This window comes from Photorhabdus aballayi, from assembly GCF_026153155.1.
GTDB classification, from domain to species: domain Bacteria; phylum Pseudomonadota; class Gammaproteobacteria; order Enterobacterales; family Enterobacteriaceae; genus Photorhabdus; species Photorhabdus luminescens.
In genome coordinates this window covers 1-57671 of sequence record NZ_JAPFCD010000015.1, presented here as the reverse complement: position 1 = coordinate 57671, position 57671 = coordinate 1, and the positions used below count along the sequence as shown (strand labels likewise).

Below are 57671 nucleotides of genomic sequence, written 5' to 3'. Positions count from 1 at the left end.
AAATCTTTGTGTGTCGATGTCGTCAACATATACACGCAACGTGTCGAAAAAAATAGGAAATATAAACATGACATGGCAGCCCGATGCGCCTTTTAATGCTATTCCCTTATTGCCGCCAACCATAAAGATGATGGAATCCATAGCAGTATTAAAAGCCTGTATACCTGCCAGAGCTGCACTGGCTGAGCTTAAGCAAGTTGGTGAATTGTTGCCTAATCAGAGGTTACTCATTAACTTGTTGCCACTGCTGGAAGCAAAAGACAGCTCAGAAATCGAAAATCTTGTTACGACTTCAGACAAACTGTTCCAATATGCACAAGAAGACAGTCTGGCTGATCCTGCAACGCAAGAAGTACTACGCTACCGTACTGCACTGTATGAAGGGTTCATACAATTAACTCGACGGCCACTATGCACGAATACAGCGATTGAAGTTTGTAGCCGACTAAAAGCTGTTGATATGAATATTCGCAAAGTTCCTGGTACAACGCTTAGTAATCAAGCAACGGGTGAGATTATTTATACGCCGCCAGAGGGAGAATCTCAGATACGTGATTTACTCAGCAATTGGGAGCAATTTCTTCATGCAGAAGATGGAATCGACCCATTAATCAAGATGGCTATTGCTCACTACCAGTTTGAGGCTATTCATCCATTTACTGATGGCAATGGACGTACCGGTCGTATCATGAATATTCTCTATCTTATTGAACAACAGCTTTTGACATTGCCAATTCTTTATTTAAGTCGCCACATTGTACAACATAAGCGTGATTATTATCGGCTACTTTCCCAAGTTACCGCTGCTGGCAAATGGGAAGAGTGGATTATCTATATGTTAACCGCAGTAGAGCAAACTGCTAAATGGACTACGGATAAAATTGCTGCGGTAAGAGAACTGATTGAACATACCAGTGAGTATATAAAGCAAAGCCTGCCTAAAATTTATAGCCATGAGCTGGTACAGGTGATATTTGAACAACCTTACTGCCGTATTAGTAATTTGGTTGAGTGTGATATTGCTAAACGTCAAACTGCTTCGGTTTATTTAAAGCAGTTGTGTGATATTGGAGTATTACAAGAAATTCAGGCCGGGAAAGAAAAGTTATTTGTTCACCCTAAATTGGTGCAGTTAATGACCAAGGATAGTAATAAATTGAGTTATTACACAGTTTGAAAAGCATTTGGATCAAATTTATTAAAAAATTTTGTGAATAACTGGTAAATAAACTGCGCATTATTTAATCAGCCAAAAGGATGAAGCATCAATAGTGGAACTGCTATAGCTGTACAAATTTTACAATTAGCACAGGTATAGTTTGTTCTGTCCGGGTTCTTAGCAAAGATTCTTCATTCCTTTATCCATGTTCGAATTGGTATGTCTGTGAATTTTCCTCTATATCCATCTGCGTTTCGAAGGGTGTACTTAAAACCTGATAAGTGCTCTTTTAAGTACACCAGAAACATGCGTTGGATTTTATGAGTCAATATGAAAATTTACTCAATATTCTGAATCTGCTCCCTCATCTGCTCGATTAGCACCTTCAATTCAATAGCGGAGTTAGTGATGTCGGCATTGATAGATTTGGAGGCAAGCGTATTAGATTCGCGGTTAAATTCCTGCATCATAAAATCCAGGCGGCGGCCGACAGCTTCTTTTTTCTTTAGAATATTACGGGTTTCTTTGACGTGGGCATCAAGGCGATCTAACTCTTCTGCCACATCAAGACGTTGAGCCAGTAAAACCAACTCTTGCTCAAGACGGTTATTTTCAAGCTGTACCTGTGCTTCTTCCAGTTTGGTTTGCAGGCGTTCCCGTTGCCATTGCATGATTTCAGGCATCTGTTGGCGAACTTTACTGACTTCTTCGGTCACCGCGTCCAAACGTTGTTCAATCATAATTTTAAGTGCATTGCCTTCGGCTTCACGGCTTTGAATAAAGGCATCCAGCGCTATATCCAGCTCTTTCAACAATTGAGTGTTGATAGCATCTAAGTCTTGCTCTTCTGCTGCCATAACGCCAGGCCAACGCAGAATATCAACAGGGTTGATTTCACCTTCGTTGCTCTGTTGTTTGACCCAACTCGCCGCATTGACTAGCTGTTTTGCTAAAGTTTCATTCAGGATAAGTTCGCCTTGAGCGCGTGAGTCCAGTTCAAAACGTAGGTTGCACTCAACTTTTCCGCGAGTCAGACGGGAACGAATCCGTTCACGAATCACCGGTTCCAAGCTTCTGAATTGTTCTGGTAGGCGGATATAGGTTTCTAAATAACGCTGATTAACGGAGCGTAGTTCCCAAGCTGCATTTCCCCATTCACTTTTAATATCTCGCCGTGCAAAAGCAGTCATACTACGGATCATGATTCGTTCCCAATTTAAACAAAAGATTAAGAGATTATAACGCTCGTTGTAGATGCAGGATAGGAATTAGCCCTGTTAGGCCGTATAATGCGCCCCCAATAATGATTTAACAACGGAGATAACACTATGCGCCCAACAGGAAGAGCGGCAGAACAAGTGCGTCCTATCACTATAACCCGTCATTATACTAAGCACGCGGAAGGTTCGGTTTTAGTAGAGTTTGGGGACACCAAAGTGTTATGTAATGCCTCCGTTGAAGAAGGGGTTCCCCGCTTCTTGAAAGGTCAGGGGCAGGGTTGGGTGACGGCGGAATATGGCATGTTACCGCGTTCTACTCATACCCGAAATGCTCGTGAAGCAGCTAAAGGCAAACAGGGCGGCCGGACGATGGAAATTCAGCGTTTAATTGCCCGTTCGCTACGCGCCGCTGTTGATCTGAAAAAACTGGGTGAATACACCATTACACTGGATTGTGATGTTATTCAGGCTGATGGCGGTACCCGTACAGCTTCTATTTCTGGTGCTTGTGTCGCGCTAGCTGATGCGTTGAATAAAATGGTTGCAGCAGGCAAGCTGAAAGTGAGTCCTCTGAAATCAATGGTTGCTGCGGTCTCTGTTGGCATCGTAGATGGTGAAGGCCGTTGTGATCTGGAATATGTGGAAGATTCCGCCGCTGAAACTGATATGAATGTCGTGATGATGGAAGATGGCCGGATGATTGAAGTGCAAGGCACTGCGGAAGGCGAGCCATTTAGTCATGATGAGTTGTTATCCTTATTGGCCCTTGCCAAGGGGGGATTAGAGGATATTTTTGCAGCGCAGAGAAATGCGTTAGAACAAAATGCATTAAAATAATAAGTTGATCAGGCGACGTAATAGTCGCCTTTTTTATGCCTGTTGTATGGCGGATAACCATGACTAAGAGAAAGGAGAGACACCAATGAAAGCCTATCAGCGCGAATTTATCGAGCTTGCGCTAAAAAAACAGGTACTGAAATTTGGGGAATTCACCCTGAAATCAGGACGTAAAAGCCCATATTTTTTTAATGCCGGGCTGTTTAATACTGGGCGTGATTTGGCGTTAATCGGGCGTTTTTATGCAGCAGCATTGTTGGATAGCGGTATTCAGTGCGATTTGTTATTCGGACCCGCGTACAAGGGTATTCCAATTGCAGCGACAACGGCAGTCGCACTAGCAGAGCATCATGATATTGATATGCCATATTGCTTTAACCGTAAGGAAGCTAAAGATCATGGCGAAGGCGGTACTTTGGTTGGTAGCCCACTTAAAGGCAATGTTGTTCTGGTTGATGATGTTATTACCGCAGGTACAGCTATCCGTGAATCGATGCAGATTATCAAGCAGCATAATGCGACGCTTGCCGGCGTAATGATTTGTCTTGATCGTCAGGAACGTGGGAATGGTGAAATCTCGGCAATTCAGGAAGTGGAAAGAGATTATGGCTGCAAAGTGTTTTCTATCATTACTTTGAATGACTTGATTAATTATTTGAGTGGTCAACCAGAGATGAAAGATCATCTGGATGCAGTAAAAGCCTATCGTGCGCAGTACGGTATCTGATAGATAAGCTTTAAAAAAAGCCCTCGCCCAATAACGGGCGGGGTGAGTAGTAGAATAACTTATTGTAGCTGAGCCAATAATAATGGCCAGCGCGCTTCAAATTCCTGTGTTGGACGATAGTGGAACTCAGAGCGTACAAAACGTGATAGCATCCCTTCACAAAATGCGAGTAATTGAGAAGCTAATAACGACTCATCATAACTGAAACCTTGCCCATCACGTAATTTTTTCTCTTTTAAAACTTGACGGATCTGTACTTCAATTCGTTCAAATAACTGATTTATGCGCCCTTGCAGCCGGTTTTGTTCAAACATTAGAGCATGGCCTGTCATGATGCGGGTCAGACCTGGATTTTTTTCTGAAAAACCCAGAATCAGGATCAATATCAGGCGAATACGAGTCGTGGTATCTTTCTCGTCTTGCAGAATCAGGTTAATCCGTGAAATTAATGAGTCTTCAATGAACTCAATCAAGCTGTCAAACATCCGGGTTTTACTAGGAAAATGCCGGTATAGGGCAGCTTCGGAAACGCCCACGTTAGCGGCCAGTTTAGCGGTAGTGATTCGATGGCTACCATCGCTGGATTGCAACATATGCGCCAGCGCTTGCAAGATCTCCTCGCGTCTGTTTCTTTTCTTCGTATTTTCGTTTTCTGCCATGTCTGACAAGACCTTTGTTAAGAACAGCAAAACAAATAAAATCAGTAATTCTTTGCTCAACGGTGTTTTGAGCAAAGAATATGATAATGGGTTATACCCGTCATCTTTCAAGTTGCCTCTTTGTTGGCTGCACTCGCTCACCCCGGTCACATAGTTATCTATGCTCCCGGGGATTCACTCCCTTGCCGCCGCGATGCATCTTGAAATCCATAGGGTATAAACGGTATGGTCTTACAGAGATTTATTGGCGACCGGAATGACCAAAACCACCGCTGCCTCTTTCGCTGGTTTCAAAATCTTCTACCAGATTGAATTCAGCCTGGACGACGGGTACAAAAACCATCTGAGCGATACGTTCGCCTGGCTGGATAGTGAAAGCTTTATCACCACGATTCCAGACGGAAACCATTAGCTGACCTTGGTAATCAGAATCGATCAAACCCACCAGATTACCCAGAACGACGCCATGTTTATGTCCAAGGCCTGAACGGGGCAGAATAACGGCGGCCAATTGTTCATCGCCAATATGAATAGCAAGCCCGGTTGGAAGTAGTTCTGTTTGGCCTGGGGCCAGTTCTACCGCATTGTCCAGGCAAGCCCGCAAATCTAAACCTGCGGAGCCTGGCGTGGCGTAAGTTGGCAAAGGAAATTCCTTCCCGATACGTGGGTCAAGAATTTTAACGTCGATTTTTTTCATCATAGCGTCTGACTATCTCGTCTAATAAATGGTGGCTAAGTAATAACTTATTACTATGAGGTAAGCGGATTTCTCCCTCATGCCAGAACAAATGTAATGCATTAGTATCACTGTTAAAGCCGTGGCCGGTAAGCGATACATCATTTGCACAAATCAGATCCAAATGTTTTTGGTTCAGTTTTTTTCGTGCGTATTCTTCCACATTCTGGGTTTCAGCCGCAAACCCAACCACAAAAGGGCGGTTTTCTTGCATTGCTGCTACATTGGCAACAATATCCGGGTTTTTGATCAGGGTAAAAGTGATCTCATCACCCTGTTTTTTGATTTTTTCATCGGCAATCTGTTTCGCGCGATAGTCTGCAACCGCCGCACAACCAATGAAGATATTCTGTGAACCCGCAACTGCCTGTACTTGCTCATTCATTTCCAGGGCGCTGGTGACGTCGATTCGTTTGACTCCCGGTGGTGTCGGTAAATTAACGGGACCAGTGATAAGGGTGACTTCTGCACCACGTGTTGCCGCAGCTTGGGCGATAGCAAACCCCATTTTGCCGGAGCTGTGGTTGCTGATAAAGCGGACGGGATCTAGTGCTTCACGGGTTGGTCCAGCGGTGATAGCAAGTTTTAGGTGGGCTAAGTCCCGATTGGTTTGAAAATGTTGCTCAGCGAGTTCGACAATCGCCAAGGGATCTAGCATTCTGCCGGGACCAACGTCACCACAAGCTTGGCTGCCGTTGTCCGGTCCCCACAGGAGAACGCCTCGTTCTTCAAGGCGCTTGAGATTATGTTGTGTTGCCTGAGCTAGAAACATTTGTTGATTCATTGCGGGTGCCGCGGCAATTGGGGCGGAGGAGGCCAAACAGACAGTTGTCACGAGATCATTTGCCATACCGACTACCAAGCGAGCCAGTAAATCAGCGGTAGCAGGGGCGAGAATAATCAGATCAGCCCACTTGCCAAGCTCAATATGCCCCATCGCCGCTTCTGCGGCCGGATCTAACAAGTCATCGGAAACGGGATAACCAGAAACCGCCTGCAACGTCATTGGTGTAATAAACGCTTCTGCTGCTGGTGTCATCACTACACGTACTTGTGCGCCGCGATCACGCAGGCGACGTACCAGCTCGGGAGTTTTGTAAGCGGCTATCCCTCCGCTGATACCAAGCACAATCTGTTTGCCGGAAAGTCCTGCCATCGTGATTGTCCGAATATTAAGTTGCAAGGGGCCAAGATTTTATCACAAGAGATTACAGAGTTGAGCAGAGTCTGAGCTTTGATGGTAAAAAAGAATAAGTTTGCGAGCGGCTACGCAGCTCTTGAATATGATATTCGCCCTTATATTTAAGGCATGGAATACTGTTTGTATCAGGTGAAATCGAACAGGGAGATGAATATATGGTAGTTGATATCGCTGAAAATACAGGAGAAGTATATTCAAATCTAGCTCCCAGAGAAAAATTACTGGCTTATGGTTCGGTTTCTCTGACAGATGCTGAGTTACTGGCTATTTTCTTACGTACCGGGACCAGAGGACTTCCTGTTTTACGAATGGCTGAATTTCTACTGAAAGAATTTGGGTCTTTGTACCATTTACTCTCTGCTGATTATGACACTTTTTGTTCTCATAAAGGGATGGGATTAGCCAAGTATGCACAATTACAGGCTATTGCAGAACTGGCAAAGCGTTTTTTTTCCAGCCAGTTCATACATGAGGATATTATGAGTAGTCCAAGTGTGACTCAAGAGTATTTGCAAAATCTATTATCGGGGCGTGATCGGGAAATATTTGTTGTGTTGTTTCTCAATAATCAAAATAGAGTTATCTGTCATGAGGAGATGTTTAAAGGCACAATCAATAAAGTTGAAGTTCATCCTCGTGAAATTGTCCGATCGGCGATAAAGGTGAATGCTTCATCCGTTATTTTGGCCCATAATCATCCATCAGGTCATGCAGAGCCAAGTTTGGCAGATAAGATTGTTACAGATAAAGTGATTGATGCCTGTAATTTGGTTGGTGTAAAAGTGCTGGATCATCTAGTTATTGGCCGGCAATGTTGTGTCTCATTTGCTGAGCGAGGATGGATTTAAGCTAATTTTTTCAAGATCCTTGTGGATCTTTGGTTGTGCGGGACTTGAGCGTCAGCGATTGAGGGCGTATACTACGCCACCTTTGAGGATCTTTGGTTTGGCGAGAAGAGCCTATCTCAGCACATTTTCTGAGTAAATGTGAGTCTTTTCAGTAGAATTTGCTGAGATGGGCTCCTAAGCCTGACGAGGCGGCCATACCCAATACAAAGCTCGAGCTGATTTGATTTTTGGAGAATAGACATGTCCCGAGTCTGCCAAGTTACTGGCAAACGCCCGATGAGTGGTAATAACCGCTCTCATGCATTGAATGCGACTAAGCGTCGTTTTCTGCCTAACCTGCATTCCCACCGTTTCTGGGTTGAGTCCGAGAAGCGCTTTGTAACTCTGCGTGTATCTGTTAAAGGTATGCGTGTGATTGATAAGAAGGGTATCGATGCAGTTTTGGCTGAGCTTCGTACCCGCGGTGAGAAGTACTAAGGAGCTGAAAAATGGCTAAAGGTATTCGCGATAAAATTAAGCTGGTTTCTTCTGCTGGTACTGGTCACTTCTATACCACTACGAAGAACAAGCGTACTATGCCTGAGAAACTGGAAATGAAAAAATTTGATCCAGTTGTTCGTCAGCATGTTATGTATAAAGAAGCCAAGATTAAATAAAATTTTGGTTGATTTGATAAAAACCCGGCCTAGGCCGGGTTTTTTGTTGTCTGAAAAGTTTTAACCGATATTCACTGATTCTTCTCTGCATTTCATATATATCCTGTTATTCGTAGACGTAAGATGTTGTTTCGCTATACTAACGCCTTCCGGTAGGCTGGATATGAAACCGAAATGGCTAAAGAAAAACTAAATATTTTACATACGGAATCTTCTTGTGGTTGGGGTGGTCAGGAAATCCGTATTCTGACGGAATCCCAAGGAATGATAAAACGTGGACACAACGTGGTTATTGTCTGTTGTCCTAGTTCGAATATCTACCGTGAAGCAAAATCTTATGGTGTGCCGGCAGTAGCTCTGCCTATTGAGAAAAAGCGGCTGTCCTGCTTTCTTGCTATGCGTCATTGGTTGAAAAAAGAAGGCCGTCAATTTGACGTTATTAATACACATAGCTCGACAGATGCATGGTTGGTTGCTGCGGCTTGCACGACGTTAAGACATATGCCGCCAATGGTTAGAACCAGGCATGTTTCTACCCATGTTTCTAATTCAATATCAACCCGTTGGTTGTATCTGAGAGCATGCCGACATATTGCGACTACCGGTGAAAAACTACGCCAATATCTGCACACCAATAATCATTATCCATTACAACATATGACATCAGTGCCCACCGGCATCGATTTAGAGCGTTTCCGACCGGAAGATAAGAAAGTTTGCCGTCAGCGGATTGGAATTCAAGATAAACCGACATTAGGTGTCGTTGCGACCATGAGAACCTGGAAAGGGCATCGCTATCTGTTAGAAAGCTGGAAAGTTTTGCACCAGAAATATCCTGATTGGCAACTTTTGTTTGTTGGTGATGGTCCACAACGTAAATCATTGGAACCATTAGTAAAGCGGGAAGGTTTGTCGGACAGTGTCATTTTTTTAGGTAACCGTCAGGATGTTCCTGATTGTTTGAATGCGATGGATTTATTTGCATTACCTTCTTTTGGTAATGAAGGCGTGCCACAGGGCATTATGCAAGCAATGGCGTGTGGGATACCTGTTGTATCAACCTCCGTTGGCGCAATTGCCGAAGCGGTTGTTGATGGTGAAACAGGTTATATCGTGGAGCCCAGAAATACAGAGTTATTGACGAAAAGTTTAGATTTGTTGATTCATAATAATGAACTGCGCTTGCAATTCGGTCATTCTTCATTAAAGCGGGCAATGGCTTTATTTGGCATAGATAATATGTTGGATAAAATGGAAAATATCTTTTTTCACAGCATTAAAGGTAAAAAACGTTAACATTTTTTAAGATTTATTCTGGTCCTTATTCTTTGGTTTATGGTTTTGAGTAATATCAACGTATTGATATTAAATCACTTTGAGGTTGATTATTAGTTAAATCACCCTATTGTGATCAATTGTATGCAAAAATGTTTTTTTGTATATTTTGTTGAATTTTATAGCAGATTAATTAGATAATTGTCTTATGCAGATCAAGAATATTCTGGTCATTGTTGTAGCACGTTTCGGTGATACCTTATTGGTAACGCCGGTGATTCGTGCTTTAAAGCAGAAATGGCCTGGTGCGAATATTGATGTTATGGCTCATAAAAGGACTAAGCAGATCCTTGAAAATAGAAATGATATCAATAAATTGACTGCTTTTTCGAAAGGTAAGGCAAAATGGTGTGGTTGGTTTACCCGCAAACATTATGATCTGGCTTTAGTATATAGTGACGATAAACCTTTATTGCAGTACGCAAAACGTAAATCGCGCTTAACAGTTTCATTTTCAGATAAGTCCACGTTGCAATCTGATTGGCTGACTGTGGAAAAGCCAAAGGTGTTGATGCCAGCTCAACAGGAACGGGCCATGCTTGCTGGTGCGGTAGATGTTGAGGTAAGTGACTGGCGATTGAATTATTGTGTGAGTGAAAAGGAGTTACATTTTGCCGATGGTTTTATGCGGCAGTATCATTTAGAGAATAAACTCCTGATTGGTTTTCAGTTACAAAGTTTCCCGGCAAAAGCTTATCGTGATTGGCCGGTTGAACATTTTTACCAATTAGCGCAACACATTTATAGCCGTTATCCCCAGTCGCATATTATGTTATTAGGCAGTACTGACGGAAAAATTACTGCACAGTCACTGGCGAAAAGATTAGGGGCTGAAAAGTGTACTTCATTGGTTGGTAGACTGACAATGCGACAGAATGCAGCAATAATGAGTAGACTTGATTTATATGTTGGTGTTGATACAGGGCCGACACACTTAGCCGGTGCTTTGGGTATCCCGATGGTGGCTATGTATCATAGTTTTCACCCTGGCTGCTTTTTAGCGCCTCAACAGCATTCACATTTGGCGGTTATTGAACATCCGGTTCACTATATGCAAGCCACACGTAAAGACTCGATGTCTGCAATATCTGTTGAACAAGTCTGGCAGGCAACGCAAAAGTTACTAGAAACTAAGTCATCAGGAAAATATTAAAGATGAAAATAGGTTTGGTTGATGTCACGGTAACGATGTCTTACGGTGGTATTCAGACGGCAGTCTGGGAACTTGCGAAAGCGTTGACTGATGCCGGTCATGAGATCCATATTTTTGGTGGGAAGGGTGATGTCCAGCCAGAACTCAATGGAAGGGTAATCCAGATTCATACTTTTCCATTCATTCCCAGAGAGAAAGTGATTAATATTGGTCGACGTTTTCAGCGTATTATTGAACGCTACTCATTTGCTCGCCATGCTCATGATACGGTTGTTGCTGAAGATTTTGACTGGGTTATTCTGACTAAGCCATTTGATTTTTTTTGGCCTCGAATGATGCCAAAAGAGAGTCGCACCAAATTTTGCTATATGAGCGGCGGCACCAGTTTTTTCAAGGGTGACAGAAAGCTGAGTAAGCGAATTTCAGTTTGGGTGGCATGCAGCCATTTTAATGCCTGGCAGATTCAGCACCATTTTAAACAATTTCCGCAGGTGATTTACAATGGTGTTGATATTAATAAATTCAGACCGATAGACTCTTCTGTCAGAACTCGTCTTGGGATTAGCGATAAAACATTTTTGCTGACCTTTGCCGGGCGGTTGGTTGGCTGGAAAGGCATGCATGTGGCTATTGATGCAATGGCCCAGTTACAGGATAAAGATGTTAAGTTGCTGATTATCGGGGCGGGTGAAGATCTGAAACGCTTGGAAAAGCGGGTTGCAACACTGCGGCTGGAAAAACAGGTCATCTTCCATTCACCTGTAGGGCATGATCAGTTGCCTGAATATTATGCTGCTGGTGACGCAGGAATTTTTCCAAGTATTGGTGACGAAGCGTTTGGGATTACGATTGCGGAAGCGATGGCGTGTGGCAGACCGGTTATTGCCAGTTATATCGGAGGAATACCCGAAGTTGTCGGTAACGAAAGTAATTCGGGTATTTTGGTCACGCCAGGAGATGCTTCAGCAATTGCTGATGCGGTTAACTTTTTATTGTCTCAACCAGACAGGAGGCAAGCAATGGGAAAAGCGGCTCGTCAACGGATTGAAACAATGTATACCTGGGAGCACTCGGCAAATCGTTTACTGAAAGCGATAAATAATGAAGATTGCCTATATTGATCCCTATCCGGTTCCTGATTATCGGGTAGCATCATTGCAAATTTTGCAGAATGTTGATGCGTTTGCTCGCCAGGGAGCTAGCATATATCTGGTTACGCCGGAAGGTAAAAATACCGCAGAGGAGATACTGGGGCGTTCATTATCACCATCAGTTAGACTGATGTCTTTACGCAATATTCGGCGTAAATGGTATTTTCCATTCAATACCCAAAAGATGTTCTATTTTCAGGTTTCCCATTGGTTGAAGAGAAATGAGGTAGATGCCGTTTTTACCCGTAATCTGAAAATGGCAAAGTATTTATTATGTGAACATCCAGAAATTCCGCTGTTTTTTGAAAGTCATGAGATTTTTGCCCAGTCATTTAAGGAATCGCATGATTTAAGTGAAAATAAAAATCAGCGTAAATATCAGAAGTTGAGAGAAATCGAACACTTTGTTTATCGCCAATCCAGGATTATTTTCGTTCTGACGTCGTTACTCAGTGATGATATTATTAGTGAATATAATGTCAATACACCAATAGTTATTGCGCCAGACGGTGTGGATATGCTGGCAGTCGAATCGATGTCATTAAATAAACATGCGCCAGATGACGCTGAATTACCAACCCAGATCCTTTATTTGGGCAGTTTGCATCATTGGAAAGGTGTTCCTACGGCGATCAAAGCGATGGCTTATCTTGAAAATGCAGTATTGAATATTGCTGGTGGCGAATCAGGGCAAATTCAGCAATTGCAGCAGATTGCTCAACAAATGGGGGTTGGCGATAAAATCAATTTTCTTGGGTTTATTCAACCTAAATTACGTTTTCAGATAATTGCAGATAATGATATTTGTCTGTTGCCATTAACTAAAACCAGCATTGGCAGTCGCTATACTTCGCCACTGAAACTATTTGAATATATGGCGATGGATAAGCCTGTGGTTATCTCCGATTTTCCTTCGATTCGTGATGTAGCTGATGAAAATGCGGTTAGTTTTGCTGACAGTGAAAATGCGGAGAGTTTTGCTCAACAGATTCAGTTAATAAGAGATAATCCAGAAAAAGCTAAGTCACAAGTCAGTTATGCAAAAATGTTGGTGACAGAGCGTTTTAATTGGGAACAGCGAGCGAAGCTTATTATGCAGACAATATCAAAGGATATTTCTGCATAATAATCAGTCTGATAATATACCGAGAGATGTCTGGTTAATCGTTTTTCTGCTTATATAGCGCAATCATCAGGCCGAATAGAATACCTATTTCATTGATATAGGTATTTTCAAAGGCTCCTCGGACAATAAACAATCCGATAAATCCCGTCAGGAGAATAATACTGGCCTGCTTTATTACGCCATTGTTACGGCTAATAATATGGCTACCCGTGTACAGTGCTGAGAAGGTCATCAGTAAAGTAGTCATCAAACCAATGACTCCGCCGGCAAACCAGAGCGCCAGAAAGATATTATGGGGGCCGATGGATGTGCGATATATCCAGTCTGGATAGTCAGCAGCGCGTTCATTGTAGACCTTATGATAGACTTTATTGCCATAACCGTAGCCTTTAATTGGGTTTTCTAGAATCAACTCAAGAGCAGCCCCTTGGGTGCCGTTTTTATAACGATGACTGCTATCAGTTTGAGTCAGTTTCCAAAATAGTAATTTAGTATTTTCATTAGCTATTATCGTAGTGTGAGAAAGTGCAACTGAAAAACTCAGGATTAAACTCGCTATTATGGTCAGCTTCCATTCCCGATTAATAATGATGATAAAAGCAGTGATGACGGCAACGGCGACCCAAGCGCCACGGGCTAAGGTACCTAATAACAAAAATAGACTGATAGCGGAAGCAATAGCCAGTATCAGCCAACTCACTAAGGTATGTTTCTTCCACAATGCCCAAGTACAAAGTAAGACCGGAAAATAGAAAATAAAACCGTAAGAAAATTCTCGGTGATTGAAGTCAGTAAAAGGCATTTCACCTTTATTGTAGTTAATAATGTATTTACCAATATCAGTTGAGCATATTGCCAGCATACCAATGGCAAATGAGTACAGAATCATCTTGGCAATACTTTCTTTATTTTCTTTGTACAGTACAACAGGAAAGGTAAAACTGAACAATAACAGTCCATTCAAGATAGGTTTATTCATCTCTTGAAAACTCAATGTGGGATCGACGGAAATCGCTACTGAATAGAACATTGCTACGAGGAATAACATAATGGATAGAAACAGTGAACTACGCATGGAGCGCATCACTTGGCGGAAATCTGTCACCAGATAGGTTAGTGCTGTAATGCCAATAAGCACGATAACCAGATTTTTATATCTCGTTATATCAGGCAGATAAACAAGGGCTATATAAATCCCAATGATGGATAAATTCCATAATGATCTTTTATCGCGACTTCTAATATTAAACATATTCATCAATCTGCTTTCGTTTCTGTTGAGTTTGGTTGGAAATAATACATGAAAAGATTATCTTAATCTGCTTAGATGCAATAGAGTTGAAACAATATATATATTAGGAGTTATTACCATGCCAGAACTACCAGAAGTAGAAACCAGCCGACGGGGAATAGAGCCACATCTGGTAGGGAATGTAATCCAGTATGCGGTAGTCAGGAATAGCCGGCTACGTTGGTCGGTAGCGGAAGAAATTATGAAGTTGAGTGATCAGCTTGTACTTAGCATTCAACGCCGGGCCAAATATTTGCTGATTGAACTGGCAAATGGTTGGATTATCGTCCATTTGGGGATGTCGGGCAGCTTACGTATTTTGCCGGAAGAACGCCCTGCGGAGAAACACGACCATGTGGATTTAGTGATGGCAGATGGTAAGGTTTTGCGTTATACCGATCCCAGACGATTTGGGGCGTGGTTATGGAGCGATGATCTCGAACGGTGCTCGGTATTAGCTCATTTGGGGCCGGAGCCGCTTTCTGATGATTTTAATGGTTCTTATCTTTACACCCGATCAAGTAAGAAAAAAACCTTGATTAAGCCCTGGCTAATGGATAACAAATTAGTTGTTGGCGTCGGTAATATTTATGCGAATGAAGCGTTATTTACTGCCCATATTCAGCCTGATCGTCCCGCGCATACTTTAACTGAGCGTGAAGCCAATTTACTGGCAGAAACGATTAAGAAGGTTTTACAACGATCTATTGAGCAGGGTGGTACGACACTCAGGGATTTCCTGCAATCTGATGGTAAACCGGGCTATTTTGCTCAGGAATTGTTTGTTTATGGTAGAACAGGAGAACCATGTCGAATTTGTGGTGAAAAAATAGAGAGTATTAAGCTTGGGCAGCGCAGTACTTTCTTTTGCCGCCACTGCCAGTATTAGGTGATATCGGATTTAGTTGAGATCGAATAGTTAAGGGAGGCGTTGCATAGGGAATATTCTACTTTGTGCCGCCTCCAGTGAACGGAGTAAATTATTTGCCCAGTTTTTTTAGCATGGCTTGGGCGATAGGTTCTGGCAGGAATGATGAGATATCGCCATCGTGGAGAGCGACATCTTTAATCAAGGATGAAGAGACAAATGAGAGGTTTTGTGATGGTAGCAGAAAAACGCTCTCTAATTCGGGCATAAAGTGACGGTTCATATTGGCAAGCTGCCATTCATACTCAAAATCAGATACTGAACGAAGGCCACGGATAAGAATATTGGCTTGTTGTTTTTTGGCGAAATTAGCCATCAATTCACAGAAACCTACCACCTCCACATTATCCAGATGTGAGGTCACCTGTTTTGCCAGGGTAATGCGCTCATCCAGAGTAAACATAGGATTTTTTCTGGCGCTGTTGGCGATAGCAAATAGAACGTGGTCAAACATATCCGCGGCTCGGGTGACGATATCAATATGACCGTAGGTAACAGGATCAAATGTTCCGGGATAAATGGCTTTGGTTTTCATCAATTTTTACCCTTCTGTTGTCTCTTTTCCCACAACGCGACGTACTTATTAAACGTATATTGAGCATTGACAATCGCCAGTACTAACCCTTGTTTACCATCAAGAAAGCCAGCTCGCAACAGCCAGGTTTTAAAAAAAGCCCCCAAAGTGTGACTGAAAACTGAGAAATAACCGCACTGTTTACCTTGTTCATCGCGCTGTTCTGCCCAGGCTTTAGCATAATTTAGCTGTTTTCTCTGAAATTCCATTAGATCACGGCAAGTAAGATGAAGTAAATCCCCTTGCAGAATAACAACTGGTGAGCCATTGGTTTCAAGGGATTCATGAACCTGATTGTTATTGTATTGATAACGGTCACGGGCATAGAGGCGGATGACGCGATCCGGGTACCAGCCACTGTGTTTCATGAAACGGCCAAGAAACAGATTCCGGCGGGCGCAACTGTAGACTTTGCTGTTATCAGCATGTGCTAGAACCTGCTGTATGGATGCTCTGAGTTCTGGCGTGACACGTTCATCAGTATCGATCATAAAAATATAATCGCCAGAGGCATATTGCTGAGCTAGCTGACGTTGACGACCAAACCCGAGCCATTCTGTGTTGGAAAATACTTTTGCCCCCATTGCTTGTGCTATCTGGCAAGTATTGTCTGAACTACCAGAATCGAGCACGATAATTTCATCAGCCCAATGGACTGAGGTCAGGCAATCTGCTATCAGATCCGCTGAATTCTTGGCGATCATGACAACGGAAAGGCGTTTTTTGTCACTCATTCAGTGGCTCCGAGGTGGGAGATAGGGTTCCAGTAGTTTCAGCAGACGTTGAAGAGCGCCCTGATTTTCATGCAGCACTTCTGCTGCGTGGCGACCATAGTACAGACGATAATCTTCGTCAGTCAGTAAGCTGTTGATCTCGGTGAACAAAGAGTGGCTGTCCGTCACGGTAATCAGACCATTAGCCTGATTCAGCTTGGCGCAGATATCTTTAAAGTTAAAGGTATGCGGGCCCATTAGCACCGGAATCGCATGGGCCGCCGCTTCTAGTGGGTTGTGGCCGCCACGTTCAACCAGACTGCCGCCGACGAAAGCCAGATCGGCAATACCGTAGAGCAGCATCAGTTCGCCCATCGTATCGCCGATAACAACCTGAATATTGGCGTCAGGGATTTTATCGGAACTACGAAGAATATAGCTGAGTCCAGCTTTCTTGGTTAATTCTTCAGCTTTAATAAAACGTTCAGGATGGCGCGGTACCAAGATCAGCAGCAAACTTGGACACTGTTTCAGTAACTTGCAATGAGCATCTAAAATAATACTCTCTTCCCCATCATGGGTACTGGTGGCTATCCAGACAGGCCGGCGAGCAGCCCATTGGCGCCGTAATGTCACTGCTTTAGCCGCCAATTCAGGTGTTACTGAGATATCGAATTTCAAACTGCCAGTAATAGTCAGTTGAGAGCGTTTTAAACCCAGTTCAATAAAGCGTTCACCATCTTCCGGATTCTGAGCGGCAATCAAGGTAATGCTGCGCAAAATTGTTTTTACGAAATTTCCTACCTTTTGGTATCCCGCAGCAGAACGTGCAGACAAACGAGCATTAGCAATGACCAGAGGAATGTTACGTTGGTGGAGTTGGAAAATCAGATTAGGCCAAAGTTCTGTTTCCATAATAATGACTAACTTTGGATTAACTTGATTGAGGAAGCGCTCCATAGAACCGGGAAGATCGTATGGTAAATAGACGTGATTAACATCGTTTCCCAGAGCGGAAAGCACTCTTTCTGAGCCGGTTGGCGTCATCGTTGTTACGGTAATGGGTAAAAAAGGATAGTGATGGCGCAAGGCCCTGACTAAAGGGATTGCGGCCAACGTCTCGCCAACGGAAACGGAATGGAGCAGGATGCCTCCAGCGGCAACTTTACCGGCACAGAAACCGTAGCGTTCACCCCAGCGCTGGCGGTAAGCAGGGGCCTGGCGGCTGCGGAGCAATAGACGCAACCAAATGAGAGGTTGGATAAGGTAGAGAAGTACCTGATATAAACGCAGTAACATTCTATCAAATTCATTTACATAAATTAGCGTCAATAGTATCACATTGCTGCAAAGAAAGTATGAAAATGCGTATGGCTTCTAGAATCTGAACAGAATTAGAAAGGTAAATTAGGATTTTTGCTTAAGATCGTGCTTCTATTAATGTGAAAGTAGCACGGATTTTTTGCAGCTTCTGCATATGGTCGCGGCAGCTTTTTCTTTTATCTGTATCTTTATACTGGGAATGCAATGAGTAAATTACACGCTCAATTTGACCGTATTCTGATAATAAAGTTACGACATCATGGTGATGTATTATTAATTACACCAGTTATTAATACCCTTAAGGATAATTATCCTGAGGCGGAAATTGATGTTTTACTCTATAAAGAAACTGAACCAATATTGGCTCATTTTTCTTCTGTGGATAATCTATTTTCTATAGATAGACAATGGAAAAAACAAGGAACCAAAGCACATCTTGGTCATGAATGGAGATTGCTTAAACGATTAAGACATCGTCAATACGACATGGTTATTAATCTTGCTGATCAATGGTATAGTGCATTTGTGGTACGATTTACTGGCGCAAAAGTGCGTATTGGGTTTGATTTAGCAAAACGACGCAGCCTGTTTTGGAAAAAATGTTTCACAAATCTTGTTCCGACAGAACATAGCCAGTTTTTGCATATTGTTGAGCAAAATTTGTCAGCCCTTTCGCTATTAAATCTTCCGTTGATCAACACTAAAGTGACGATGAGTTACCGTCAGGAGGATAAAGAAGCTGTTTTGGCGCTTCTTGATAAGCATGGTGTGAATCAAAGATATATTGTTGTGCAACCAACATCCCGCTGGTTTTTTAAATGTTGGGATGAAAAAAAGATGAGTGAAACAATTAGTGCCTTGCAGTCTGATGGTTGGACAATTGTTGTTACCTCCGGACCAGATCGTAAGGAGGAGGAGATGGTGGAGAAGATTTTATCAAACTGTCCAAAAGAAAGAGTAGTTTCTTTTGCAGGCCAGTTAACTTTGCCGCAACTTGCAGTGCTGATTGAGGAGGCTAATTTATTCATAGGGATGGATTCCATTGCTATGCATATGGCCGCTGCGTTGAAAACACCTGTTATCGCTTTATTTGGGCCATCAAAGTTAGTATTCTGGCGTCCGTGGGAAGCGAAAGGTGAAGTTATTTGGGCTGGTGATTATGGTGATTTACCTGATCCTGATGATGTTGATACTAAAACGGATATACGTTATCTGAATGTCATTCCCAGTGATATGGTTATTGCTGCCGCCCGGAGAAATTTATTATGAAATTAGTGCGTCTTGCGATTGTTCGGCAGAAATATCGTCCGGATGGTGGCGCAGAACGTTTTGTCTCCCGCGCCTTAGAAGCTTTAGGGAATGAAAATTTGGAGCTTAACGTTATTACGCGCTCCTGGCAGGGAGACGTTAACCCTGATTGGCATGTTCATTTAGCAAATCCTCATAAATGGGGACGTATCAGTCGTGAGAGAGGATTTGCCAGAGCTGCTAAAATAATATGGCAAAAAGAGCAATTTGATCTTGTTCAAAGTCATGAACGTATTGCCGGTTGCGATATTTATCGTGCGGGTGATGGCGTTCATCAGCGCTGGTTACAACAGCGTGCGCGTGTTTTATCTCCTTGGCGAAGCAAATTGCTTTTTACGAGTCGTTACCATCGTTATGTGATGGATGCTGAGCAAAAAATGTATTCGGCGCCAGAATTAAAAATGGTTATTTGTAACTCGGAAATGGTAAAAAGGGAGGTCATGGCGGATTTTGGGCTTTCTGAGGAAAAGATATCGGTTATTTATAATTCGATAGACAATAAACAATTTTTTCCGGCAACGGAATCTCAGAGAATACAATTAAGGAAAGAACATAACCTTCCCGTACAGGCTAAATGCTTAGTTTATGTTGGCTCGGGATTTGAGCGAAAGGGATTAAAAGCAGCGATTCAGGCAGTGAGCGCGACTGATGCCTATTTAATAGTTGTGGGGCAGGATAAAGAAGAGAAAAAATATAAGCAGTTAGCCAATGCACTGGGATGTAACGAACGAATCAGGTTTATGGGCGTCCAGAAAAAAACACTGCCTTTCTATCAGCTTGCGGATGGCTTGTTGCTGCCGACCTTATATGATCCGTTTCCAAATGTAATACTGGAGGCAATGGCTTGTGGGCTTCCGGTAATAACTAGTACGACATGTGGCGGCGCTGAATTTGTTAACTCTGGGAATAACGGGTTTGTATGTGATGCTCTGGCTATTTCAGATATTACGGAAGCGATTCAGAATACGCCTTCAAATCATTTGAATAATAAAATGTCAGAATTAGCGAGAACGGGAATACTCTGTTGTACACCGGAACATTTATCACAACAGCTCATTGAATTATATGAAAGGGTGCTCTCATCATGAAAGGACATGTATTATTTATCATTGATGGATTACCTGGCGGCGGTGCGGAAAATGTCACTATTCGGCTTTGTGATGGCCTGCAACAGAGAGGATATGATGTTACGCTACTCTCTTTGGCAGAGAAATGTGAGTATTCAGTGCCTGATGGTATTGAATTGATCATTGATGCTGATGGGTACAAAGGGCTTTTTAGAAGACAGACTGAGATTTGCCGTCGGGCTAAATCTATGGATAAGGTTTTAGAAAAAGTTTTTCTTCGCAAGGGAGTCCCTGCGTTGATTGTCTCAAACCTGCATAAAACTGATCGCATTGTCGTGCAGTCAAAAGTGTTAGCGGGATTAAATGTATGGTTTTGTATTCATGGGGTATTTTCAAACTCATATCTTGGTAATAAAACGGGGTTGTCTCGCTGGATCAAGAAACAAAAAATCAAGTGGACATACAATAATAGGAATTTAATTTGTGTATCTGATGCGGTAGGGAAAGATTTAAAAAATAATTTATTACTTACGCCTAATGAAATGGTGACAATTTATAATCCTTTCAATATCCCAGATATTAAAGAAAAATCTTTGCAAAATAACCCTTATTCGGATGAGATCTATTTATTGCATGTTGGCAGATTTCACCGGGTTAAGCGACATGATCGTTTATTAGCCGCGTTTGCGAAAGCGGATATTCCATGTAAATTATTGATTGTTGGTCACGGAGACGAGGCCATTACTCAACAGATAAAACAGAAGATTGTGGATTTAAACTTACAGTCTAAAGTTGTTTTAACGGGATTCCTTGAAAATCCATTACCGGTTATCCGTGGAGCTAAAGCGGTGGTCTTGAGTTCTGATAGTGAGGGATTAGGTAACGTACTGATTGAATCATTGATTTGTGATACCCCTATTGTTAGCACAATGTGTCCCGGTGGCGTTAATGAAATTATGGTTGGTGAGTTAGAAAAATATAAATCAGCGCTAACAATTGATTCACTTGCAGAAAAAATGAAGTCTGCCTACTATGAACCACCTGTAATTACAGAGTATATGTATAAGAAGTTTGATTTAGATATTATTCTGGCAAAATATCTATCCTTAATGAAGCAGTAATAATGGTTATATGCGCTTTTTGAATGTGATTGTTTAGATAAACTAATGAATTAAAAGGATCACGGAAATTAAAAGAACTTAATAGAAGAGAAAGAGCTTTCTGAAAGATCTAAGATTTCATTTTATAACGTTTCTTATTGATAGGATTTAGATACGAAATATAGGGTTTAATGAGGTATAGAGTTGCTATATATATGACAAGATAATTGCACTATTTTATAGATCTGCGTACTATAAGGCTATCATTTTATTCTATTTTGGGCTTATTCTGATGACTCGACCTGCATTTATTATCACTATAGATACTGAGGGTGATGATCTGTGGCAAAATCACGGTCAGATCTCGACAAAAAATACCCATTATTTACCAAGATTTCAGCGTTTATGTGAGCGCTTTGGTTTTAAGCCAGTTTGGTTAACGAACTATGAAATGGCAATGGATGATTTATACATTGAATTTGCCAAAGATATTATTGCCAGAGGGCAAGGGGAAATTGGCATGCACCTACATGCCTGGAATAACCCGCCACTTGTGCCTCTTACAGACGATGATATGCGTTATAAACCTTATCTGATTGAATTTCCAAAAGAACAAGTTAGAGCCAAAGTTGATCTCATGACTAAGTTATTGGAAGACAAACTACAGATTAAAATGTTAAGCCATCGGGCAGGTCGTTGGGCATTTAATGAATATTATGCTGAATTGTTGGTGGAATATGGTTATCAAGTTGATTGTTCAGTAACACCACGGGTTAATTGGCGTTTCACCAAAGGCGATCCTAATGGCAACGGTGGAACTGATTATCGTCACTTTCCATCTTATGCCTATTTTATGGATTTGCAGAATATTGCTAAAGAAGGTAATTCTTCTTTGCTAGAAGTCCCTATGAGTATTCAATATAAACACCCTCCGCTGATGAATTTCCTTAAACAGAAATATGATAGCTTACGTGGGAAACAGCGTTCTCCATCTGTTAACTGGTTAAGGCCAAAGGGGGGCAATCTGGAGCAAATGAAAAAAGTGGTCCAGCAGACATTAGCAGAAGGTTGTGATTATGTTGAGTTTATGCTGCATTCATCTGAATTTATGCCTGGTGGTAGCCCGACATTTAAAAATGAAGAACAGATTGAATTACTTTATCAGGATCTAGAGGCACTATTTAACTATTTACAGCCACAGGTTCAAGGAATGACATTAGCTGAATATTATCAATTTAAGAAATCATCATGATTAATAAAGTGGAATTAACATAAATATATTAATAGGGATTCACTTAATTTTGGGCAGATAATACTGCCTAAATTAGACTAGGTGTTAAATATATTATTTTTTAATTAGAGTTTATTTCATTAATAATATAAAATTGAAAGCAGTTCTTATATGAGATAATTTAAGATAAAAACAATTTAAATAATATATTTATATCATTAAATTAATGGAGAATATGACTTGAAATTATTTAAATCTATTATTATAAATCGCTTATTTTAATGTTTTAATAAGGGGATAAATAATATAGAAGATGATTTATCGTTTCAGTTAATGATTAAGAAATCAGGCGCCTACCAGAAACGCCTCAGATTTAATAATTAATCAGCCAATATTTTTCTGGAGATGAGCTAATACCTTCGATGGTGTAATACTTTTGATATTCCCATCCTCTGCTTTTAAAGATATTTGTTCCTTGCCATAACCACCAATGAGTCCTGGATCTGTCGGACCAAACAGCGTGATATTAGGGCGATCCAATGCGGCAGTGAGGTGACTCAGGCCAGTATCAACAGAAACAACCGCTTTTGCGCCAGCTAGCTCTTGGGCTACTTGTGCTAAAGTCATCTTTGGTAATACTTCCACATGAGGGAAGTTTTCCGCGAGTCTCAGCGCACGTTGGTATTCATGTTCTGCACCCCAGGGAAGCTTAACTTGGACACCCGTCGGCTGAATTTCAGCAATGAGTTGCCGCCAATGGCTTTCCGGCCAATGTTTTTCATCGCGAGTTGTGGCATGGAGAAAAACCAGATAATTGTTCTGATTTTCTGGATGCTGGTGCAGAAAATGACGGGCAATCCCATAATCGCCCTGTGCTGCTGGTTTGATATAACCCAGGCTGACAGCAAACAGTTCCCGGATACGCTCTACGGCGTGCTGTTGCTTGCTGACTGCGTGACAGCAATCATAAAAAAAACTTGCTAATGGCTCACGGATACTTTTGCGGTCGTAACCATGTTTAGGACCGTAAGCTAATCGGGTGACCAAAAATGCGCTTTTCAATAACCCTTGAGCATCAATGATGGCATCATATTGATGTAATTTTAATTTCTCTCTGAATAAACGGCGTTCGGCACGAATTTCTGGACTAAACCAGTTTTTGCGCCAGCGGCGAATAGCAACAGGAATAATTTGATCAACAACACTGTGCCAGCCAGGAATTTGGGCAAAACCTTCCTCAACTACCCAATCAAAACGGATGTCAGGTAAGTTTTTTTCTGCGTCAGTCAGTGCAGGGAGCGAATGGAGAACATCGCCCATAGAAGAAGTTTTAACCAGTAAAACCCGCATTAACTCTGGTTCTCCGCTTGTAATAATTTTTCCAGGGAAGCGATTACCTGCTCTGGTTGGATATCAATCAGACTCTGATGATAGCCATGTGCACTATCGCCTTTTCTGACTTTGTGATAGCCAGTAATAAGACGGATAACTTCCGCTTTATCGGATAATGGTGGGGTAAAATCTGGGCTACTTGGGCCGTAAAGTGCAACCAGAGGGCGATTAAGCGCTGCGGCAACGTGCATCAAACCAGAATCGTTAGTAACAACAGCATCACAGGCCGCAATAATATTGACTGCCTGTTCAAGAGAGGTTTGTCCGGCAAGATTGATGCAGTATTCGTTGGCTTCTCCTGTCAGTGATTTGCGGATATCCTCTCCACCTTCGTGATCTTTGACAGAACCGAATAGTAGAATTTGATATCCTTTTTCAGTAATAAGCTGTTGAGCTAACGCGGCATAGTGATAATGCGGCCAACGTTTTGCTGGGCCAAATTCTGCTCCGGGGCAGAAACCGATGATGGGCCGATGATCAGAAATATTGAATGCTGCGGTGGATTCAGCAATATCCTCATCACTGACATCGAGTTGAGGCCAAAGCAATGGTTGAGGCAGATCTGCCGCACTATTGGGTTTTGTATCGTAAGCCAATGCGGCGTAGCGTTGAACCATTAATGGGAAGGCTTCTTTATTCAATGTACGAATATCATTGAGCAATCCATATCTCATTTCACCGCGCCAGCCAGTGCGCAGAGGAATATTGGCGAAGAAAGGCACCAAGGCAGATTTGAAGGAATTTGGCAGCACATAAGCGCGATTATATTTACGTTCACGCAGAGCAACCCCCAAACGACGGCGTTCGCCTAATGCCAGTGCGCCATGCCCTAATGGCATAGCTAATGCTTGATTGACCTCTGGCATTTTGTCCAGCAGTGGGCGGCACCAGGCTGGGGCCATCACATCAATTTCTGCATTAGGATGCAAAGCCTTTAATGTTCGGTAAAGGCTCTGCGACATCATCATGTCACCCACCCACGAAGGGCCGATCACCAATATTTTCATAGCGAGTAGATTACTTCTCCTGATTAAGCCAATGCATATATTCCGTTACCCCTTCGGCAACGGTTTTGAATGGTTTATCATAACCCGCTGCCCGAAGTTTAGTCAGATCTGCTTGCGTGAAGCGCTGATAACGACCTTTCAAATGTTCAGGGAAATCAATATGCTCAATAGTTAGTGATTTATCTTGATGGAATTCAACCACCGCATCAGCAACCGCTTGGAAAGATTCAGCACGACCTGTTCCACAATTATAAATACCGGAAACGCCGTTTTTCCAGAACCAAAGATTAACCGCAGCGGCATCGCCGACATAAATAAAATCACGTTGAAAGCTTTCACTGCCAGCGAATAGTTTTGGGTTTTGTCCCTGATTGATTTGATTGTTCAAATGAAAGGCAACACTCGCCATACTACCTTTGTGCCCTTCACGTGGCCCATACACATTGAAATAACGGAAACCACAAATTTGTGAATCAGCTTGAGGCAGGATCTCCCGAACATATTGGTCGAACAGAAATTTAGAGTAACCATAAACGTTAAGTGGTTTCTCATATTGACGCTCTTCGATAAAATTATCAGTGCGACCGCCATAGGTTGCTGCGGAGGAGGCGTACAGGAAAGGAATGCCGCGTTCAAGGCAATAGTGCAGCAATTCTTTAGAATATTGATAGTTATTATCCATCATATATTTGCCATCCCACTCGGTTGTGGATGAACAAGCGCCTTCATGGAAAATAGCGTCAATATCACCGAAATCATCACCGGCCAGAATACTGGCAATAAACTCTTCCTTGTCCATGTAATCAGCAATATCTAAGTCAGCCAGATTGGTGAACTTAGTACCATCTTTCAGATTATCTACGACCAGAATATCTTTATATCCTTCGTCATTTAGTGCTTTGACAATATTGCTGCCAATAAATCCAGCACCGCCAGTGACAATAATCATCCGACTCACCTCTACAATCGGGTTAATGAAGCAAATTGCTTCTATAATAACATCTAACATCCATGACGACAGCAGCTTAAGCAGGGGAATATACTGAAATATTATGGTTATTCAGGTTGCATGGCGTGACGGATACAGCAAAGTTAATATTATCTGCCTGATAGAGTCGTCAGTTGCCTGATCAATGAGTAAAATGTGTAATGACCCTTCATTTATAAATCAGGAGAAAATAAATGTCAGCATCATTTTATCAGCAAATTAATGAACAATTAGAACAAGCCCATTCTGAAGGGTTATTCAAAAATGAACGTATCATCACTTCTGCACAAAATGCTGACATTGCTGTAGCCGATGGCAGCCATGTTATTAACTTCTGCGCAAATAACTACTTAGGTTTGGCTAATCACCCTGATCTTATTGCGGCTGCTAAAGCGGGAATGGATAGCCACGGTTTTGGTATGGCGTCTGTTCGCTTTATTTGCGGGACTCAGGATACTCATAAAGAGCTGGAGAGAAAACTGGCAGAATTTTTGGGCATGGAAGATGCCATTCTTTATTCTTCTTGTTTTGATGCTAATGGTGGTCTATTTGAAACGCTGTTTGGGCCGGAAGATGCCATTATCTCTGATGCGCTGAACCACGCTTCTATTATTGATGGCGTCCGTTTATGCAAGGCGAAGCGTTATCGCTATGCGAATAATGATATGCAGGAACTGAGAGCGCAATTGGAGAAAGCCAAAGCAGATAATGCACGCCATATTGTGATTGCAACCGATGGTGTGTTCTCAATGGATGGGGTTATTGCTGATTTGAAATCTATCTGTGACCTGGCGGATGAATTTGATGCGATGGTCATGGTGGATGATTCCCATGCTGTTGGTTTTGTTGGCGCTCATGGTCGTGGTACGCATGAATATTGTGACGTAATGGATCGTATTGACATCATTACCGGCACATTAGGTAAAGCGTTGGGTGGGGCTTCTGGCGGCTATACTGCGGCGCGTAAAGAAGTTGTTGAGTGGTTGCGTCAGCGTTCACGTCCATATCTGTTCTCTAACTCACTGGCGCCGGCGATTGTTGCGGCATCCATCAAGGTGCTGGATATGCTGAAAGAGGGAGATGCATTGCGTGATCGTCTATGGAGGAACGCTAACCTGTTCCGTGAAAAAATGACAGCAGCAGGTTTCACTTTAGCAGGGGCTGACCATGCAATCATTCCTGTCATGTTAGGTGATGCAAAATTAGCGCAGGAATTTGCCGCAGAATTACTGAAAGAAGGCATTTATGTGACTGGTTTCTTCTATCCGGTAGTCCCTAAAGATCAGGCCCGTATCCGCACGCAAATGTCAGCGGCGCATACGGAAGAGCAAATTGAACGTGCAGTTGCGGCGTTCACGCGAATTGGTAAGCAATTGAACGTAATTGCATAAGGCATCTCTATGAAAGCATTGTCGAAGTTAAAAGCAGAAGAAGGCATCTGGATGACTGATGTGCCCGAGCCAGAGTTGGGGCACAATGATGTGATGATCAAAATCCGTAAAACAGCGATTTGTGGTACGGATGTGCACATCTATAACTGGGATGACTGGTCGCAAAAAACCATTCCTGTACCGATGGTTGTTGGTCATGAGTATGTTGGCGAAGTTGTTGCTATTGGTCAGGAAGTAAAGGGTTTTAAAATTGGTGATCGGGTGTCTGGCGAAGGGCATATTACTTGTGGTTACTGCCGTAACTGTCGTGGCGGCCGTACTCACTTATGTCGTAATACCATTGGCGTAGGGGTAAACCGCCCTGGTTGTTTTGCTCAATACTTGGTTATTCCCGCATTTAATGCGTTTAAAATCCCAGATAACATCTCTGATGAGCTGGCTTCTATTTTTGACCCATTTGGCAATGCTGTTCATACCGCGCTTTCGTTTGATTTAGTTGGCGAAGATGTGCTGGTTTCTGGCGCAGGCCCAATTGGTATTATGGCTGCGGCAGTCTGTAAGCATGTGGGTGCGCGTCATGTTGTTATCACAGATGTTAACGAATATCGCCTTGAACTGGCGCGTAAAATGGGGGTTACCCGTGCGGTGAACGTCAGTCAGGAAAATCTGACCGATGTCATGGCGGAATTGGGTATGACGGAGGGTTTTGATGTTGGTTTGGAAATGTCCGGCGCCCCGGCGGCGTTTCGTACCTTATTGAATACCATGAATCACGGCGGTCGTGTCGCATTGTTGGGCATTCCTCCATCAGATATGGCAATTGATTGGAATCAGGTGATTTTCAAAGGCTTGTTTATTAAAGGTATTTATGGCCGTGAAATGTTTGAAACCTGGTACAAAATGGCTACGTTGATTCAGTCTGGTTTGGATCTGACCCCCATTATCACTCACCGGTTCTCTATTGATGATTTCCAGAAAGGTTTTGACATCATGCGTTCAGGGCAGTCTGGTAAAGTTATTTTGAACTGGGATTAATCAGTAAAGTTACTACTAAGTAAGATTGACAGGCGTTTTCAGTTTTCTGGGGCGTCTGTTTTTTTAAGGTAATTCTATGACAATCAAGAAATGGAGTAACAATAGCGTAATTGTTATTCCTGCTGTTTATTTGAAACAGATCGTCGCTAAAGTTGGTCATGAACGGGATATTGAGGTGAAAGGCGGTAATTTGTTGCTTAAGCCTGTATATCGACACTATACATTGGCGGAACTAATAGCGAAATGCGATCCCAATTCTCCAATGGAGACGGAGAAGTGAATAGAAATAACAAGATAATTGGTTATTTCTTAAAATGATTTTCTATTCTGTTTTATCCTGAGACTTATCTCCGGCCAGTTTCTGGATGTATCGACTCACTGTATTCACAATAGGATTATCAACCAGAGTATCGCCAATAACTGCCAGATAATCTTGGCTAGTAACTGTCATGGGGGCCTCTTTTATTTCACACAGCTTGCCCCATTTATGGCGATTATCACCAACAGGTTTGTTACTTAACAACCTACTTGGGCTGACTAACTCAATATCAGCGGGAAGCGTTGGCAGCATTTGTTGTAATACCTGAATGGTTGTTGAATGAGGATGGCCGATAGCAATGGCGGAACCATTCTTACGGGCAATAGAAATTGCACGATTTAACTGACGGCGAGTTTCTGCTTCTGATTGCACATCATCAAGGAAAACATTACGGCGGATAACGCGAACAGGCGTGCCTTGCGCTGCCTTTGTTACCTGAGTATTGCCAATTGTCACGCTGTCGAGAAAATAGAGGTTATAACGAGACAATGAGCGCATTACTTTCTGCATTCCCGGTAAGCTTGAAGTCATAGCGCTGCCCATATGGTTATTGATTCCTACAGCATAAGGAACTTTTTGTATTGCACGCTGGATGATGCGGTCAATTTCTTCACTGCTCATGGTTGGCTGGAGAGTATCCGGTTCTAACAACTGCTTACTTAAAGGTGCCATTGGCAGGTGGATTAAGATCTCCCGCCCTTGTTTATATGCTTTTTCGGCCATCTCCCTGCCATGCGGCGAATCCGGCAGAATGGCGATAGAAACTGCAACAGGCATCTGCAATATTTTGTTTTCATTATGGGGACGGTAGCCAAAGTCGTCGATAACAATAGCTAAACGGGCAGCACTGGCTTGTAGGCTCAAAAGTAACAGGGTGGTAGTACCAATGAGTTTTGCGAACTTGCGTTGTCTCACCTGATTATCTCCCAAGCCACGGTTGTGGGTTTACCGCTCTTCCTTGACGGCGAATTTCAAAATAGAGTGCGGATTGTTGCTGACCGCCACTATTACCGACCAATGCAATAGCTTGTCCGGCCCGAACTTGCTGGCCGACCCTGACTAGGGCGCTCTGATTATAGCCATAGAGACTCATATCACCTTTACCGTGCTCTATAACGACAACCAGCCCATAGCCTTGCAACCAGTCAGCTAACAGTACCCGGCCATCGGATATCGCTTTGACTTCAGTGCCTTCTGTGGCCGAAATTACCATGCCTTTCCAGCGCAATTCGCCTTGCAGCGCTTCACCAAACTCATGTATCACCTTACCGTGGACAGGCCAGATTGCCTGACCAGCCGGACGGCCAAGGCCACCGGTACGCGCCATCAATGCCCGCTCATCTTCAGTGGGTTTATAGCTAGAGCCTTTTTGCTGTGCTTGCTTCTGTTTCGCTGCAATTTGAGCACGGACACGGGCAGCTTCTCTGGCTTCTCGTTCAGCCCGTGCTTTCGCTTCCCGTTCTGCTTTAGCAATTTTATCTCGCAGACGAGTTTCATTTTGTTTTAGTTCAGCGAGATTTTTCTGGTCTTTCTTTAAGGAAGACTCCAGCTCAGTTAGAGTTTTTTGCCGGGCATTGCGGGCGACTTCCATTTGCTGTTTCTGTTGCTGCTGCTCAGTCAGAACTTGTTTTTGCTCTTCCTGTTTCTGTTGCTCAAGTTTTTTCTGTTCGGTTAAATCAACGGCTGTTTGTTCAAGTTTAACAATGGTGTCCTGACGGGCTTGATTAAGGTAGCTATAGTAAGCAAGTATGCGCTCACCTCTCTTGCCCTCTTCTCCTCTGAACATGAGTTCAAGCCCTTGATGTTGCCCTTGACGAAATGCAGCATCCAATTGGCGTGCCAGCATATCTTGTTGCGCTTTCTGTTGTTTTTCTAATTTTTTGATGTTGGAGACTAGAGCGGTAATCTCTTTATTCAGCTTACTGAGTTGAGTTTGAGTGTTGTGTAGGGATTGACCAATTTTGGAAATAGTATTTTCCTGATCTTTTAGCTGATTTAACAAAGAACTCCGTTTTTGCTGCTGTTGTTGCACACTTTTCTCTTTCTCCGCGATGTTTTGTTGGAGATCTTTCAGTTGATTTTTATTGGCGATAATTTGATTTGCAAAGGTATTAAAGCTGAAAATAACAAATAGGAAAGCATAGAACAATGGGGCACAGATATTATTCCGCCATGAGTTCCGATTGCGCCGATAATTACGGCTATGTATTTCCTTGTTGTCAGCCATTTCTGTAAATATACCTTGCTACATATGCACTAGATTATTTCATGATGAACAAAGAGTTACCAGATGCTACGCTGATTTTTTACACTTTCAGATAATGCTGTCTTAACATCGAAATCGAATATACCCGTTATCTTTCAAGTTGCCTCTTTGTTGGCTGCACTCACTCACCCCGGTCACATAGTTAGCTATGCTCCCGGGGATTCGCTCCCTTGCCGTCGCGATGCATCTTGAAATCCATAGGGTATAAATATAAACATATTAGCCTATTTATCGTTGAAATTCCTGCATGCATTCAGTGTGACAGGACAGATGCGAGTAATGTACTTAACATGCTTCATTTTCAGGATATTTTTATTTTTTCTCGAAACTCTCCGCAAAATTTGCATTGAGCTTGTGCTATTTGGCTGTAATTGACGCATCACAAAGGTATACTCTGGAACCTTAGATATTTGTTATTAACCAACGGGAGTTGTTGCCCCCATGCTGCAAGAAATCATGCAATTTATTAACCAGCATATGACCTTAAGCCTCATCTGGATTGCGCTGCTGGTTGCCGTTATTGTAACTACAACGAGAGGTTTCTTCTCTAAAACCAGAGAGATAACTCGTGCTCAAGCTATTAATCTGATCAATAAAGAAGAAGCCATCGTCGTGGATTTACGTTCCCGTGAAGATTTCCGCAAAGGGCATATTATTGGTTCAGTAAACCTGACTCCCTCTGAAATTAAAGACAACAATTTTGCTGAGTTGGAAAAACACAAAAAGCAGCCTGTAATTGTTGTTTCTGCGAATGGCACTGAATCTCGTACTCCGGCAGAGAATCTTATTCGTGCTGGTTTTGAACGCGTATGTTCCTTGAAAGAAGGTTTGGTTGGTTGGACAGGCGAAAACTTGCCATTGGCGCGTGGTAAAAAGTAATCATTTTGGGCGTGAATGGCGACATTCACATAAAAAATTTAATAAGGACATCTAAAGGTAACAATTATTATGTCAGAACAAAGCAATACAGAAATGGCTTTCCAGATCCAACGTATCTACACCAAAGATATCTCTTTTGAAGCACCAAACGCACCACAAGTGTTTCAGCAGGAATGGCAGCCGGAAGTAAAACTGGATCTGGATACAGCTTCCAGCGAATTGGCTCAAGGGGTTTATGAAGTTGTTCTGCGTGTTACTGTAACGGCAGCTTTGGGAGAAGAGACGGCATTCCTGTGTGAAGTACAGCAAGGGGGTATTTTCTCTATTGACGGTATCGAAGGGACTCAGCTAGCTCACTGCTTGGGGGCATACTGTCCGAATATCCTGTTCCCATATGCTCGTGAATGCATCACTAACTTGGTTAGTCGTGGAACCTTCCCACAGCTGAATCTGGCTCCAGTAAACTTTGACGCCCTGTTCATGAACTACCTGCAACAGCAGGCGGAACAGTCTCAGGGTGGTGAACAAACTGAACAGGAAGCTTAATGAATAGTACTGTTTCTATGACAGTTATCGGTGCCGGTTCATACGGCACCTCATTAGCCATTACGCTGGCTCGTAATGGTCATAATGTTGTACTTTGGGGACATAATCCAGAACATATTAGGGCATTGCAACAGGCGCGTTGTAATCAGGAATATCTGCCGGATGTTTCCTTTCCTGATAGCTTATTGCTTGAAACAGACCTCATAAAAGCACTAACAGCGAGCCGCGATATTCTTGTTGTGGTACCTAGCCATGTGTTTGGTGAAGTGTTAAAGCAAGTAAAACCACATCTACGGCCTGATTCACGTATCGTCTGGGCAACTAAAGGCTTAGAAGCGGATACCGGTCGGTTATTGCAGGATGTGGCCCGTGAGATATTAGGCAATGCAATACCGTTAGCGGTGCTCTCAGGGCCAACATTTGCTAAAGAGTTAGCGGCTGGTTTGCCTACTGCGATTGCTATTTCTGCGACGGAATCTGCTTTTGGCGATGAACTTCAGCAATTATTCCACTGTGGCAAAAGCTTCCGGGTTTATAAAAATCCTGACTTTATTGGCGTTCAACTCGGTGGCGCCGTAAAAAACGTGATTGCCATTGGTGCGGGGATATCTGATGGTATGGGTTTTGGCGCTAATGCTCGTACTGCCTTGATTACTCGTGGATTGGCGGAAATGAGTCGCCTTGGCACAGCGCTTGGTGCTGATCCTTCAACCTTTATGGGCATGGCGGGATTGGGCGATTTGGTCTTAACTTGTACTGATAACCAGTCACGCAATCGTCGTTTTGGCATGATGCTGGGGCAGGGAATTAGTGTTGAAGACGCCCAGAATCAGATTGGGCAGGTTGTTGAAGGTTATCGCAATACCAAAGAAGTACGTGCGTTGGCTGATCGTGCCAATGTAGAAATGCCGATCGCAGAACAAATCTATCAGATACTGTATTGCAATAAAAATGTGGTAGAAGCTGCTCAGGCATTATTAGGAAGAGCCAGAAAGGATGAGAGCGATGATGTGCGCTCTTAAATAAAAATCTAATGAGATAGGTTCTAAGTGTGAGAGTAAAAAATATGTCGCTAGAGGAATTGGACGAAGTTTGGAAGAACATAAAAACAGAGGCGAGAGCACTGGCTGAATGTGAACCGATGTTGGCCAGTTTTTTTCATGCAACGTTACTCAAACATGAAAATCTTGGTAGTGCCTTAAGTTACATACTGGCTAATAAGCTGGCTACGCCGATTATGCCGGCTATTGCTGTCAGAGAGATCGCAGAAGATGCATATAATTCAGATCAGCAAATGATTGTCTCTGCTGCCCGCGACATCATAGCGGTACGTCTACGTGATCCCGCTGTAGATAAATACTCAACTCCTCTGCTGTACCTTAAAGGATTTCATGCTCTACAAGCCTATCGTATTGCCCATTGGATTTGGGGAGAAGGGCGTAAGGCATTGGCTATTTATCTGCAAAACCAAATCTCGATGTCTTTTGGCGTTGATATTCATCCGGCAGCAAAGATTGGTTGCGGCATTATGCTTGACCATGCTACAGGCATTGTGATTGGTGAAACGGCGGTAGTGGAAAATGACGTTTCTATCCTGCAATCCGTCACCCTTGGCGGTACTGGTAAAGCAGGGGGTGATCGTCATCCGAAAGTCAGGGAAGGGGTGATGATTGGCGCAGGTTCGAAAATACTGGGTAATATTGAAATTGGTCGTGGGGCCAAAATTGGCGCAGGTTCAGTTGTACTTCGCTCTGTTCCGCCACATACAACGGCCGCCGGGGTGCCTGCCCGTATTGTCGGTAAACCTGAAAGCGAAAAGCCATCATTGGATATGAACCAACATTTTAATGGTATCAATCATGGCTTTGAGTACGGTGATGGAATTTGATTTATCGAAATCTGGATATTAATAATAGCTATCATATTTTCACATGCTGAATGTGGAAATATGATTTTGCACGCTTAACTTATTAAATCCTCTATAAATTATTTTTTTGCTACACCTATTATAATATAGTGCCAATGTTTAGGAACGACTTTATTTAGAACTTTATTATCTAATACCCCTAAAAATCTTCTTTGAAATTCATTCCTACCAAGCGTAGCAAGGAATCCTAATGTTGTATAATTAACATTTGAAAATGCTGATAGATAATCTGTCATTTCCTTGGCGGTAACATAGCCCCAAGTATTTCCCCAATTAACGTAATTTTTCCTGAGGAATTTATGCAATGGTGATGCAACCAGATTTTCTGCAAACCAAAGTTCACCTTCTGCTTTTAATGAATGAAATATCTGATTAATAGCCTCTTTTTGTGCTGTTTTATTGAAATTATAACCGACAGCACCTAATACTGATTTAAACATAACAATATCAAAATGGTTCTTATATTTAATATCCGATGCGTTTAATTTATCATATTGAATGCTCTTTTCTATATTATAGCGCTGATGCTTCTCCAGTGCTTTTGACGTAGGGCCATCTAAATCGGTACATAGGACATTTGCTCCATTCAATGCTGCCCATAATGATAACCCACCATTTCTACTACCTAGCTCTAGAATATTAGCTGACTTTAATTCTAATCCAGAATGATCTTGCCAATATTTTAATGAATGGCTCCAATTATATATGTCCCATTCTATGACATCATGGAGAAATTCTTTTGAATTTTTTGCTTTCATAGCGTAACCAATATATCAATGAAAATGAGTTGTCTTAATACTAACCTTATTAAATTATTATGATCTAAATAGTCTTACTAAATAGAGATCATTTGAAGGAATCAACCTCTATTAAGTTATATGAATCAACTTATAAGGGGAAAAAATTCCCCAATAGGGTTAATTTATACTAATCATAGCATCTACTTCCTGTGATGAATTATGATTTAACGCAAAAACTTGTTCAGAAAACCTAGATAAAAACTATGCCCTTGATGTCTAACGATACATTATGGATAAATTCTGTCACTTACATCGGCAATCTGCCCATCTTTTATCGGACGCGATATTGGAGCACTGAACTGATAACCATCGTAGCCGTACCATGCTTTATCCGAAAACATAACGAAAATGGTTGTTTGGTTCTCACCGTGGGTCTGATACAGAGCCGTTCCTATACTGCATTTCTGTGACCCACGCGAAAAGGAAAAAACTGCCGTGATATGGTCAATAACACATTGAACCATTGCAGGAATGTGTAGTGGTATTAGGCATATTTATATTGACGCACTATTTCCTGATGATAGCGCCCTGATAATCTAGTTGTCGCCAGGCTTCAAAAACAACAACGGCAACTGAATTAGAAAGATTCATACTGCGACTGTTTGCTAGCATTGGGATACGGATTTTTTGTTGTGATGGCATATTATCCAATACATAAGGCGGTAGCCCTCTGGTTTCCGGCCCAAACATTAAATAATCCCCTGCTTGATAACTTATGGCGCTATGTGCCGGTGTTCCTTTTGTTGTGAGAGCAAACAAACGAGCAGAAGACTCTCCTGTTAATCCTTCATTCTCTAAAAAAGTAAAATAATCATGATGTTGTTTAATATTGGCAAACTCATGATAATCCAGCCCGGCTCGACGTAGCCTTTTATCATCCCAGGTAAAACCCAGAGGCTGAATCAGATGCAATTGAAATCCGGTGTTAGCACAAAGACGAATAATATTACCGGTATTAGGTGGGATTTCAGGTTCAAATAAGACGATGTTTAGCATAATGCCCCCCAGAAACAAGGGGCACAGGTTAGCAGAAATCAGAAGGGGATGCAGGGGGATCTTCATATACCCGTTATCTTTCAAGTTGCCTCTTTGTTGGCTGCACTCACTCACCCCGGTTACATAGTTCTCTATGCTCCCGGGGATTCGCTCCCTTGTCGTCGCGATGCATCTTGAAATCCATAGGGTATATTTGTTAGAAAATCTTTCCTTATTGGAGTACTCGATTGTATTGTCAGTAAACTTAAAAGTGAAAAAAACATCACTGGATATAATCCAACATACTAAATTTTTTAGAAATTTTCTGGATTATTTTTTTGCCACACCGATTATAATGTAGTGCCAATGTTTAGGAACAACTTTATTTAGAACTTTATTATCTAAGCTCCCTAAAAATTTTCTTTGAGATTCATTCCTGCCAAACGTAGCGAGGAAACCTAATGTTGTATAATTAACATTTGAAAATGCTGACAAATACTCGGTCATTTCGTTGACAGTAACATAGCCCCAAGCATTCCCCCAATTAACATAATTTTTTCTGAGAAATTTATGCAATGGCGATGCAACCAAATTTTCTGCAAACCAAAATTCACCACCTTCTTTTAATGAATGGAAAATCTGATTAATCGCCTTTTTTTGTGCTGATTTATTTGAATTATAACCAATGCCACCTAATACTGATTTAAACATAACGATATCAAAATGGTTTCTATATTTAATATCTAACGCACTTAATTTACCATATCGAATTCTATTTTCTATATTATAACGCTTATGTTTCTCCTGTGCCTTTGGCGTAGGGCCATTTAGATCAGTACATAAAACATTACCTCCATTTAATGCTGCCCACAGTGATAATCCACCATTTCGGCTTCCTAGTTCTAGAATATTAGCTGATTTTAATTCTAGGTTAGAATGGTCCCTCCAATATTTTAAGGCATGACTCCAATTACATATATCCCACTCTATGACATCATTGAGTAGCTCTCTTGAGTTTTCTGTTTTCATAAAATGACCAATAGATTAATTATTTTAATAATACTTTTATAGTGAATTATTAAGATCTAGTGATAGATTATTTTTTAATGATGGTATTCCAGCAAAAGATTACGGGAGGGTTTGTTTAGCAAGAATTTTAGATAGATAGGTTGTACTCATCGTTGTTTTTGTGTCGGTTTCTCCTTAAACATTTTCGTGTTATTCAGTATATTCACTGCAATATGTTTTATCCGAGATGGCAACTCTGCTTGAATTGGGAGAGCCTGACGGTTTTTCCATCTGTGGTATTCCCAGAGCTTTTCGTCAGTTCACGGTAAATATTCATCCATTCAATGAAACACTTTTGGAACTGTTTGGAGCTGAAACGGCTTTTGGTGTCATAAGTTGGAATATCCTGTTCAAATTCACTCTATTGCTTTAACTATCCTCAACGTACGACACCAAAATCTTCAATTTCTTCCCAGTCTTTGGCGCCAGCAAAATAACGTCACAATTATTAACGGCAGAATATCTGCCAGCTTATAGTTATTTGCTGTTCTGGCTAAGATTGTGAGTAACCGAGTGGTTGCTAAATCAATCGTAAAAGGCTTTTAGCGTTTTTCCCCTGAGCGAAAACCATGAGGATTATTCTTCTGCCAATTCCAACTGTCACGCATCATATCGTCAATATTACGTGTTGCTTGCCAGCCAAGGATATTGTGAGCTCTGGACGGATCAGACCAACACTCAGCAATATCCCCAGGACGCCTATCTGTAATTTTATATGGAATATCTTTACCTGATGCTTTTTCAAAAGCATGAAGTAGTTCAAGTACAGAATAACCAGCACCTGTTCCTAAATTAAAAACTTCATAGGATTGCTGTTTATTCAGATAGTCAATGGCGGCAATATGACCTTCAGCCAAATCCATCACATGAATATAATCACGAACACCGGTACCGTCTTTAGTTGGGTAATCGTTGCCATACACTGATAAACATTCCAGACGATCAATAGCAACTTGAGTGATATAAGGTAACAGGTTATTGGGAATACCGTTAGGATCTTCGCCAATCATACCTGATGGATGAGCACCGACAGGATTGAAATATCTTAGACTGGTGATTTTGAAACTTGGTTCGGCGGCGGCAAAATCTTTTAGAATTTGCTCAACCATTAGCTTGGAGGTGCCATAAGGATTAGTTGTACCACCAACTTTAGCATTTTCCGTGAGTGGTACAAATTCAGGATCACCATAAACCGTTGCGGATGAACTGAAAATCAGTTGATGTACGCCATTGGCACGCATAGCCTGCAACAGAACTAGGGTACCAGTGACATTGTTTTGATAATACTCAAGTGGTTTTCGAGTGGATTCGCCAACTGCTTTTAAGCCTGCGAAATGAATAACGGTTTCAATTTTATTTTCTTGGAAAATTTTATTTAATAAATTTAGGTCAAGAATATCACCTTGATAGAGTTTCACTGATTTGCCAGTGAGTTTTTCAACTCTACGAAGAGATTCTGGTGATGAATTACAGAGATTATCGATAACAACAACATCAGCCCCTCTTTCCAGAAGTGCTAATACTGTATGTGAGCCGATGTAGCCGGCTCCGCCGGTGATTAATGTAATCATTTGAATTACCTGGTAATTTCTTATCAGTGTGTGGTTAAGTTGTATGAGAACTTAAAAATTTGCTTTTCAAATATTTTTATTAAGAAACTGAAAATAGACTGCTTATTGCCAGAAGAACAGATAAAAAAGCAGGCTTAAAACCTGCTTTTTCAGTAATACTAACTTATAGAGATACTATGGCACACAGTTTTATTCCACGACTAATAGGCACCATCTCGTTTAAGCACCACATTGATTGTTTTAAATAAAATCGCAATATCATTCCAGAGTGCCCAATTTTTTACATACCAGCTATCAAGATATACGCGAGTCGTATAGTCAACATCGTTACGTCCACTCACCTGCCATAATCCCGTCATACCAGGTTTCGCCATGAGGTAATATGACTTGTCATCTCCGTAACGTTCAAGTTCTTCTTGAACAATGGGTCTTGGGCCAACGAGACTCATTTCCCCTCTTAGTACATTGATCAACTGTGGAAGCTCATCAAGACTGGTCTTACGCAGGAAGTGGCCGATAGGAGTGATTCTCGGATCATTTTTGAGCTTGAAATCCTTCTTCCATTCTTCCATAGTGTTCTGATCTGTCTTGAGCAGATTTTCCAGTACTTCTTTAGAATTGATAATCATAGAGCGAAACTTCAAACATTTAAATCGGCGACCTCCTTGCCCTATACGCTCATGACCATAGAAGGGGGAAGCACCATCACGGGAAACTTTCCAGCCGATAAAAAGAAACAGAGGGGAAAGGAGTACCAACAAAAGGGAAGAAACGACAATATCGAAACCACGCTTAAGAATACTCGATGACCGTCTAGCCAAGTTGTTCTTAACCCTTAGCATTAAAAGTTCATGGCTAAAAGAGTGAGACATATCTGTGCCATAGAGTGGCACTCCACGTAAGGTTGGGATCACTGAGATATTACGAACACCATGGGCAGAGAGATAACGCAGTAACTCGTCTTGTAGTTCGTTCTGTTCATATTCAAGAGCGATGAAGATCTTATGTTGACGGTACTTTTTAAGCAACTGCTCAGGAGTGAGATGAAAGAGCGGAAGAGTTTCCACCGGGCTGACAGCACAATTATTGTCTGGAGCAACAAAGCCTATAACTCCAAAGCCAAGTAAAGGTTCGCTGCATATAGCCAGATAAGCTTCACGAGCGTTATTTCCACTGCCGATGATGATAGTCGGCATACTCCAGTATCTAAGCTTAATTAATAACAGTTTAGTCAGCCATCGGCAAAATGGCAGAGCAAACATGACAATCAACCAGAACATTGCCCACTGGTAGCGAGAAAAATTCCACTTAGAGATAGCCACTATTGCTAAATCCGCCACAGCCAGTCCGATGATCATCAATAGAGTTTCTCTTAGTTCATTCCAGAATGGCTTGTGATAAGTGTAATGCCGCAAATGTCCCCAGGACCAAAGAAGAGTAGCGAAGGTAATTGCCAGAAAACTCCATGCCCTAGCCACATCCGATCCGTTTTTAAAAACAAGGGAGAATGAAACATCGGTACGAATACTCTCAAACCACCATGAAAGCGCAAAAGCGCCAGCCATAGTTAGAAGGTCACTTGTCATCAGAGAAAAACGGTTAACAGATGCTGAATAGTTTCCATATTCGAGATGTTCGTCCTTGGAGTATCGGATCATTTCTTTTGAATCCATATAATATTTACCTAAATTCGAAAGAGTATTCGGCAAAGGGCCAAGTAAGCACTCTGCCGTAAGTTGAAATCATTTTTGGGTTGCAAGTGAGTCTAGACAGGTTTTGACAATCTCTTTTGCTCTATTTACATTTTCGGCTTCAGCATAGCAGCGTAGTTCTGGTGCATTACCGGATGGGCGCAAGTGCACAATGATATTATTATCAAGGGCCATTCTTAAACCATCAGTAAGATCAAGATGAATAACTTGGTGATTATCAAGCCCCAATAAAGTTAGTAGTTGTTCCGGTGCCTGAATCCCTTTATCCAAAATAGTGCGGCTCAATGTTGCGGGAAATTCTTTAAGCCTGTCAGAATGCGTATAACGAGAGGGCAGAGCATCCACTAATGAAGCAATCCCTTTATCTTTGCTTGCACTCAATGTGATAAGAGCGGGTAAAAGTGCATCGCGAGTAGGAAGAGCTGCCAATACTTTGTTTTCCACATCAATATCACTGCCGAGCAAGAAGCCGCCATTAGCCTCAAAACCGGCAATACGTTTAAACTGGTGTGAAAGAGGCGTAAACTCCGCAATAACATAGGGAGAGCCGATTTTGGTCAAGACAATACTGGAGAAACGGCCACAACTCTGTACTGCACTGTTGCAGCTTACGGGTACTGCTAGAGCCTCAATGTTTAATGCATCGGCACACAGCAGTCCCAATATGTCACCTCTTAGCCACTCTCCGTGCTCATCCGCCAACAACGGGCGATCTCCATCGCCATCGGTCGAGAAGATGGCATCCAAAGCAAGTTCATCTGACCAGCTTTTAGCTTTAAGCCGATCTTCCTCAGTGACAGCCTCTGTATCGATGGGAACAAATTGATCAGTACGCTCAAGGGAAATAACTTCTGCACCCAATGATCTGAAGAGAGGGGCATAAAGATCGCGTCCAGCACTGGAGTGTTCATAGATGCCAATGCGCTTTCCTGCCAGCAAATCTGCGGAAAACAGAGAACGGTAACGATTTATATATGCTTCTGAGGCATCTGATAAGACAGTCAGTGATGTCATTTCAGTAAGAGGTTCAAAAATAACCGCTGCCGAGAGGATAGCTTCTTCGTCTGCTTTAGTTATTTCCCCATCGGGGCGATAAAACTTGAGTCCATTACGGTCAAAGGGAATGTGACTGCCGGTAACCATGATGCATGGCATGCCATCTTGCATTGCTTTATAGGCAAGCGCAGGCGTTGGTATCACGCCATAATAGACAGGTTTAATGCCAACTTGGCGAAGGGCTGTTGCACAAGCTATGACCATATCAGGACTGCTAGGACGGTTGTCGATAGCTAATGCAACTTGGGCTACCTTATATTGCTTCTGCATTATCGATACGAAGGCGTGGGTAAAAGCGGCGCATACATCTGGGGTAAAATCAACAACTAGTCCACGGGCTCCACTGGTACCAAAGGCGACACCACTGGCGGCAATGACCTCCTGGCTACTCAGTTTTTTGTTATTCATTTTCTTTTATTTCCACTCTGCCATAACGATCACTGAGGCGGACAACATCGTCATCCCCTAGATAAGAACCAGATTGGATCTCTATCACTTCCAGCGGAACTTTCCCCGGATTTTCGAGAGTATGGACAACGCCCACAGGTATATAGGTAGATTCATTTTCGGTAACCAAATAAGACCTATCTCCTTGATTTACTCGGGCAGTCCCTGCGACCACAATCCAGTGCTCTGCACGATGATGATGCATCTGGGTAGACAGGCTTTCACCTGGTCTTACAGTAATGCGTTTGACCTGATAACGTTGCCCTTTATCAATAGCATCGTATTTTCCCCAGGGGCGATAGACTTCCCGATGTAAACGATGCTCTGAACGTCCGGAGTTTTTCAGATTCTCGACAATCTTCTTTACATCTTGTACTTGAGATTGATCCGTAACCAGAACGGCATCCTTGGTTTGAACTACAACCAAATTTTTTACTCCGACAAGACTAACCAAGCTATTTTCAGAGTAAACGTAATTGCTGCTGCTATTGTGTTGCAATACATCCCCTCTGAACACATTACCATCATCATCTTTTTCCGATATGTCCCATAAAGAAGACCAGGAGCCGACATCAGACCAGCCGGCAGACAGAGGGACGACAACCGCATCAGCCGTCTTTTCCATAACTGCATAATCAATCGATTCACTTGGACAGTCGAGAAATGCCGACTTATCTACTCGTACAAAATCGAGATCAGGATTGACAGTCCCTACAGCCGTCGCACAGGCTGAATGAATATCGGGCCGGAATGTTTTGAGTTCATCTAGAAAACGGCTGGCACGGAACAGAAACATGCCGCTATTCCAGTAATATTCCCCACTCTGTAAATACTGTTCTGCGGTCATTGCCTCCGGTTTTTCGACAAACTGCGCCACGGCAAAGGCATCCTCCTGACTGGCTCCACGGTGAATGTAACCATATCCGGTTTCTGCATGGGTAGGTACGATACCGAAGGTGACAAGTTTACCTGCCTCTGCATGAGGGATCGCCTGCCTCACCACATCAATAAAAGCCTTTTCATCCCGAATCACATGATCTGCCGCCAGCACCAATAACAGGGGATCTTCACCTTTGTTTACGGTTTGAAGAGCGGTAAGCGCTGCCAATGCAATCGCTGGTGCCGTATTGCGCCCGGCTGGTTCGAGGATAATGTTGTGCGCCAGTTTGCCCAGATGTCGCAACTGCTCAGCTACCAGAAAACGATGATCTTCGTTGCAGATCACTAAAGGGGATTCTGTTGATAGTTCGTTTAGGCGCTGCACTGTTGTCTGCAACATGGTGAACTCACCATCAAGCTTAAGAAACTGTTTTGGGTATAACTCGCGGGAAAGGGGCCATAACCGACTGCCTGAACCGCCGGCCATGATGACAGGAACAACTGCATTCATAACAATATCTCAATCAATTAATAATGAATCTGCTTTCTTGCCTGAAACTGTTGCCATTTATCTTCGACAAAGGAAGTAAATTCCTGAGCAAACCTTACTTCTGAGAAACGCTCGGCATTTTTACGGCAGGACTGTGGTTGGATTCGGCCAATGTCACGTTCAAAACGCTCTAGAGCCGAACAAAGAGATGCCATATTTTGCTCTTCGAAAAACAGCCCTGTTGGCATATCGCTTCCCAATGGTCGTACCGTTTCGAGAGCGCCGCCTTTACCGAAAGCAATAACAGGAGTACCACAGGCCTGTGCTTCAACGGGAGTAATACCAAAGTCTTCCTCCGCTGCAAATACAAATGCTTTTGCACGCTGCATATGAGACTTAAGCACATCAAATGGCTGATAACCTAGCAAGGTGATATTGGGATGACCATCAGCTAGGGTAGCGATCCGCTTGTATTCGCTGCCATCACCTATCACGACTAGTTTTTTGTCCGGCATCTGAGTGAAGGCTTCAACAATCAGATTTATTTTCTTATAAGGCACCATGCGTGAAGCGGTGAAATAAAAATCTTCTTTTTGTTCAATACAGGGAAAATCTTTTACTGAGACTGGCGGGTAGATGACTGTCGCATCGCGGCCATAAACTTTTTTGATTCGTCTTGCGATAAAATGAGAGTTGGCAACGAAGTGATCAACACCATTAGCTGTGCGGTAATCCCATAATCGCAATTTATGTAACAGCCACTTGGTTATCCATCCTCTGAGTCCCTTATTCAGCCTCGATTCTTTCAGATATTGGTGTTGTAGATCCCATGCATAACGCATCGGGGAATGGACATAACTGATATGTAATTGATCGGGTCCTGTCAGTACCCCTTTGGCGACAGCATGAGAGCTTGATATTACTATATCTGCGTTCGATACATCTAACTGTTCTACAGCCAGCGGCATTAATGGCAGGTATTTTTGATAATGCTTGCGAACACCAGGAAGATGTTGAATGAAGCTAGTTTCTGCGTGTTTTCCTCTTAGGTGATGACGTGCGCCTTCATTGAGATAATCAAGCAAAGCATATAGGCTGGCATCAGGATAACAGTCTATTATTGCAGCAGTCACTTGTTCAGAGCCTGCATAGTTGACGAGCCATTCATGTACCAGGGATAGACTTTTGCTGTTATTTTTTTGCATATTTTGCGACTTCCTCATCTAGAACAGACTGAACACGTGCGGCAACTTTATTCCAACTAAATAATTTAGCTCGTTCCAAGCCACGGGTACGGAGCGTCTCTCTCAGTGATACATCTAAGACAATTCTCTCGATACCATTACTTATTTCATCAGTAGATTCAGGAGAAACTAAAATAGCTGCTTGGCCAGCCACTTCAGGTAAAGAGGTGGTATTGGATGTCATAACAGGGGTTCCACAGGCCATAGCTTCTACTACAGGCAGTCCAAATCCCTCGTACAAAGAAGGAAATAAGAGTGCTAAAGCTCCTGTATAGAGGCTCGGCAGGTCTGATTCCTCGATAAATCCAGTAAAAACTATTCTTTGCTGTAACCCTAACTGGTTAATTTGCTGCATTAAGGATTTAGTAGGCTGACCGGTAAACAGAAGGCGGATTTCCGGATCCAGCCTGCTCATAGCAAAAGATTTCAGAAGCCTTGGTTCATTTTTATGTAACTTACGGTTGCTGACACTTAGCAGATAGGGGTATCCAGGTGTATAGGGTGCCGCTTTAGGTGTAAAGGCAGGATCGACACCATTTCCCACATTAACGATTTGACTAGCAGGTGCACTAGCCCATTCCATAATTCGCTGGCGAGAAAACTCAGATACAGTTAACACTCGGCAACTGTGTCGGCAGGCCCGGCGTAACACCTGGCGATAATATGCTCGTTTGAGCAAACTGCTGTTGTAAGGTAGATCTACATGATTAAGATCATGGACAGTGAATAGATAACGTTGAAATCCCAGCAAGGGGGAATTGTAACCTGGAGAAAAGAAAAAACCACGCGTCCACAGCATTTGCCAACTAAGCCACAAACAATCCAGTGGGTTGGTCGGAGTCACGGGGCCAGACAAAGGCGATATTCGTGTTAACCGATTCAGGAGTTCTGTGGAAAAACGCCCGATCCCATGCCTTCCTGTCCAACGAGAATCGAAATTAACCACTAATTCCTCCCATTTTTGAGTGGTATATTATTTAAATAAGATTCCAAAATAGTGTTACATCTTATACCACTCATAACTCTATATATAACAATGGGTTGAATAGGGCTATGTGTAGCAGAATTGTGAAACATTATTTAATATGATAGAAGAAAAGACTTAAGAAATGGAACTATACCAATAACCGTCTGATAAAATCACCATATGACATGCACAGATGCACATTATAATGTTTTCTCCTATATGAAAAAGAACGTTACCAGCAATTGATCATTCTTTTATTGCGCGTAATTATATATTTTGAAAAATAATTAAACCACAGAACAAAAACTAATTTTTAATATTGTAAAATAACTTTTTATTATATATCAATCCGAAAACAACGATCATAAAGATAGGAGTATCGATAACATTAAAACTACTACCCACACCGAGTAAGGAAAGTAATGCTATTACTAAGAATGGATTGTCATTAAAGCTACGCATAGAAGACATTATTTTTTTTACAAGCCAAAAAGTTATTATACCAGCTCCTAAAAAACCGAAATATGCGATTAACGAAATTAGAAAATTGTCTCCTGGATTATAGAAACTGGAATCAATTATTCTCGCAGCTGGACCAACAGACCCTAAACCTATTCCGAATATTATCTTGAATATATTTCTATCTACCTGCTCAAAAAAGAGAGAATAGAAGTGAGGCCATGAATTAACAATTCTGTCTATATAAGAAGCAATAAACCCAGAGTATTCTCCACATCCAGATAACAATTTAGATATATTGACTCTAGAGTAACCACCGTTGAGATACATTATAAAGGATATAATAGGGAAAATATACGACATTACAAATGCGATTAGAAATAATACAGAGATAGACACCCTCTTAAAAATAATCATCTTTCTCGCATCATAAATAATTTGAAATGATACACATAAGAAAAACGCAAGAAGTGTCGACTTCTGAGTGCTTAATATGATAGTCAAAAGAGCTAAAATAAAATTAGCATCAAAGAAAAAAACCTTACTCTTATTGCCAACCCTTTGATTATATTTTTTGTAAGTATCAATTAGATAAAGACTAATTATCAGAAATGACAGAGTACCAGGTGTCGATGAAAAACCAGGAACTCGAATTAAAAAACCAGGATTTGACTCCGTTGAAAGACTCGAAACAGTGTCAATCCCTCCCAAGCTACCATTGATTCCTTGCCATGGGTAAGTATAAAATTGATTAACTAGCACACCAACAAAGGATACAACAAACAGCAGAGTAATTGTTCTACTGGAAATACGATAAGATATATCATCCTTCGCTAATGGAATTAAAATAGGTGTTAATAATTTAAGTGCAAATGCTACTTGCACAAAATTGACATCGTTAATATATGAGTATAAAAAATAGAAAATAATAAACAAAAAAGAGATAAAAGCTCTTGCTTTTACTACTCTTGAATAGAATGTTTTTAGTAGCAGAGTGGAATATATGTATAGGAGGAGAAATTCTTTAGTCAATATTAGGAAGTTAAGACCAAAATGATATGCAATCCCTTTTATGACTCCATCAAAACAGAGAAAGTATAAGTATAAAGTCAATACCATATTAAACTTCTTCAACAATTAATATTTTCTAATAAAGAATGTAAGGCTTATTAATCTAAATAATAATATTTCAATAGATGTATATGATTGATTTTTCATTATAGATAACAATTCTTCCCGCTGGCTCACATTAACAAATGGCGCATATTTTAGCCATCTAAGGATTGGGTTATATTTTTTTATTACTCTTTTCATTTTATTTTTATATGGTTGAGGTGTGTATTCATAGAATCGATTATATCCATCAACATCTATTATGAATCTCTTGCACTTCCCATTTGTAATAAAAGAATCATTTCCTAGGCGAGTAAATACTCCTGGAATGTGAAGATAACAAAGTCGAGGTGAGACTTTATGAATCGGATAGAAAAGCATTGAGAAAATCATATAAACATGGACATAATCAGAACCGATAAACTGTTCATCAACTGCTACCTTTTGCCAGGCTTGGCGCTCAATCACTAAAACACTTAAATAAGAGAATAGAGCACCAATACCATTACTGATTGCTAAATATTTCTGCACTTCTGCAGGTTGAGAAAAATCAAAACACTGCGAAGTTTGCAAATTGACAAATGATTCTTTTACAGGTTTATTTAATCGCTCGTTGCAACATAATCGATCCATCATCATTACAGTGGGTTGATGTTCATACAAACTGTCGATAACCGTTTTGAGTGCTCCCGGAGTAAGTGCATCATCACCTCCCATCAGCCAACAATAACGCGCTTCAGCCAGTGTTACTACGCTTAAGAAATTTCGATCTGCGCCTTGATTAGCTGCATGACGATGATATCGGATATGAGGATAGTGAGACCGATAGTTTTCAATCAATTCAGATGTATTATCACTTGACGCGTTGTCAGATATTACGATTTGCACTACTTCGTCCAGTTCTTGGGTTTGTTGCAGCACACTATCCAAAAGTTCAGGTAACCACTGAGCCATATTGTATGTTGGAATACAAATTGCTAAAAAATAACGTTCGCTCATTTTTTCATCACTTGTAACCATTGTGCTCCCACCTGAGTTAAATCATACTGTTTTGCATGTTGACGCGCATTTTGTGCCAACTGTTGTAAACGTAAGGGGTCAGCATATAGGGTATCAATATGTTCCTGAAATTGTCTTGCTGTAGTACCGTCGGGTAGTAAGATCCCATCATCACCATGTAATATACTCGCTGGTCCTATATGATTCGTTGCTAATACAACTAAACCACAACTCATAGCCTCAATGACCACAATGCCAAACAGTTCTTCCCAGCCTGTTACACGCCGCGATGGTAGAAGCAGCAAATGACATGACCCCATCAAGTTCGCTAAACACATTTTGTCATGAATGGCACCGTGGAAATACAATGTAGATATTCGTTCAGCAGCCTGTTCTACTTCAGTGGCAAGCGGTCCGTAACCAACTAAATGAAGTTCATAACGTTGAGGGTCTAGATTTTCTGCTAACTCCAATAATAATGGTATGCCTTTCTCAGCCACTAATCTCCCAACGTAAAACAATCGGAAAGGCCCTGTCTGTTGAGATAATTGCTTTGGTTGATATATATTTGTATGAATAGCATGGGGTATAACAATGCATTTCTCTGGATTCACTAGCTTAATTAGACTAAGCCGTACGGCATCAGTGACACACACGACTTTAATAGGATAATGATTCAGCACCCAAGCATAACCACGTGCTAATAATGGGCACAACCACCCAAACCGTTTCGGAATACGTTCACTCCACCAAAATGGCCAAGATGTGTGAAAAATTAAATTATTGCGAAGTGCAAGTAATGAGTATAAGAAAAAACGTGGATCATAGGGAGCCATCCCCATAATAATGGTTTTACCGCTCAAAAATGGAAGCATCAATCTAAATATAAAATTTTTATATAATCTAGAACAAAAATCTAAATTTATTTTTTTATTATTCTTTAAAGCTCTAAGTAGAATAAAAAGAACTGAGGATTCATAATATACAATCTTACCGGAAAGAATATTTTTCTTAAAAAGAAACTCTATCGCTTCGTAATAAGGCTTCCCATTTGAATCATGAAGAATTATTACTTTGTTCTCTTTATCTTCATTCATTTTAGCTGCTCTCTAATAAGGAGAATATCTTTTATTAACCAAATAATATAAAATATAAATATGGAAATTAAAAAGAAAAAATAAAGGCTCATGATTATGTCTTTATTATCGGGCTCAAGGAAAATACGCGTAAAAATGAAAATGACAGAACAAAAAATCACCCCAGGTGCAAGAGACAATAAATAAGCTGGAAATGAAAGCGGAAGTACTCTGCGCAATACGAAAAAATATACGAGAATGACAAGAGTGAACTGTGATAAGATATTGGCAAATATGACAGCATCGATTCCAAAGAATACAGCTCCTGCTACAAGCCCTACTGATATTATAAAGTTTATAATATTCCACTGAAACTCATATTTTGTATTTCCTGTTGCTTGTAATAATGAACCAATCGGATTAATACAACACCGTAGAAAACCAAATAAAGCTAAGAATTTTAGATACTCTGCGCAAATAATATATTCTTCACTATACAATACTTTAATAATATGAGAACTAAACGCCATCATAATAGCATAGCCAAGTGCATTGATAGTGGAGATTAGACGTAAGTTTGCCATATATATACGGCTACATCTGCTTAGATTATGTTGAGCCTTAGAGAAGACAGGGAGTGCCATCTTGTTTACAACAGGATTTATCATCATTGAAGCTTTAATTGAAAGATCTTTAGATAATGAATAAAATCCTAAAGAAGATGTTGGTACCATTTTCCCCATAATCAAGTTATCGATATGCAGAGAAATTGTATTTATCACTTGCCCGGCAAGTTGATATATACTATATGAAGCGGCAGGCCAGATATATGAACTATTAAAGAAAAAATCTGGTCTATACTTCCATCTTTGTATAATGAAAAAAAATGTTTTAGACATATTTCCAATTAGCAAGCCATTAGCTATCGATATAGCCCCAAATCCTTTGTACGCAGAGATAATAGATGTAATAAATCCAATCCATTTAGCTAAAAAGTCAACTTTCGCAATATAATCGAACTGATACTCTTTGAGGCATATGGCTTGGACTTGTGAGTTAGCAGCAATAATAATAAAATTAAAGGAAAGCACTATTAAAACATTTTTAAGATCAGGCAATACATAGTATTCAGAAATATATCTAGACAAAGTAAAAAGAAGTACAAATAAGATTATACCAACAAAAATACTAAACCAATACAATGATGATAGCTCTTGCTTATTTATCTTCTGCTTATGAACAACGTATCCGGAAAGGCCCATATCCTGCAATGTTATAATTAACATACAGATAGCATTAGATATAGCTATTATGCCAAAGTCACTGGGCGATAATACTCTTGCTAAAATAGATATTTGAAAGAGTTGCAAGCCAATTGCATTAAAATTAGCAAGCATAGTCCAGCCAATAGCTTTTTTCATATATATTTATTTGTCATTAATAAAATCAACATCAATAATCATATTTTTTTCAATTTTTCTTCTATACCATCTCTTTATAATAAAACTAAGAAAGAAAACAGGGATGAATAACATGAATATCAATTTACCAGGTAATGATATTTTTGAAGATGAACCTATTTTTTTCAAAAAAACAAAAAACCATTTTGGATTTTTAATAGCGACAGGAACAAATCTTCCTTCGTTATTAACAAAAACTTTGAGCTCTAGTAAAATACGTTCAACATTTGAAAGAACACCAATCTTATTGAAACAAAAGTAATTATCTAGCATATCAGGAATAAGGCCATCTTCTCCATAACTCCAATCTTTTTCAACCTGAGGGCGCTGAGTAACAATAACAGGATATTTTGTCTCATGAAGCCCATCACCTTTAGTTAAAGCATAGGTAACAAAGAATATAAATGGATAAATATTTGAAGCTTTTGAACCAATATATTTTTCTAATATTCCTGCTCTTTTAACAACCAATCCGCTCATTTGATGCCCTCGCCATGACAAGTTAAGCAAGGATAAAAATTTACTTTTGAAAACTCTTGATTTTATTTCGACATCTCTGCCGTAGATAACTTTATTTTCTTGAGGGAAATACCCGACAAAAGATGGAATTATAGCACAGTACTTGTGTTCACTTATATTTCGGATAATCGAGTTAAAATACCCTTGAGAGATATAATCGTCATCACCTAAAAAAAGAACATACTGACTAGTTGATTTAGAAAGACAAAATAAAGTATTTTTTTCTAAACCTATATTATCTTTCTGATGAAATATTTTTATAAATGAATATCCGGAAAAAGCTTCACATACAGTTCTAGTACTGTCAGTTGAATTATTATTCGATATAATAATTTCGCACTGTAAAGAATTAAAACCGACTATGTATCTGCATAGTAGCTCTAAATTTTTCTTAAGCTCTTTAGCTCGGTTGAATGTAGGTATAAGAATAGAAAGCAACATATCACTAACTCTTCTTTATCATGTTATTTATTCCCTCCAGATAGTTTGTTTTGGGTTTCCACCCCAATACAACTAAAGAACTATTATCCGCATATGAATTCATAATCTCATTTTTTCTATGAGGTAGGGCCCCATAATCGATAGATATATTTGATATTAATTGTTTTTTGAGGCATTCAATAAAATCTTTCATTGTCACTGAATAACCAAGACCTACCCCATATTCAACATAACCAGGTAATGTACCATATTTCAATACCGTTATATAGGCATCAATAACATCATCTATATATATGAAGTCACGTTTCTGTGAACAATCTGTACAATCGATTTTTTTAGTACTACTTTTTAAGGCATTAATTAAAAAAGGGATAAATTTTCCTTCTCTATCACCTGGACCATAAACATGCTCAAGCCGCATATTTATGAAACTAAGTTCCCCTAGTGAAGAAAAGTATTCTCCCCATTTATTAAAGCTTCTCTTAGTAAGAATATAAGGTATCATGTGTTGATAGTTATACTCAGTTTTGGTAAAAAAACTATCCGTATTAATAAATATAGGTATTTTATGTTTCACGGAAAATTCGAGTAGCGTTAATGGTTTTAAAACATTAGCTTTTTCAATTTCATGAAAACAATCTATTGTTCGACCATAGGCTGTCGCTAGATGAATAACTGCCACCAAGTTATGCTGATCTGTTATACAGTTTTCTACTGAATGCCATTGGCACCAAATGACCCTTATATCATTATTAATGACAACATGGCAGGGTGTTTTAGAGCGGGAGATTGCAATAACTGAAAATTGTTCTTGTAATAAACGGTGGACAAGATGTCTGCCAATGAATCCTGTTGCGCCAGTCACAATCGCAGTCTTTATTTTTCTAGTCATGGCCATCTCCCTTACATCCAGACATTAATTAAAAATTAACCCCAAAGAACTCTTCAAACTTAGCAATGACATAATCCAAGTGGTCTTTGGTCAAGCCAGGATAAATACCAATCCAGAAAGTTTGATTCATAATGCGGTCGGTATTGGTCAACTCGCCAACCACACGATAATTACGATTAGCAAAATAGGGTTGACGGGTCAGGTTACCGGCAAACAGCAAACGCGTACCAATTTTAGCTTCGTCTAGGAACTTGACCAGTTCAACACGGTTAATGCCACTGGTCTCTTTTAGCGTAATTGGGAAACCAAACCAAGAAGGTTCAGAGTTTTCGGTTGCTTCCGGCAACTCAAGGAACTCAGCACAGTTTTCCAGACCTGTTTTCAGATAGGTAAAGTTGGTCTTACGTTGTTCTACAAACTCTTCAACGCGCTCTAGTTGAGCCAGACCACAGGCTGCCTGCATATCAGTGATCTTTAGGTTATAACCCAGATGAGAGTAGATGTACTTGTGATCATAACCTTGAGGTAATGACCCTAGTTGCTGACCAAAACGCTTACCACAAGTGTTGTCGCAACCTGGTGCACAGTAGCAATCACGCCCCCAGTCGCGGAAAGATTCAATAATCGTCTTCAGTTCGCCCGACTTGGTAAACACGGCACCGCCTTCACCCATCGTAATATGGTGCGCAGGGTAGAAGCTAACGGTACCGATATCACCGAAAGTACCGACCATTTTGCCATCATAACGGGTGCCTAGTGCATCACAGCAGTCTTCGATAAGCCACAAGTTATACTTATCGGCGATACGGCGCACTTCGGCTAGATTAAACGGGTTACCCAAAGTATGGGCTATCATGATAGCTTTGGTCTTATCGGTCACTGCTGCTTCAATCAGTGCCGGATCGATATTGTAGGTCGGAATATCCACATCGACAAAGACGGGGATAAGACCGTTTTGGATAGTCGGGTTAACAGTGGTCGGGAAACCGGCTGCGACAGTAATGACTTCATCACCCGGCTTAAGTGCACGTTCACCCAGCTTATGGGAAGTCAGTGCGGTTAACGCCAACAGGTTGGCAGATGAACCTGAGGAGGTGGTCAGCACATGGGGTACGCCAATGTATTCCCCCAGTTTTTTTTCAAAGGCATCATTGAAACGTCCGGTGGTCAGCCAGCCATCCAGAGAAGCTTCAACCATTAGTTGTAGTTCTCGGGCACCGATCACTTTACCGGAAGGTGGTACTACGTTGGTACCGGCGATAAAAGGTTGAGGAGCCATCGTTTCCTCTGCATACTGGGCAACCAGCGAGGAGATCTGTTCACGTAATGCTTGAGAACTCATTAATTCATTCCTGTCAATGGATTGTGTTACCTGTCTTTGCTGGCCTCAGGGCGGCAGACAAACAAATATAAAGGGGCGATATGTTACGGCTACAAACCTCAAAAGTCATGTGACCGTAGTAGATTCATTTTATTGCGCAGCCATGTAATCACGAATTTCGCGCAGTGAGGTTTCACGCATATCCTCGCTTGCCAACCATGCCTTATGCCAATTGACGATACGTTCCAGTGTATTGACCAGATCCCAGCGGGGATGCCAGCCCATTCTCATCTTGGCTTTGGAGCAGTCCAGTTTTAGGTAATGAGCTTCATGCGGGTGTTCTGCGCCATCGAGTTGCCAAGTGGCATCTGCCCCCCATAGTTCAACCATCGTTTCAACAATAAACTGTACCGGCTTGGCATCGTTGTCATCGGGGCCAAAGTTCCATCCCTCAGCAAAGGCGCATCCGTCCCGGTAAAGGTGCTGAGCTAATAGCAGATAGCCGGAAAGTGGCTCCAATACATGCTGCCACGGACGAATAGAGTGCGGATTACGGATCACAACAGATTCGTTATTTTGAAAAGAGCGTAGAATATCTGGGATCAGTCGATCCTTGGCCCAATCACCTCCGCCAATCACATTACCGGCACGCACCGATGCTAGTGCGACTCCATGATTCTCATAATCTTTGGGATTAAAGAAAGAGTTACGGTAGGCGGAAGCTATCAGTTCTGCACATCCTTTGCTATTGGAATAGGGATCATAGCCGCCCATAGCCTCGTTTTCACGATAGCCCCAAACCCATTCCCTGTTTTCGTAGCATTTGTCACTGGTAATGTTGACAACTGCCTTAATACCGCCAACCTGCTTGATAGCTTCCAGCAAATAGACTGTCCCCATTACATTGGTGGAGTAGGTTTCAATAGGATTATCGTAGGAGAGTCTTACTAGTGGTTGAGCAGCCATATGAAAGACTATCTCGGGTTTGAAGTCAGTTATGGCTTCACGCAGATGGAAAAAATCACGGATATCCCCTTCTTCAGAGAGTAGACCTTTATGAACGTTCGCCACTTCAAATAAGCTGGGTTCAGTTGGTGCAGGTAGCGAATAACCACGAATAATTGCTCCCATCTCTTCAAGCCACAAGGAGAGCCATCCCCCCTTAAAACCGGTATGCCCCGTGAGAAAAACACGCTTTCCACGCCAGAAGTTTGCTTCAATCACAGTGTTTACTCCCAAATCTTCCACGGAGCTTGTCTCTTCTCCCATAATGCTTCGAGATAATGTTTATCGCGCAGAGTATCCATAGGTTGCCAGAAGCCTGTATGTTCATATGCCATCAATTCGCCCTGTTCTGCCAGGGTCATTAGCGGTTCTTGTTCCCAAGTAGTAGCATCATTATCGATGAGATCAATCACTTTTGGGCTGAGTACAAAGAAACCACCATTGATCATGGCGCCATCGCCTTTTGGTTTTTCCTGGAAAGAGCGGATCTGTTTATTCTTGATGTCAAGCGCACCAAAACGTCCCGGCGGTAAGGTGGCGGTAAGAGTAGCCAGTTTTCCATGATTACGATGAAAATCGATAGTGGCTTGAATATTCACATCGGAAACACCATCACCATAGGTGAATAGAAAAGCTTCATCGTTCTTTATATAATCTGCTACCCGCTTCAGACGTCCTCCTGTCATAGAGGTATCCCCGGTGTCAACCAAGGTGACATTCCAAGGCTCGGCTCGTTTCTCATGCACTTCCATCCGATTCTCTGACATATAAAATGTTACGTCAGACATATGCAGGAAATAGTTGGCAAAATACTCTTTGATAACATATCCCTTGTAACCACAGCAGATGATAAAATCATTAATACCATGAGCAGAGTACATTTTCATGATATGCCATAAGACAGGTTTTCCACCAATCTCCACCATTGGCTTAGGTTTTACCACTGTCTCTTCGCTCAGACGAGTACCCAAGCCCCCGGCCAAAATTACTGCCTTCATGATTTCCTCATTTATTTAGATACGGTGAATGCATCAGAGAAGAAGTGCTTCCCAGGCAATCCATTTTTTATAAAATCAGCTTTTGCTGCTTCGATCATAATTGGAGATCCACAAGCATAAACGGCAAATGCTGAGAGATTATCAAAATCTTCCATTACCGCCTTATGGACGAATCCTTTTCTTCCTGACCACTGAGAATCTTCACCAGATAACACGGGTACATAATGTATATTCTCATGCTTGGTAGCCCATTCTATCGGAAGGTCTAAATAGAAATCAGCCCCGCTGTTCATTCCCCAATAGATATGGATGTCACGTTTGGAATTTTGTTCGATAAGTTTTTCCACCATGGCTTTAACTGGAGCAAAACCGGTACCGCCAGCAAGAAAGATAATTGGCCTATCATCTTCTCTGACGAAGAATGTTCCCAACGGTCCTTCCAGTCTCATCAGGGTATTTACAGCCAGTTCGTTGAATAAAAGACTACTCATAACTCCATCGGCGACCCGTCGAATATGTAATTCGATCCCTTCTGAAACAGTAGCACTGGCAATGGAATAGCTTCGTACCACACTCTGATAATGAAGATTAATATATTGACCAGGTAAGAATGCAAAAGATACGGTGGGCGGCAGTCTGAATTTAATGATCATATATTCATCTGCTACTGTGCTGGTTGAGCTAACTTTGCAGGGCACAATCTTTTTCGTTAGCTCAGCGAGTTCTGGATAATATTCAGCTTCTATGACAATCTCGTCAGAACTGGGCTTACATTGACAAGTCAAGAAACGTTCGCCAGCCTTATATACACGTTCTTGTTCATCGGAAACTTCACCAGCAAGTAGAAGTGATTCGCACATGCCACATGAACCATTCTTACAGCTATATTCTAGTACTACGCTAGATTCCAGCGCAGATTCAAGAATTGTTTTATTTTTTACTGCGCTGAATTCAATTTGAGAGGGAGTCAATTTAACTATGGTACCCATCATTTACTCGAAATATTGTGCATTTTTGAGTGACAAACCTTTTGAATCTTAGCAGAAAACTCGGACTCGACTCAGGGAAAGATTACGAAACATCTTGTTTTTTAATATTTTTGCATTTTTAAAGTGCATTAGGTCGGTGATAGACAGGGGCTTTCATGCTATTTTCTTGGTTAGTGAATATCTGGGTTAATCCTTCAAGTGTGTTCTAAGTCTCGTAACTAACTATTCCTAATTCCTAAGTTATTTCTGTTGTTCAAAAGGCGTTTGAAGCTTTATTTGGTTTTAAGGAGGAGTTGTAATAAGTTAAGAATATCTTGTATTTCTAGTCAACATCAGTACTGATAATGAATGATTGGCTTGTCATATACAGGGAAGAGGCTGTTAAATATGCTCGTCGTTCTTGGTATAATCTAGTACCAGAACTACCAGTTAAAATGATGTTTTTCATATTAATTTAACAAAACAATTTATGTTATTTATGAGTCTGGGTTAATTTTACGAGAATCATTAAATTGAATTATTTAATGATTTTTTCTTTCTTAACTATGGAAAGCCTGAATTGACATCTTAATAATCATTAAATAAAGCTACCGCACTAGGTTTTTGGCTCCCAGAGTGCCTGTAATATTCGGAAATCTTATCTATTGCACTGATTTTCCAATACTTTTATCTGTCTTAACAAAAAGTAATGGGGGATAAGATTTTGTAACTAGTTGGGGGAGATTAGACCGTAAACTTATCTGGGTCAAGCTTAACAGCCAACTTGTTTAACTAATTGGTAGAATACAGTTAGCTGAAATCTGTATTACCGCTCATGGAATGGTGGTTAGATCTTACCAACAACATACTATGATGCCTTGTTTTTCAACAGATTTTCTTCTATTCCATTCGCCTCGGGATGTGGCAATATTTCCGTGATATCTATCGGAGAGTAAAGATTAATTGTGACATCATGCTTATTTAGCATTGTGATTGGTGGGATAATTATGTTCCCATCCTTCAACCCATATAGGTAAACCCAGTGGTGATTGTTGTTTGAAAGTCAGGGAAGGAAAGCGGTTGGTGTAGGTTCGAGAATATTTGGCAATATGTTATTG

55 protein-coding genes are annotated in these 57671 nt (G+C 41.3%); 23 read left to right on the top strand and 32 right to left on the bottom strand.

The genetic code is table 11. The annotated features are described in order from the left end of the window. Window positions 1-67: 67 nt before the first annotated feature. Window positions 68-1177: a protein adenylyltransferase Fic gene (gene fic / locus OO184_RS10235; protein ID WP_265379093.1), complete on the top strand. Its 1110-nt coding sequence runs from the start codon at window positions 68-70 to the stop codon at window positions 1175-1177. Between the two features lie 320 nt (window positions 1178-1497). Here the strand turns inward: fic and OO184_RS10230 are convergent, their stop codons facing one another. After that, a complete protein-coding gene (locus OO184_RS10230) occupies window positions 1498-2361 on the bottom strand; it encodes a YicC/YloC family endoribonuclease (RefSeq protein WP_265379092.1) in 864 nt (287 codons plus the stop codon). 126 nt (window positions 2362-2487) lie between these two features. Here OO184_RS10230 and rph point away from each other — a divergent pair, with 126 nt between their 5' ends. Together rph and pyrE are read left to right on the top strand one after the other, a co-directional pair. Then, window positions 2488-3216, top strand: coding sequence for a ribonuclease PH (gene rph / locus OO184_RS10225; protein ID WP_265379091.1), 729 nt, complete (start codon window positions 2488-2490; stop codon window positions 3214-3216). 85 nt (window positions 3217-3301) lie between these two features. After that, window positions 3302-3943, top strand: a complete 642-nt coding sequence (pyrE, locus tag OO184_RS10220) for an orotate phosphoribosyltransferase (RefSeq protein ID WP_265379090.1) — start codon at window positions 3302-3304, stop codon at window positions 3941-3943. A gap of 59 nt (window positions 3944-4002) precedes the next feature. On the opposite strand, the gene slmA is transcribed toward pyrE, so the two are convergent. The 3 genes from slmA to coaBC all read right to left on the bottom strand — a co-directional run bounded on the left by slmA (window position 4003) and on the right by coaBC (window position 6494). Further along, the gene (gene slmA, locus OO184_RS10215) at window positions 4003-4602 is read right to left on the bottom strand and encodes a nucleoid occlusion factor SlmA (protein WP_036778585.1); all 600 of its coding nucleotides are present in this window, start codon (window positions 4600-4602) and stop codon (window positions 4003-4005) included. 241 nt (window positions 4603-4843) lie between these two features. Next, window positions 4844-5302: a dUTP diphosphatase gene (gene dut, locus OO184_RS10210; RefSeq protein WP_265379089.1), complete on the bottom strand. Its 459-nt coding sequence runs from the start codon at window positions 5300-5302 to the stop codon at window positions 4844-4846. Then, on the bottom strand, window positions 5280-6494 hold the full coding sequence (coaBC, locus tag OO184_RS10205; RefSeq protein ID WP_265379088.1) for a bifunctional phosphopantothenoylcysteine decarboxylase/phosphopantothenate--cysteine ligase CoaBC: 1215 nt from the start codon (window positions 6492-6494) through the stop codon (window positions 5280-5282). Before coaBC ends, dut begins: the two co-directional genes overlap by 23 nt. Before the next feature lie 200 nt (window positions 6495-6694). On the opposite strand from coaBC, the gene radC reads away from it, so the two are divergent. The 7 genes from radC to OO184_RS10170 all read left to right on the top strand — a co-directional run bounded on the left by radC (window position 6695) and on the right by OO184_RS10170 (window position 12808). Further along, a complete protein-coding gene (radC, locus tag OO184_RS10200) occupies window positions 6695-7387 on the top strand; it encodes a RadC family protein (RefSeq protein WP_265379087.1) in 693 nt (230 codons plus the stop codon). A gap of 240 nt (window positions 7388-7627) precedes the next feature. Next, a complete protein-coding gene (gene rpmB / locus OO184_RS10195) occupies window positions 7628-7864 on the top strand; it encodes a 50S ribosomal protein L28 (RefSeq protein ID WP_011148921.1) in 237 nt (78 codons plus the stop codon). A gap of 11 nt (window positions 7865-7875) precedes the next feature. Next, complete coding sequence (gene rpmG, locus OO184_RS10190; RefSeq protein WP_010847629.1) at window positions 7876-8043, top strand: 50S ribosomal protein L33; 168 nt, start codon at window positions 7876-7878, stop codon at window positions 8041-8043. Between the two features lie 174 nt (window positions 8044-8217). After that, on the top strand, window positions 8218-9339 hold the full coding sequence (locus tag OO184_RS10185; protein WP_265379086.1) for a glycosyltransferase family 4 protein: 1122 nt from the start codon (window positions 8218-8220) through the stop codon (window positions 9337-9339). A gap of 187 nt (window positions 9340-9526) precedes the next feature. After that, window positions 9527-10531, top strand: a complete 1005-nt coding sequence (locus OO184_RS10180; RefSeq protein WP_265379085.1) for a glycosyltransferase family 9 protein — start codon at window positions 9527-9529, stop codon at window positions 10529-10531. A 2-nt stretch (window positions 10532-10533) separates the two neighbouring features. Next, window positions 10534-11652: a glycosyltransferase family 4 protein gene (locus OO184_RS10175; RefSeq protein ID WP_265379084.1), complete on the top strand. Its 1119-nt coding sequence runs from the start codon at window positions 10534-10536 to the stop codon at window positions 11650-11652. Continuing rightward, window positions 11633-12808 (top strand): glycosyltransferase family 4 protein, encoded by a 1176-nt coding sequence (locus tag OO184_RS10170; protein ID WP_265379083.1) that lies wholly within the window; start codon window positions 11633-11635, stop codon window positions 12806-12808. Before OO184_RS10175 ends, OO184_RS10170 begins: the two co-directional genes overlap by 20 nt. Window positions 12809-12842: 34 nt before the next feature. Here OO184_RS10170 and rfaL read toward each other — a convergent pair whose 3' ends face one another. Next, entirely contained in the window at window positions 12843-14060 is a 1218-nt protein-coding gene (gene rfaL / locus OO184_RS10165; RefSeq protein ID WP_265379082.1) for an O-antigen ligase RfaL, read from the bottom strand. A 118-nt stretch (window positions 14061-14178) separates the two neighbouring features. On the opposite strand from rfaL, the gene mutM reads away from it, so the two are divergent. Then, entirely contained in the window at window positions 14179-14988 is an 810-nt protein-coding gene (mutM, locus tag OO184_RS10160; RefSeq protein ID WP_265379081.1) for a bifunctional DNA-formamidopyrimidine glycosylase/DNA-(apurinic or apyrimidinic site) lyase, read from the top strand. Between the two features lie 91 nt (window positions 14989-15079). Here mutM and coaD read toward each other — a convergent pair whose 3' ends face one another. Genes coaD through waaA form a run of 3 tightly spaced genes read right to left on the bottom strand, consistent with a single transcriptional unit; the run spans window position 15080 to window position 17613 of the window. Beyond that, entirely contained in the window at window positions 15080-15562 is a 483-nt protein-coding gene (gene coaD / locus OO184_RS10155) for a pantetheine-phosphate adenylyltransferase (RefSeq protein ID WP_265379080.1), read from the bottom strand. Further along, a complete protein-coding gene (locus OO184_RS10150; protein ID WP_265379079.1) occupies window positions 15562-16335 on the bottom strand; it encodes a glycosyltransferase family 2 protein in 774 nt (257 codons plus the stop codon). The genes coaD and OO184_RS10150 overlap by 1 nt, the downstream gene beginning before the upstream one ends. Beyond that, window positions 16336-17613 (bottom strand): lipid IV(A) 3-deoxy-D-manno-octulosonic acid transferase, encoded by a 1278-nt coding sequence (waaA, locus tag OO184_RS10145; RefSeq protein ID WP_049584951.1) that lies wholly within the window; start codon window positions 17611-17613, stop codon window positions 16336-16338. 228 nt (window positions 17614-17841) lie between these two features. Here waaA and rfaQ point away from each other — a divergent pair, with 228 nt between their 5' ends. The 4 genes from rfaQ to OO184_RS10125 all read left to right on the top strand — a co-directional run bounded on the left by rfaQ (window position 17842) and on the right by OO184_RS10125 (window position 22364). After that, complete coding sequence (rfaQ, locus tag OO184_RS10140) at window positions 17842-18906, top strand: putative lipopolysaccharide heptosyltransferase III (RefSeq protein WP_265379078.1); 1065 nt, start codon at window positions 17842-17844, stop codon at window positions 18904-18906. After that, entirely contained in the window at window positions 18903-20033 is a 1131-nt protein-coding gene (locus OO184_RS10135) for a glycosyltransferase family 4 protein (RefSeq protein ID WP_265379077.1), read from the top strand. The genes rfaQ and OO184_RS10135 overlap by 4 nt, the downstream gene beginning before the upstream one ends. Next, a complete protein-coding gene (locus OO184_RS10130) occupies window positions 20030-21133 on the top strand; it encodes a glycosyltransferase (protein ID WP_265379076.1) in 1104 nt (367 codons plus the stop codon). Before OO184_RS10135 ends, OO184_RS10130 begins: the two co-directional genes overlap by 4 nt. A 271-nt stretch (window positions 21134-21404) precedes the next feature. Beyond that, window positions 21405-22364 carry a polysaccharide deacetylase family protein gene (locus OO184_RS10125; protein WP_265379075.1) on the top strand — a complete coding sequence of 320 codons (960 nt, stop codon included), beginning with the start codon at window positions 21405-21407 and terminating at the stop codon, window positions 22362-22364. Between the two features lie 363 nt (window positions 22365-22727). Here the strand turns inward: OO184_RS10125 and rfaC are convergent, their stop codons facing one another. Genes rfaC through rfaD form a run of 3 tightly spaced genes read right to left on the bottom strand, consistent with a single transcriptional unit; the run spans window position 22728 to window position 25691 of the window. Then, on the bottom strand, window positions 22728-23693 hold the full coding sequence (gene rfaC, locus OO184_RS10120) for a lipopolysaccharide heptosyltransferase RfaC (protein WP_265379074.1): 966 nt from the start codon (window positions 23691-23693) through the stop codon (window positions 22728-22730). Next, window positions 23693-24742, bottom strand: a complete 1050-nt coding sequence (gene rfaF, locus OO184_RS10115; protein WP_265379073.1) for an ADP-heptose--LPS heptosyltransferase RfaF — start codon at window positions 24740-24742, stop codon at window positions 23693-23695. Before rfaF ends, rfaC begins: the two co-directional genes overlap by 1 nt. Window positions 24743-24752: 10 nt before the next feature. Further along, a complete protein-coding gene (rfaD, locus tag OO184_RS10110; protein WP_265379072.1) occupies window positions 24753-25691 on the bottom strand; it encodes an ADP-glyceromanno-heptose 6-epimerase in 939 nt (312 codons plus the stop codon). Window positions 25692-25924: 233 nt separating this feature from the next. On the opposite strand from rfaD, the gene kbl reads away from it, so the two are divergent. The 3 genes from kbl to OO184_RS10095 all read left to right on the top strand — a co-directional run bounded on the left by kbl (window position 25925) and on the right by OO184_RS10095 (window position 28436). Then, on the top strand, window positions 25925-27121 hold the full coding sequence (kbl, locus tag OO184_RS10105; RefSeq protein ID WP_265379071.1) for a glycine C-acetyltransferase: 1197 nt from the start codon (window positions 25925-25927) through the stop codon (window positions 27119-27121). Window positions 27122-27130: 9 nt separating this feature from the next. Then, window positions 27131-28156, top strand: coding sequence for an L-threonine 3-dehydrogenase (gene tdh / locus OO184_RS10100; protein ID WP_036811235.1), 1026 nt, complete (start codon window positions 27131-27133; stop codon window positions 28154-28156). Between the two features lie 76 nt (window positions 28157-28232). Next, window positions 28233-28436 carry an AbrB/MazE/SpoVT family DNA-binding domain-containing protein gene (locus tag OO184_RS10095; protein WP_265379070.1) on the top strand — a complete coding sequence of 68 codons (204 nt, stop codon included), beginning with the start codon at window positions 28233-28235 and terminating at the stop codon, window positions 28434-28436. Window positions 28437-28478: 42 nt separating this feature from the next. On the opposite strand, the gene OO184_RS10090 is transcribed toward OO184_RS10095, so the two are convergent. Both OO184_RS10090 and envC read right to left on the bottom strand, forming a co-directional pair. Then, the gene (locus tag OO184_RS10090; RefSeq protein WP_265379069.1) at window positions 28479-29390 is read right to left on the bottom strand and encodes a divergent polysaccharide deacetylase family protein; all 912 of its coding nucleotides are present in this window, start codon (window positions 29388-29390) and stop codon (window positions 28479-28481) included. 4 nt (window positions 29391-29394) lie between these two features. After that, complete coding sequence (envC, locus tag OO184_RS10085) at window positions 29395-30702, bottom strand: murein hydrolase activator EnvC (protein ID WP_132345133.1); 1308 nt, start codon at window positions 30700-30702, stop codon at window positions 29395-29397. Between the two features lie 480 nt (window positions 30703-31182). Here envC and OO184_RS10080 point away from each other — a divergent pair, with 480 nt between their 5' ends. The 4 genes from OO184_RS10080 (at window position 31183) to cysE (ending at window position 34054) form a co-directional block, all read left to right on the top strand. Next, entirely contained in the window at window positions 31183-31620 is a 438-nt protein-coding gene (locus OO184_RS10080) for a rhodanese-like domain-containing protein (RefSeq protein WP_049584941.1), read from the top strand. A 69-nt stretch (window positions 31621-31689) separates the two neighbouring features. After that, entirely contained in the window at window positions 31690-32166 is a 477-nt protein-coding gene (secB, locus tag OO184_RS10075; protein WP_118986057.1) for a protein-export chaperone SecB, read from the top strand. Continuing rightward, a complete protein-coding gene (gene gpsA / locus OO184_RS10070) occupies window positions 32166-33188 on the top strand; it encodes an NAD(P)H-dependent glycerol-3-phosphate dehydrogenase (RefSeq protein ID WP_265379068.1) in 1023 nt (340 codons plus the stop codon). The genes secB and gpsA overlap by 1 nt, the downstream gene beginning before the upstream one ends. A 44-nt stretch (window positions 33189-33232) precedes the next feature. Beyond that, window positions 33233-34054, top strand: coding sequence for a serine O-acetyltransferase (gene cysE / locus OO184_RS10065; protein WP_088372660.1), 822 nt, complete (start codon window positions 33233-33235; stop codon window positions 34052-34054). Window positions 34055-34152: 98 nt separating this feature from the next. Here cysE and OO184_RS10060 read toward each other — a convergent pair whose 3' ends face one another. The 3 genes from OO184_RS10060 to OO184_RS10050 all read right to left on the bottom strand — a co-directional run bounded on the left by OO184_RS10060 (window position 34153) and on the right by OO184_RS10050 (window position 36897). Then, the gene (locus OO184_RS10060; protein WP_265379067.1) at window positions 34153-34851 is read right to left on the bottom strand and encodes a class I SAM-dependent methyltransferase; all 699 of its coding nucleotides are present in this window, start codon (window positions 34849-34851) and stop codon (window positions 34153-34155) included. A gap of 549 nt (window positions 34852-35400) precedes the next feature. Then, window positions 35401-35889 (bottom strand): tRNA (uridine(34)/cytosine(34)/5-carboxymethylaminomethyluridine(34)-2'-O)-methyltransferase TrmL, encoded by a 489-nt coding sequence (trmL, locus tag OO184_RS10055; protein WP_088372658.1) that lies wholly within the window; start codon window positions 35887-35889, stop codon window positions 35401-35403. Window positions 35890-36198: 309 nt separating this feature from the next. Continuing rightward, the gene (locus tag OO184_RS10050) at window positions 36199-36897 is read right to left on the bottom strand and encodes a class I SAM-dependent methyltransferase (RefSeq protein WP_265379066.1); all 699 of its coding nucleotides are present in this window, start codon (window positions 36895-36897) and stop codon (window positions 36199-36201) included. Between the two features lie 226 nt (window positions 36898-37123). On the opposite strand from OO184_RS10050, the gene OO184_RS10045 reads away from it, so the two are divergent. Further along, entirely contained in the window at window positions 37124-37309 is a 186-nt protein-coding gene (locus OO184_RS10045) for a hypothetical protein (protein WP_265379065.1), read from the top strand. 169 nt (window positions 37310-37478) lie between these two features. On the opposite strand, the gene galE is transcribed toward OO184_RS10045, so the two are convergent. From galE to OO184_RS09965, 16 genes are all read right to left on the bottom strand, one after another. Beyond that, window positions 37479-38507: a UDP-glucose 4-epimerase GalE gene (gene galE / locus OO184_RS10040; RefSeq protein WP_265379064.1), complete on the bottom strand. Its 1029-nt coding sequence runs from the start codon at window positions 38505-38507 to the stop codon at window positions 37479-37481. Window positions 38508-38707: 200 nt separating this feature from the next. Then, window positions 38708-40180 (bottom strand): undecaprenyl-phosphate galactose phosphotransferase WbaP, encoded by a 1473-nt coding sequence (gene wbaP / locus OO184_RS10035; protein ID WP_265379063.1) that lies wholly within the window; start codon window positions 40178-40180, stop codon window positions 38708-38710. Between the two features lie 69 nt (window positions 40181-40249). Next, entirely contained in the window at window positions 40250-41683 is a 1434-nt protein-coding gene (locus OO184_RS10030; RefSeq protein WP_265379062.1) for a phosphomannomutase, read from the bottom strand. Then, window positions 41676-43112: a mannose-1-phosphate guanylyltransferase/mannose-6-phosphate isomerase gene (locus OO184_RS10025; protein ID WP_265379061.1), complete on the bottom strand. Its 1437-nt coding sequence runs from the start codon at window positions 43110-43112 to the stop codon at window positions 41676-41678. The genes OO184_RS10030 and OO184_RS10025 overlap by 8 nt, the downstream gene beginning before the upstream one ends. Window positions 43113-43129: 17 nt before the next feature. Beyond that, window positions 43130-44296 carry a glycosyltransferase family 4 protein gene (locus OO184_RS10020; RefSeq protein ID WP_265379060.1) on the bottom strand — a complete coding sequence of 389 codons (1167 nt, stop codon included), beginning with the start codon at window positions 44294-44296 and terminating at the stop codon, window positions 43130-43132. Continuing rightward, window positions 44283-45281 (bottom strand): glycosyltransferase family 4 protein, encoded by a 999-nt coding sequence (locus OO184_RS10015; RefSeq protein ID WP_265379059.1) that lies wholly within the window; start codon window positions 45279-45281, stop codon window positions 44283-44285. The genes OO184_RS10020 and OO184_RS10015 overlap by 14 nt, the downstream gene beginning before the upstream one ends. Before the next feature lie 327 nt (window positions 45282-45608). Next, a complete protein-coding gene (locus OO184_RS10010; protein ID WP_265379058.1) occupies window positions 45609-46646 on the bottom strand; it encodes a hypothetical protein in 1038 nt (345 codons plus the stop codon). A gap of 252 nt (window positions 46647-46898) precedes the next feature. Further along, entirely contained in the window at window positions 46899-47894 is a 996-nt protein-coding gene (locus tag OO184_RS10005) for a glycosyltransferase family 2 protein (protein ID WP_265379057.1), read from the bottom strand. Continuing rightward, window positions 47870-48970 carry a glycosyltransferase family 4 protein gene (locus OO184_RS10000; protein ID WP_265379056.1) on the bottom strand — a complete coding sequence of 367 codons (1101 nt, stop codon included), beginning with the start codon at window positions 48968-48970 and terminating at the stop codon, window positions 47870-47872. The genes OO184_RS10005 and OO184_RS10000 overlap by 25 nt, the downstream gene beginning before the upstream one ends. Beyond that, on the bottom strand, window positions 48967-50370 hold the full coding sequence (locus tag OO184_RS09995) for an MOP flippase family protein (protein ID WP_265379055.1): 1404 nt from the start codon (window positions 50368-50370) through the stop codon (window positions 48967-48969). The genes OO184_RS10000 and OO184_RS09995 overlap by 4 nt, the downstream gene beginning before the upstream one ends. A gap of 6 nt (window positions 50371-50376) precedes the next feature. Then, window positions 50377-51369, bottom strand: coding sequence for a glycosyltransferase family 2 protein (locus tag OO184_RS09990; RefSeq protein ID WP_265379054.1), 993 nt, complete (start codon window positions 51367-51369; stop codon window positions 50377-50379). 4 nt (window positions 51370-51373) lie between these two features. Next, window positions 51374-52261: an NAD-dependent epimerase/dehydratase family protein gene (locus OO184_RS09985; protein ID WP_265379053.1), complete on the bottom strand. Its 888-nt coding sequence runs from the start codon at window positions 52259-52261 to the stop codon at window positions 51374-51376. 28 nt (window positions 52262-52289) lie between these two features. Further along, the gene (rfbH, locus tag OO184_RS09980) at window positions 52290-53603 is read right to left on the bottom strand and encodes a lipopolysaccharide biosynthesis protein RfbH (RefSeq protein WP_265379052.1); all 1314 of its coding nucleotides are present in this window, start codon (window positions 53601-53603) and stop codon (window positions 52290-52292) included. A gap of 129 nt (window positions 53604-53732) precedes the next feature. Further along, on the bottom strand, window positions 53733-54806 hold the full coding sequence (gene rfbG, locus OO184_RS09975; RefSeq protein WP_265379051.1) for a CDP-glucose 4,6-dehydratase: 1074 nt from the start codon (window positions 54804-54806) through the stop codon (window positions 53733-53735). Window positions 54807-54811: 5 nt separating this feature from the next. Further along, entirely contained in the window at window positions 54812-55585 is a 774-nt protein-coding gene (rfbF, locus tag OO184_RS09970; RefSeq protein WP_265379050.1) for a glucose-1-phosphate cytidylyltransferase, read from the bottom strand. An 11-nt stretch (window positions 55586-55596) separates the two neighbouring features. Then, the gene (locus tag OO184_RS09965; RefSeq protein ID WP_265379122.1) at window positions 55597-56574 is read right to left on the bottom strand and encodes a CDP-6-deoxy-delta-3,4-glucoseen reductase; all 978 of its coding nucleotides are present in this window, start codon (window positions 56572-56574) and stop codon (window positions 55597-55599) included. Between the last annotated feature and the right edge of the window lie 1097 nt (window positions 56575-57671).

Coding starts and splice junctions, on each gene's coding strand:
- fic (WP_265379093.1), top strand. CDS start 68: ATGACATGGCAGCCCGATGCGCCTTTTAATGCTATTCCCTTATTGCCG.
- OO184_RS10230 (WP_265379092.1), bottom strand. CDS start 2,361: ATGATCCGTAGTATGACTGCTTTTGCACGGCGAGATATTAAAAGTGAA.
- rph (WP_265379091.1), top strand. CDS start 2,488: ATGCGCCCAACAGGAAGAGCGGCAGAACAAGTGCGTCCTATCACTATA.
- pyrE (WP_265379090.1), top strand. CDS start 3,302: ATGAAAGCCTATCAGCGCGAATTTATCGAGCTTGCGCTAAAAAAACAG.
- slmA (WP_036778585.1), bottom strand. CDS start 4,602: ATGGCAGAAAACGAAAATACGAAGAAAAGAAACAGACGCGAGGAGATC.
- dut (WP_265379089.1), bottom strand. CDS start 5,302: ATGATGAAAAAAATCGACGTTAAAATTCTTGACCCACGTATCGGGAAG.
- coaBC (WP_265379088.1), bottom strand. CDS start 6,494: ATGGCAGGACTTTCCGGCAAACAGATTGTGCTTGGTATCAGCGGAGGG.
- radC (WP_265379087.1), top strand. CDS start 6,695: ATGGTAGTTGATATCGCTGAAAATACAGGAGAAGTATATTCAAATCTA.
- rpmB (WP_011148921.1), top strand. CDS start 7,628: ATGTCCCGAGTCTGCCAAGTTACTGGCAAACGCCCGATGAGTGGTAAT.
- rpmG (WP_010847629.1), top strand. CDS start 7,876: ATGGCTAAAGGTATTCGCGATAAAATTAAGCTGGTTTCTTCTGCTGGT.
- OO184_RS10185 (WP_265379086.1), top strand. CDS start 8,218: ATGGCTAAAGAAAAACTAAATATTTTACATACGGAATCTTCTTGTGGT.
- OO184_RS10180 (WP_265379085.1), top strand. CDS start 9,527: ATGCAGATCAAGAATATTCTGGTCATTGTTGTAGCACGTTTCGGTGAT.
- OO184_RS10175 (WP_265379084.1), top strand. CDS start 10,534: ATGAAAATAGGTTTGGTTGATGTCACGGTAACGATGTCTTACGGTGGT.
- OO184_RS10170 (WP_265379083.1), top strand. CDS start 11,633: ATGAAGATTGCCTATATTGATCCCTATCCGGTTCCTGATTATCGGGTA.
- rfaL (WP_265379082.1), bottom strand. CDS start 14,060: ATGTTTAATATTAGAAGTCGCGATAAAAGATCATTATGGAATTTATCC.
- mutM (WP_265379081.1), top strand. CDS start 14,179: ATGCCAGAACTACCAGAAGTAGAAACCAGCCGACGGGGAATAGAGCCA.
- coaD (WP_265379080.1), bottom strand. CDS start 15,562: ATGAAAACCAAAGCCATTTATCCCGGAACATTTGATCCTGTTACCTAC.
- OO184_RS10150 (WP_265379079.1), bottom strand. CDS start 16,335: ATGAGTGACAAAAAACGCCTTTCCGTTGTCATGATCGCCAAGAATTCA.
- waaA (WP_049584951.1), bottom strand. CDS start 17,613: ATGTTACTGCGTTTATATCAGGTACTTCTCTACCTTATCCAACCTCTC.
- rfaQ (WP_265379078.1), top strand. CDS start 17,842: ATGAGTAAATTACACGCTCAATTTGACCGTATTCTGATAATAAAGTTA.
- OO184_RS10135 (WP_265379077.1), top strand. CDS start 18,903: ATGAAATTAGTGCGTCTTGCGATTGTTCGGCAGAAATATCGTCCGGAT.
- OO184_RS10130 (WP_265379076.1), top strand. CDS start 20,030: ATGAAAGGACATGTATTATTTATCATTGATGGATTACCTGGCGGCGGT.
- OO184_RS10125 (WP_265379075.1), top strand. CDS start 21,405: ATGACTCGACCTGCATTTATTATCACTATAGATACTGAGGGTGATGAT.
- rfaC (WP_265379074.1), bottom strand. CDS start 23,693: ATGCGGGTTTTACTGGTTAAAACTTCTTCTATGGGCGATGTTCTCCAT.
- rfaF (WP_265379073.1), bottom strand. CDS start 24,742: ATGAAAATATTGGTGATCGGCCCTTCGTGGGTGGGTGACATGATGATG.
- rfaD (WP_265379072.1), bottom strand. CDS start 25,691: ATGATTATTGTCACTGGCGGTGCTGGATTTATTGGCAGCAATATTGTC.
- kbl (WP_265379071.1), top strand. CDS start 25,925: ATGTCAGCATCATTTTATCAGCAAATTAATGAACAATTAGAACAAGCC.
- tdh (WP_036811235.1), top strand. CDS start 27,131: ATGAAAGCATTGTCGAAGTTAAAAGCAGAAGAAGGCATCTGGATGACT.
- OO184_RS10095 (WP_265379070.1), top strand. CDS start 28,233: ATGACAATCAAGAAATGGAGTAACAATAGCGTAATTGTTATTCCTGCT.
- envC (WP_132345133.1), bottom strand. CDS start 30,702: ATGGCTGACAACAAGGAAATACATAGCCGTAATTATCGGCGCAATCGG.
- OO184_RS10080 (WP_049584941.1), top strand. CDS start 31,183: ATGCTGCAAGAAATCATGCAATTTATTAACCAGCATATGACCTTAAGC.
- secB (WP_118986057.1), top strand. CDS start 31,690: ATGTCAGAACAAAGCAATACAGAAATGGCTTTCCAGATCCAACGTATC.
- gpsA (WP_265379068.1), top strand. CDS start 32,166: ATGAATAGTACTGTTTCTATGACAGTTATCGGTGCCGGTTCATACGGC.
- cysE (WP_088372660.1), top strand. CDS start 33,233: ATGTCGCTAGAGGAATTGGACGAAGTTTGGAAGAACATAAAAACAGAG.
- OO184_RS10060 (WP_265379067.1), bottom strand. CDS start 34,851: ATGAAAGCAAAAAATTCAAAAGAATTTCTCCATGATGTCATAGAATGG.
- trmL (WP_088372658.1), bottom strand. CDS start 35,889: ATGCTAAACATCGTCTTATTTGAACCTGAAATCCCACCTAATACCGGT.
- OO184_RS10050 (WP_265379066.1), bottom strand. CDS start 36,897: ATGAAAACAGAAAACTCAAGAGAGCTACTCAATGATGTCATAGAGTGG.
- OO184_RS10045 (WP_265379065.1), top strand. CDS start 37,124: ATGGCAACTCTGCTTGAATTGGGAGAGCCTGACGGTTTTTCCATCTGT.
- galE (WP_265379064.1), bottom strand. CDS start 38,507: ATGATTACATTAATCACCGGCGGAGCCGGCTACATCGGCTCACATACA.
- wbaP (WP_265379063.1), bottom strand. CDS start 40,180: ATGGATTCAAAAGAAATGATCCGATACTCCAAGGACGAACATCTCGAA.
- OO184_RS10030 (WP_265379062.1), bottom strand. CDS start 41,683: ATGAATAACAAAAAACTGAGTAGCCAGGAGGTCATTGCCGCCAGTGGT.
- OO184_RS10025 (WP_265379061.1), bottom strand. CDS start 43,112: ATGAATGCAGTTGTTCCTGTCATCATGGCCGGCGGTTCAGGCAGTCGG.
- OO184_RS10020 (WP_265379060.1), bottom strand. CDS start 44,296: ATGCAAAAAAATAACAGCAAAAGTCTATCCCTGGTACATGAATGGCTC.
- OO184_RS10005 (WP_265379057.1), bottom strand. CDS start 47,894: ATGGTTACAAGTGATGAAAAAATGAGCGAACGTTATTTTTTAGCAATT.
- OO184_RS10000 (WP_265379056.1), bottom strand. CDS start 48,970: ATGAATGAAGATAAAGAGAACAAAGTAATAATTCTTCATGATTCAAAT.
- OO184_RS09995 (WP_265379055.1), bottom strand. CDS start 50,370: ATGAAAAAAGCTATTGGCTGGACTATGCTTGCTAATTTTAATGCAATT.
- OO184_RS09990 (WP_265379054.1), bottom strand. CDS start 51,369: ATGTTGCTTTCTATTCTTATACCTACATTCAACCGAGCTAAAGAGCTT.
- OO184_RS09985 (WP_265379053.1), bottom strand. CDS start 52,261: ATGACTAGAAAAATAAAGACTGCGATTGTGACTGGCGCAACAGGATTC.
- rfbH (WP_265379052.1), bottom strand. CDS start 53,603: ATGAGTTCTCAAGCATTACGTGAACAGATCTCCTCGCTGGTTGCCCAG.
- rfbF (WP_265379050.1), bottom strand. CDS start 55,585: ATGAAGGCAGTAATTTTGGCCGGGGGCTTGGGTACTCGTCTGAGCGAA.
- OO184_RS09965 (WP_265379122.1), bottom strand. CDS start 56,574: ATGGGTACCATAGTTAAATTGACTCCCTCTCAAATTGAATTCAGCGCA.